Source organism: Pseudonocardia sulfidoxydans NBRC 16205 (assembly GCF_007989085.1).
Classification (GTDB): domain Bacteria; phylum Actinomycetota; class Actinomycetes; order Mycobacteriales; family Pseudonocardiaceae; genus Pseudonocardia; species Pseudonocardia sulfidoxydans.
This window is the reverse complement of sequence record NZ_BJVJ01000029.1, coordinates 1-55,519: the sequence shown is the minus strand read 5'-3', so window position 1 is coordinate 55,519 and position 55,519 is coordinate 1. Positions and strand designations below refer to the sequence as shown.

Genomic DNA, 55,519 nt, shown 5'->3' with positions numbered 1-55,519 from the left:
CACCTCCACGGCCGCGGGCCCGAGAAGGTCCGACCGCCCGATCCCCCAGCCGACGGCCACGATGACGGCGAGGACCAGGAACCCTTGGAGAACCCCACTCACCGTTGCGTCACGACGCCTGACGTTAATGCGCCTGTGAGTGGCGATAGTCGCTATAGCGACTATCGCCACTCACAGGGGTTGGTCAGGCGGCGCCGGCGGGTGGGGGCGGCTCGATCGGGGTGACGGGGTGACGTCGAGGATGCGGGCGACGGTGTCGGTCATGTGCTTCTCCAACGTCGCGACGAGGCGGGCCTCGTCGCCGTCGCGGACGGCGTCGCGCAGGGCCCGGTGCTCGGCGACGAGCTCGGCGGGCGGGGGCGGGTTGTCCTGCAACGCGGCCAGGCACATCCGGGTCTCCACGAGCAGGGTGTCGGCCATGCGCCGCAGCCGGGGGCTTCCGGAGGCAGCGACCAACTGCTGGTGGAAGCGGTGGTCGGCATCGGCGAGGGCCACCGCGTCGCCGGCCGCGGCGGCGGCCTCCATGTCGGCGAGCGCGGCGGTGAGGACGACGACGGCCTCGGTGCGGTCGCCGGCGACGACGAGCAGGCCGGCGGCGCGTTCGACGGCGGCGCGGGCGGTGTAGACGTCGCGGACGTCGGCGGCGTCGAGGTCGCGGACGAACAGGCCCCGGTGGCGTTCGCTGCGGACCAGGCCTTCGGCGACGAGGCGTTGCATGGCTTCGCGCAGGGGGCCGCGGCTGACGCCGAGCCGGGTGGCGATCTCGACCTCGCCGAGCTGGGCGCCGGGCGGGAAGGTTCCGCGCATGATGGCGTGGCGGAGCCGGTCGGCGACGATGGCCGCGGTCGAGCGCCGGCTGACGGGCTCCAGATCGTCGAGGTCGAGCTCCACCGCTCCTCCTGTGTCAGCCTGCCGCGAACAGTGCGCCGAGTCCGCTGCGGACGCGTTCGGCGCCCGCGAGCCGCAGCCCCTGCCAGATGCTGACCTGGTTGGCGGTCAGCACGGGCTTGCCGACGCGCGCGTCGAGGGCGTCGAGCAGCTCGATGGTGTGCAGGGCGGTGTCGGGCAGCAGAACGGCCTGGGCGTCGGCGTGGTCGGCGGCGGCGGCGAAGTCGAGGACGAGGTCGCCGGGGAGGGTGCCGACCTCGGCGGCGGTGACGATGCCGCGTGCCGACAGCGACAGGACGGTGATGCCGGCTTTGCCGAGGAACTCGACGAACGCCCCGGCGACGTCGTCGGGGTAGGTGGCGCCGACGGCGACGCGGGTGATGCCGAGTGCGCGGCAGGCGTCGACGAAGGCGAAGGAGGTGCTGGAGGCGGGGACGCCGGCGACCGCCTGGAGGGCGGCGACCTGGGCGGCGGCGCCGTCCCAGCCGAAGACGAAGCTGCCGGAGGTGCAGGCCCAGACGATGGAGTCGAGGGGGCCGGCCTGCGCGGCGACCTGGGCGGCGCCCGCGGCGAGGACGTCCTCGCCACCGATGTCGAGGAGGGCGTCGACGCGGTGGGCGTCCTCGCGCATCTCGGTGTGGACGAGCGGGAGTCTGGTGCCGTCACCGAGGGCGGTCTCGGCGCGCGGGTAGTCGTCCTCGGCGGAGTAGCCCGGGTAGAGGATCCCAACGGTGGTGCTCATGATTGTCGACAATCCTACGAACGCGGGGTCCGGGTCAAGCGACGGACAGCCTGCGCTGCTCGGCCAGCAGCGCCCCACCGCCCACGGCGGCCCGGCCGATCGCGCGCAGCGCGGCCCACATCGTCACCTGGTTCGCGGTGATGACGGGCTTGCCGAGGGCCTGCTCGAGCGGCTCGATGACGTCGTAGGTCGGCAGGTTGGTGCAGCTGATGAACAGCGCCTCGGCGTCGGGGCGGTCCACCGCCCGCACGATCTGGACGACCTCGTCGTAGCTGACGCGCCAGATGTTGCCCAGCAGGCCGAGGCCCTGCCGCGCGACCGTCTCCACCTCGTGCTCGCCGAGGAACGACGTGAGCCGGTCGGTGACGGCGTCGATGTAGGGGGTGGCGACGGCCAGGCGCCGGATACCGAGCAGCTGCAGGGCCTCGACCAGCGCACCCGACGTCGTCGACACCGTGGGCGCGCCGGCCTCCAGCATGGTGCGGCGCAGCACGAACTCGCCGGTCGCCCCGCCGACGAAGCTGCCGGACGTGCACGCGAACGTCACCACCCCGGGTCGTGGGGTGAGGACGTCGCGGGTCGCGCGGCGCAGCGCCCGCCGGTCCCCGATCGCGACAGCCATCTCGACCGTGACGGGCGTCGTGAAGAACGGCAGCCGCGTCAGGTAGAGCGAGACGTCGTCGGGCGCCCAGCGCCACAGCTCGCGGTCGAGCGCGAAGTCGAACGGGGCGACGACGCCGATGCCGGGCTGGTCGTCGGACGAGGCACAGCCGGCGGAGGGCGCGGTGAGTCCGACGGAGGGCTCTGTGGGCATGCGCGCCCTCCTTCGGTCAGTACGCCATCGGTGCGATGTGGTCAGTTCGAGCGGTCTGTGAGGCGTGAGTACACCAGGCGTTCCCCGACGCTCCCCGACCGCCATACGTCGTGGCACGCCTCGGCCATCTCGGCGAGCCCCTCGACGATGGAGCCGTAGACGTTGCCCGGTACCCAACCGACGTCGCCGTTGATCAACAGGTTGTTACGTCCGTAGAAGATGGCCAGGTCGATGACGCCGGGAAGGTGGTCGATGCCCTGGTCCGCCTTGAACGACTGGTCGAGCATCCCGCCGGGGAACGAGAACAGGACGACGTCGCCGGGGATGGGCGTGACCGTCGGGTTCTCCTGGCCGATCTCGTCGCCGAAGCGCGGGACCATCGTGTAGACCTCGTTGCGCGCGTACTTGGCGTGCTGCGCGTCGCCGGCGAGGTCGCCCCTGCCGAGCGCCTCCCAGACCGCGGCCGTCGTGCGCGGTGCGTCCTTCTCCAGGAGCTCCGCGACGCAGGAGACGCCCCGCTTCGCGAGTTCGATCTTGATGAATTTGGACACACGATCACCCCACGCTGGATGGTTCTGGGAGGTCCGGACCGGCGTCGACGCCGCGGATTGTTGACAATCATACGAGCGGTTCCTAGCGTGTCAATGCCGCCGGATCGGACTCGAAAGGACCCTCGCGTGCCCGTTTCCGCAGGTCAGAGCACTGCCGATCTTTCGGCCACCGAACTGCTCACCGCCTACCGCACCGGCGACCTCTCCCCCGTCGAGGCCACCCGTGACGCGCTCGACCGAATTGCCCGGCTCGACAGCCACGTCAACGCCTTCTGCCTGGTCGACGAGGCCGGCGCGCTCGCCGCCGCGGCCGAGTCCGAGGAACGCTGGCGCCGCGGCACCCCTCGCGGCGTCCTCGACGGCGTCCCCACCTCCATCAAGGACATCCTGCTGACCGTCGGCTGGCCCACCCGCCGCGGCTCCGCCACCACCGACCCCGCCCCCGGTGACGTCGACGGCCCGCCCGTCGCCCGCGTCCGCGAACAAGGCGCCGTCCTGATCGGCAAGACCACCACGCCCGAGCTGGCCTGGAAGGGCGTCACCGACTCACCACTCACCGGCGTCACCGGCAACCCGTGGAACCCCGCGCTCACCGCCGGCGGCTCCTCCGGCGGCAGCGCCGCCGCCGTCGGGCTCGGGATGGGCGCGCTCTCGCTCGGGACCGACGGCGGCGGCTCCGTCCGCATCCCCGCCGCGTTCACCGGCACCGTCGCACACAAACCCACCTACGGCCGCGTCCCCCACCACCCGGCCAGCCCCTTCGGCACCCTCGCGCACGTCGGCCCCATGACCCGCACCGTCGCCGACGCCGCGCTGCTGCTCGACGTGATCTCCGGTTTCGACGTCCGCGACGCCTGGGCCCTCGACGCCGCACCCCGCACCTTCACCGCCGCCCTCAACGACGGCGTCGCCGGGCTGCGGATCGCGCTCAGCCCCACCCTCGGGTTCGCCGAGGTCGACGACGAGGTACGCGCCGCCGTCGAGGCCACCGCCGCCGTCTTCACGACGCTCGGCGCCACCGTCGAGCACGCCGACCCCGGGTTCGCCGACCCCGTCGAGCCCTTCGAGACGCTCTGGTTCGCGGGCGCGGCGAAGTCGACGGAGGCCCTGGGCCGCGACGACCGCGCGAAGATGGACCCGGGTCTGGTCGAGATCGCCGAGCAGGGCGCCCGCTACAGCGCCATCGAGTACCTCACGGCGATGGCCGTCCGCAACGAGCTCGGCACACTGATGGGCGCGTTCCACCAGCGCTACGACCTGCTGCTCACCCCGACCCTGCCGATCGCCGCGTTCGAGGGGGGCCGGGAGTCACCCGACGGGCGGCGCTGGACGAGCTGGACGCCGTTCACCTACCCGTTCAACATGACACAGCAGCCCGCCGCCAGCGTGCCCTGCGGTTTCACGTCGGCGGGCCTGCCGGTGGGGCTGCAGATCGTCGGCCCCCGCCACGGCGACGCCCGCGTCCTCGCCGCCGCGCATGCCTTCGAGCAGGCCACCGACCACCACCTGCGCCGCCCACCGCTGCTGCAGGGCTGACACCACGCGCCCGGTCGGGGAGTTGCACGAACGGCACAGTCGCGCAGTTCAGTTGCGGCACTGTGCCGTTCGTTCGCGGAGGGCACCGCAGCCGCTGCCGACCCCGGTGCTGCCCGAACGGCACAGTGGCGCCATTCAGTTGCGCGACTGTGCCGTTCGTTCGGGAGGGGCCACCGCGGCCGCGCCGGAGTCAGGTGGCGTCGGGGTCGATCGGGGGGCGCTCGCCGGGGGCGAGCGGGGTGACCGCCGGGCGTTCGGGAGCGGAGCCGTTGCCGTTGCTGACCGGCTTGGTCATGTCGAGGCCACCGCGCAGGGGCGGTTTGGACACGTCGACGCCGAAGTTCGGCGTCTCCCCCTCGAACAGGGTGCGCTTCACCGCGGCGCGGGGGTTGAGGTTGCGCAGGCCGCGCAGGTCCTCGAGCGGCTTGCGGAGCTCGTCGAACTCCGGGCCGAGCTCCTTCTGCAGCTGGTCGCGGGCGCCGGTGGCGTACTCGCGGACCTGCCGGATGGTGCGGCCCAGCCAGGCGGCGGCACCGGGGAGCCGTTCGGGGCCGAGGATGAACAGCCCGGCGACGACGAGCACCAGGATCTCGCCCCAGCCGACACTGTCGAACACGGCCCCGATGCTACCCGGACGAGTTGCGGTTCAATCCGAGGCCAGTACCGCGGTCACGGTGAGGGGCCGGCCGTCGCGCACGATCTCGATCGGCACGCTCTGCCCGGGCGCGAGCTCCCGCACGGCGACGACGAGCTCGTCGGCTCCGGCGATGGAGCGTTCCCCGACCTTGAGGATGACGTCGCCCTCGACGATGCCCGCTGCGGCGGCCGATCCGCCGGCGACGACGTTCTGGACCTGGGCGCCGTCGGTGGTGCCGTCGGTGACGGACTTGGCGTTGACGCCGAGCTCGGCGTGCTTGACCGAGCCGTCGCGGATGAGGGCCTCGGCGATGCGGCGGGCGTCGTCGATGGGGATGGCGAAGCCGAGGCCGATGGAGCCGCCCTCGCTGCCCTGGCCGAGGCTGCGGATCGCGGTGTTGATGCCGACGACCGCGCCCGTGGAGTCGACCAGGGGGCCGCCGGAGTTGCCGGGGTTGATGGCGGCGTCGGTCTGGATGGCGTCGATGACGGCTTTGGTGTCGCTGCCGCCGCCGTCGAGGCGCACGGGCCGGTTCAGCGCGCTGACGATGCCGTCGGTGACGGTGCCGGCCAGGCCGAGCGGGGAGCCGATGGCGAGGACCCCGTCGCCGACGGCCAGCGACGACGAGGAGCCGATCTGGGCGACGGTCGGGTTGGCGACGCCGACCTTGACGACGGCGAGGTCGGTCTTGGGGTCGCGACCGACGATCTGGGCGGGGACGCGCTGGCCGTTGCTGAAGACCGCCTCGATGGTGGCGTCGTTGCCCTGCGCGGCGGGTGAGACGACGTGGTTGTTGGTGAGGACGTAGCCGGCGGCGTCGATGACGACGCCGGAGCCGGTGCCGCCCTGGTCGCCGACCTTGATCTCGATGGACACGACGGCGGGCAGGACGCGGGCGGCGATGTCGGCGACGCTGCCGGGCGGGCGTTCCTTGGACTCCGACGTGGAGGTGAGGGTGGCGCCGGGTTCGGTGAGGCCTTCGGCGCCGTCGGCGGTGAGCCGGCCGACGATGCCGCCGACCGCGCCGATGGCCAGGGCCAGCACCGCGAGCAGGATCAGGGCGCGGGGATGGACGCGGCGGCCGAACAGCAGTTCGCGGACGCTGAGCCGGGCGCCGGGGCCGGGCACGGGCCGGGCCTCGTCGTCGCCGGGGGCGGGTTCGCCGAGGTGGGCGGGGCTGGCGGGGTTGCGCCAGGGGTCGGCGTCGGCGGGTCTGTCGGGGTCGTCCCAGAACGCGGGGCCACCGGGTTCGCCGGCGGGTCCGGCGGGGGTGGGCGGGCGTTGCAGGTCGGTGCCCTCGCCGGGGCTGCGGGAGAACGCGGCGGCGAGCGCGGCGGGCGGGGGCGCGGTGGCGGCGATGCGGCCGTTGCCGTTGGACGCGGCGCCGTGCTGGGGGGCGAACCCGCCGTCGACGCCTGTGGGGCGGCCGAAGACGCTCGTCTCGCCCGGGTCGACCGGCGGTCGTTGCAGGGGGCGGGGGGCGAGCCGGGGTGGCTCGGCCGGCGCGGGGTCCGACGGTTCCACGCGGTGGTGGCGTCCCGACCCCTCGACCGCCGAGTCACCAGGAGCAGGTGTGTCGGCGGCACCGTCGTGCTCGTCGGTCATCGCCGGCCGGCTCCTGGGGTCGAACGGAAAGGTCGCCGCCCAGCCTGCCGTATGCCCGGTGAAGTCCGCGTAGCTGCGGTCAGCGCGACGCGGCGCGGAACGACGGCGCCATGCCGTCGAGCTGCGCGGTGACCTCGGCGTCGCCCGGTTCGACCGGTGCGGGGTCGGCCGCCGCGGGGGCGTCGGACGTCCCGCGCTCGGTCACGTTCGTGTCGAACGCCGAGGTCACCGCGCCTGCGGCGGGGCCGAGGGAGGCCGGGTTGGTGTTGGCGGCGGCGGCCGGGATGTCGAGCGACGCCGACGGCGCGGCGAGGGCGAGCGCGCCGAGGGCGAGGCCGCTGACCGCGACGCCCGCGCCGATGCGCAGCCTGCGGCCGTGTCCGAGGCGGACCTCGGCGGTGGCGGGGCGCGGGTCGGCGGCGGTGCCGCCGAGGGGGCGCATGACGGAGACGAGCTGACCGTCGGCACTCATGGCGAGCCCGGCGGGAGGTTCGGGGAGGTCGGCGTCGAGCGGGATGGAGCGCAGCGACGACAGCAGCGACGACGGCATCGAGGGCGCGGCGGCCGAGCGCAGCATGAGGCTGGCCTGGCCCTGGGCGACGACCTCGTCGGCACACTCGGGACAGTGCGCGATGTGCGTGGCGGCCCGGGCGTGCGCGCCGGCTGTGAGCTCCCCGTCGGTGAAGGCGACGATCGCGTCCAGGGTGAGGTGGTCCTCTCCCCAGTCGGGCGCGTTCACCGAGAAGCGCCGGCGCGCGTCGGTCATCCCGCTGCCTCCACTGTCAGTCCGTTCCGAACGCCCACCATGGCGTCGAGCTCTGCTGCCTCGGCGCGGCGCCGCTCGAGCGCGTTGCGCAGGGCGGCGCGCCCACGATGGATCCTGCTCCGCACGGTACCGAGCTTCACACCGAGTGTGGCGCCGATCTCCTCGTAGGACAGCCCCTCCACGTCGCACAGTACGACGGCGGCGCGGAACTCCGGGGCCAGCTCGTCGAGCGCGGCCTGCAGCAGCGGGTCGAGGTGGGTCTCGGAGAACACGACCTCGGGTTCGGGGCCCTGGCCGGGGATGCGGTCGGAGTCGTCGGGCAGGGCCTCCATGCGCACGCGGGCGCGACGGCGGACCATGTCGAGGAAGAGGTTCGTGGTGATGCGGTGCAGCCAGCCCTCGAAGGTGCCGGGCTTGTAGGACGCGAGCGAGCGGAACACCCGGATGAACGTCTCCTGGGTGAGGTCCTCGGCATCGTGCGGGTTGCCTGTCAGCCGGTAGGCGAGGCGGTAGACCCGGTCGCCGTGCTCGCGGACGATCTCGTCCCAGCTCGGCGGCGTCCAGTCGGCCCCGTCCCCCGGCAGCACGGTGGCGACCGCGGACGACTCGTGGGTCGTCGTCGCGGAACCTGCCTGCACGGCGGTCGGGCGGTCGGTCATCGGTGGGTGCGCCTCCAGGGAGCGGGTCGTGCACTGGCTGAACGTCCCGCCGGGGGAGTTCGTTCCCGGGCTCGGCCCGGGTTTCCGGCGACGGCTGGGTCGACGACCCCGACCCCGCACGTCAAGAGTTCCCCAATGTCGTGAAGGAGGTGTGAGAACGGTCTGAGAAGAACCTGTGAAAGCGACCCGCCGGGCCGTCGCGCCGGTCTCGTCCCCGCTCCTGGGTAGCCTTCGCGCCATGACCCGCCCCGAGCCCGCGCACGCCGACGTGCGGGAGGCCCCACCCGTGGCCGGGCTGGGTCCCGGCCTGGCCTTCCTGGCGGCGACGGTGAACGCGCGGGCCGTCGTCGAGGTCGGTACGGGCACCGGCTGGGGTGGGCTGTGGCTGCTGCGCGGCATGGCCCCCGACGGCGTGCTCACCTCGATGGACGTCGACCCGGAGCAGCAGCGCGCCGCGCGCCGCACGTTCCTCGACGCCGGCTACGGGCAGTCGAGGCTGCGGCTCATCGTCGGGCTCGCCGGCGAGGTGCTGCCACGGCTGACCGACGGGGGTTACGACCTCGTCGTCGTCGACGGGGTGCGCACCGACTACCCGGGCCATCTCGTGGAGGCGATCCGGCTGCTCCGCCCCGGCGGGGTGCTGGCGCTGCACGGTGTGCAGGAGCAGGACGCCGGCGACGGGCCGGAGTCGGCCGCGGTCCGCGAGACGCTCGACCTGGTGCGTGGCGACGCTCGGCTGGTGCCGGTGCTGCTGCCACTGGGCGCGGGCCTGCTGTGCGCGACCCGACGCCCCTGACCCTAGGAGCCCCCTGAAGGACCCTGACCTACTGCGCGACGCCCAGGCGGCGCCTCCGCCGCGTTGGGCAGGCACGTCGATACAACCCCGGTATCGCCGCACCTGCCCGCCTTGCGACGACACCCCCTGACCGCCGCTCGCTACGGCCGGGGCCCTTCAGGGGGCTCCTACAGCGCCGTCGCGCCCTTCCCGAGGACGACGACCCCGCCCGGGCTGACGGTGTAGCGGGCCCTGTCGAGCGCCAGGTCGACACCGACCAGTGCGCCCTCGGGGACCTCGACGTTCTTGTCGAGGATCGCGCCGCGCACCACCGCGCCGCGGCGGATGTGCACGCCCGGCAGGACCACCGAGTCGGACACCTCCGCCCCGGCCTCGATGCGGACGTTCGGGCTGATCACCGAGCGGCGCACGATCGCCCCGGAGATGATCGTGCCCGCGCCGACGACGGAGTCCTGCGCGATGCCGCCCTCGACGAACTTGGCCGGCGGCAGCGACGTCGTCACCGACGTGCGGATGGGCCAGCGGTCGTTGTACAGGTTGAAGATCGGGTGCACCGAGACGAGGTCGGTGTGGGCGTCGTAGTAGGCGTCGAGCGTGCCGACGTCACGCCAGTAGCCCGAGTCGCGGTCGGTCGCGCCGGGGACGACGTTGTCGGCGAAGTCGTACACCGCGGCGTCGCCCTGGCCGACGAGGCGCGGGATGATGTCGCCGCCCATGTCGTGGTCGGAGTCGCCGTCCTCGGCGTCGGCGCGCAGCGCGTCGAGCAGCGCCTCCGTCGTGAAGACGTAGTTGCCCATGGAGGCGAAGGTCACGTCGGGGTCGTCGGGTACCGACGGCGGGTCGGACGGCTTCTCGAGGAACTCGAGGATCTTGCCGTCGGCGTCGGAGTCGATGCAGCCGAACGCCTTGGCCTCGGCGCGCGGCACCCGGATGCCCGCGACGGTGACGCCCGCGCCGCTCGCGATGTGCTGGGCGATCATCTGGCCCGGGTCCATGCGGTAGACGTGGTCGGCGCCGAAGACCGCGATGTAGTCGGGGCGCTCGTCGTAGACGAGGTTGAGGCTCTGGAAGATCGCGTCGGCGCTGCCGGTGTACCAGCGGCGGCCGAGCCGCTGCTGCGCCGGGACCGTGGTGATGTACTGGCCCAGGACGCTGGAGAGCCGCCAGGTGGTGGAGATGTGCCGGTCGAGCGAGTGCGACTTGTACTGGGTGAGCACACAGAGGCGGTGCAGGCCGGCGTTGACCAGGTTCGACAGCACGAAGTCGATCAGCCGGTAGTTGCCGGCGAAGGGCACGGCCGGCTTGGCACGGTCGGCGGTGAGCGGCCAGAGCCGCTTCCCTTCGCCACCCGCGAGCACGATCCCGAGCACGTTGGCCGGGAGCATGGCGGGGCCGGAGCTGAAGCGCGGCGCGGTCATCGGACCACCCCGGTTCCGGCGTCGGCATTCGTTCCGGCGGAGCCGAGTCCCGCCGGGAGGTGCGCGCTCACAGGGCGAACCCTAGTGCTCCGCGGCGCCGCCGGGCCACCGCGGGAACGTGGCGTTCGCCCGTATGTCACCGCCCGGCGATCTCCGTGGAAGGGGCGGGCCTGTCGGGGGCGGAGCAAGTAGCGTCTGCGCTCGTGCGCATCGGACTGCTCACCCGCGAGTACCCGCCCGACGTCTACGGGGGCGCGGGTGTCCATGTGGAGCACCTCGTGCCCGCCCTGCGCGGGCTCGTCGACGTCGACGTGCACTGCTTCGGTGATCCGGCGCGCGACGCGCCCGGGGTGACCGCCCACCCGGTGCCCGACGCGCTGGCCGGGTCCAACCCGGCGTTGCAGACGATCGGGGTCGACCTGTCGATGGTCGCCTCGATGCCCGGCGTGGATCTGGCCCACTCCCACACCTGGTACGCGAACATGGCCGGGCACCTGACCAAGGTGCTGCACGGCGTCCCGCACGTGGTGACGGCGCATTCGCTGGAGCCGCGGCGGCCGTGGAAGGCCGAGCAGCTCGGCGGGGGCTACCGGCTGTCGTCGTGGGTGGAGCGCACCGCCTACGAGGCCGCCGACGCCGTCATCGCCGTGAGCGACGGCATGCGCGCCGACGTGCTGGACTGCTACCCGAGCCTCGATCCGGCCCGGGTGCACGTGGTGCACAACGGGATCGACACCGAGTTCTACCGGCCGGACGCGCGTCGTGACGCGGTCGTCGAGGCCGGGGTGGATCCCGGCCGGCCGAGCGTCGTGTTCGTCGGGCGGATCACGCGGCAGAAGGGGCTGGGGCATCTCGTCGCGGCGGCGCACGCCATCGGCGCGGACGCCCAGATCGTGCTGTGCGCGGGCGCCCCGGACACCCGGGAGATCGCCGAGGAGACCGAGAAGGCCGTCGCCGAGCTGCAGGAGGCGCGGCCCGGCGTGGTCTGGGTGCGCCGGATGCTGGCGACGACGGAGATCCGCCAGCTGCTCTCGGCGGCGACGGTGTTCGTGTGCCCGTCGGTCTACGAGCCGCTGGGCATCGTGAACCTCGAGGCGATGGCGTGCGGGACGGCGGTCGTGGCGTCCGACGTGGGCGGCATCCCCGAGGTCGTGGCCGACGGCCGGACGGGGCTCCTGGTGCACTTCGACGAGCACGACGTCGACACCTTCCGCGCGGGGCTGGCGTCGGCGGTCAACGAGCTGCTGGCCGACCCGGACCGGGCGGCGGCGATGGGCGCGGCGGGTCGGGAGCGCGCGGTGCGGGAGTTCTCCTGGGGTCAGGCGGCGGATCGGACCGTCGCGATCTACCGGTCCCTGCGCCCCTGAACGGGCCCCCGCGTGGTCCCCGCCGAGTTCGGCAGGAGACTGGTTCGATCATGGTCGGCACCAGTCCCACGTCACTCGGCGTGGGTGTCACGGCTCTCCCGCGCCGGCCTTGAGCTTCGCGCGGGCCCGGTGCGCGGCCACGGCGGCGCGGTTGGCGCAGGCCGGTGAGCAGTAGCGCCGGGCCGCGTTGCGGGAGGTGTCGGCGTAGACGCGCCGGCAGCCCTCGGCCGCGCACACGCCGTGCCGGTCGACGCCGTACTCCGACACCAGCATCGCGACGGCGAAGGCCGTGGTGGACCGGACCCGTTCGACGAGCGAGGCCTCGGGCGGGGCGTAGTGGAAGTGCCATCCCTGACCGTCGTGGTCGGACAGGTGCGGGCCGATCTGGACGTCGGCGAGCAGGGCGTTGACGGCGACGGCGGTGACGTCGAGCGCGGAGCATGCGCCCTCGGAGGAGGAGGTCGCGTCGAAGACGGTGCGCAGCCGCCGCGCCCACGCGCGCAGGGCAGGCTCGGCGGAGGCGGGGGCGCGGGCGGCGAGGTAGCGGTGCTCGACGAGCAGGTCGCGCAGCCGCCGGCCGGACTGCTCGGGCGGGGTGTCGGCGTCGCCGTCCGGTTCGGCGGTCACAGCGTTCACGAGCGCGACGGCTGCGCCGAGTGCGTCACTCTTGTAACCGATGAAGTCCACTGGCCTCTTACACCTGCTACCCTGTTGTCGTAAGGAACGAACTCAAGACGCATATTACAGAGGAGTTGGCGTGGAACCGCGCTGCACGCGTTGTGGATGGCCGGGCACGGAGGCGCGGGTGCTGTCGACGCACCCGACGTCGGAGGGCTGGGTTCGCTACCGCCGGTGCGCCTGCGGGGAGGTCTCCATCGAGCTCGTCACGCTCGGCGCACACACGACGGAGGTCGACGCCCTCGCGTCGACCTCCGGACACACCGGTCCCGGGACACTGCCGGCGCGGGGCGCCGTGGCCGCCCCGGCCTGACCCGGGCTCCGCACGTCCCCGGCGGCGGACCCAGCCACCGGGGACGGCGGGATCAGCCGGACGCTGCCTTCAAAGCCTCACCGAGATCGGCCGCCTCGTCAGGGGTCATCTCCACGACGAGACGTCCACCGCCCTCGAGCGGTACACGCATCACGATGCCCCGGCCCTCCTTGGTCACCTCGAGGGGACCGTCGCCGGTCCGGGGCTTCATCGCCGCCATCTCCTGCTCCCTCCGTCACTCTCGTCCAGGGCCGGTGCGCATGGGGAGCAGCGCACGGGCGGGGATGCTGCGGCCCATTCTCCCCCATGGCCCCGTCGGGAGCACAACCGGAGCGATCAACGGCGCCTGGACGCGCCGACCGCGCACCTCGCCCGACCACGACGGACACCTCTGTCGCGAGTGGACGCCGACGGTCCGCGACCGGGCGGCGACGTCGCGTGACCGTCGTCAAACCCCGGCGGCCCGCCAGCACGTCGCGACGTGGTCGTCGACGAGGCCGGTGGCCTGCATCAGCGCGTAGCACGTCGTCGGGCCCACGAAGCGGAACCCGCGACGCTTGAGCTCCTTCGCCATCGCCACCGACTCGGGCGTCGTCGCGGGGACGTCGGCCAGTGTCGCCGGCCGCTGCCGTGCCGTCGCGTCGGGTGCGAAGCCCCACAGCAGATCGTCGAGCGGGGTGTCGAGGTCGAGCACCGCGCGGGCGTTGGCGATCGTGGCCTCGATCTTGCGCCGGTTGCGGACGATCCCCGGGTCGCCGAGCAGCCGCTCGACGTCGGCGTCGCCGAACTCGGCCACCGCGGCGGGGTCGAAGCCCTCGAACGCGGCGCGGAACGTCTCCCGCTTGCGGAGGATGACCAGCCACGACAGCCCCGACTGGAACCCCTCGAGGCTCAGCCGCTCGTACATCGCGGTGGTGCCGCGCAGCGGGGTGCCCCACTCGTCGTCGTGGTAGGCGACGTAGTCGGGCGCCGAGGTGGCCCATCCGCACCGCAGCCGCTCGTCGGTAGGGACCGTCATGCGCCCGACCCCGACCGGTGACGCTGCTCGCACTCGCGGGCCATGCGCCCCATGGAGTGCGCGACGCCGGCCCGCATCGCCGGGCGCACCACCGGCCAGCCGAGGCGGCCCAGCGCACCGAGCGGGAGGTCGAGCCGTTCGACCCAACGGAAGCGGCAACGCCCGGGCCCGCGGTCGACGACCTCGAACACGCCGTCGCCGCGCACGACCTTGCCGGTGTGGTCGACCACGCACCGGAACGGCCCCGAGGGGCGCTGCTCCGTCCACTCCGTGACGACCATCGTGTCGACGACGCCCAGCGGCCCGACGCCCGTCACCGCGCTCACCCGGGACCCGACGGACCGGCCGTCGCCCGCGGTGACCTCGACGCGGGTGGCGAGGATCCAGTCGCCCTGCCGCGGCCAGTCCATGACGGTGTCCCACACCAGTTCCGCGGGGGCGGCGACGTCGAGCTCGACGACCAGCTCGGCGCTCACGTCGGTTCCTGGGCGCGGTGCGCGCCGCCCGGCCTGCCCGCGCCGACGGCAGACCCGTCGGCCTGCCCGTTCATCCGGCGGCCCGCCCCGGGTGCCGGTGGTTCCGGGGTCCACGCCGCGGCCGGGGCGTCGGGATCGGCCTCGGACCCGGTCTCCGCATCGGCCTCGGGCCCGGTTCCGGCGGCACGGCTGTGCCGTCCCGCGTCCTCGCCGTCGGGACGCACCCACCCACCGGTCGGGGTGTCGGCCGGGGCCTGCTCGTCGCCCTCGACCGCGCGCAGCCGGGCCTCCAGCTCGTCGCGCTCGGAGCCCAGCCGTTCGACCTCACCGGCCAGCCGGTCGAGCACCCAGTCGACCTCGACCATCCGGTAGCCGCGGACGGCCTGCGGGATCCGCAGCGCCCGCACGTCGGCACCCGAGACGCGGCCCACGGGCAGCCGCGTCGGCGTCTCCCCCTCCGGCAGCGGGGGCAGCTCCTCGCCGCGACCGAACACCGCGACCGCGAGCGCGTAGACGACAGCGGCCACCACGACGACCACCAGCAGGTAGATCAGCGCGGTTCCCATAGTCCTGCATCACACCACGGGCCCCCGACGGGCAGCATCGCGCACCTCCCTCATGGGTGGCCGTTCGATCCCGGTGATCTCCCGCGGCTGTGGGACCCACTCCCCGTCGACCTGCACGAACTGCACGAGCGGGGCGCCGCTGTCGTGCGCGGCCGAACGTCGCAGCGCCGTCGCGGTGATCTGGCGCGCCATCGCCCCGAGCTGCAGCAGCGACCGGTTGCGGTGCTTGCGCACACCGAGGTTGACCTGCGCGATCGCGTCCATGCCCTGGGCGTCGAGGGTGTCGATGAGCAGCCCGATCTCGACGCCGTAGTCGGTGGCGAAGGGCAGCGTCTCCAGCAGGTCCCGGGTGGCGGCGTACTCGCCGCCGAGAGGCTGGACGACGGCCGTCAGCGGCGGGCGCAGCGCCGCGAGCAGGGGCCGGGCGACCAGTTCGGTAACGCGGCCACCGCCGTGGTCCAACGCCTGGGCGTCGCCGACCTCGAGACGCAAGGGCCGTCGGTAGAAGCCCTTGACCAGCCCGACGCCGTCCTCGGCCAGCAGCGGCCCGAGCAGCGCGGGGACGAACGCGGGGTCGACGTCGACGAGGTCGGAGTCGATGAAGCACAGGACGTCGCCGGTGGTCGCGGCGAGCGAGCGCCAGAGCACCTCGCCCTTCCCCGCGACCGGCGTCAGGTCGCCGAGCACATCGGTGCGGGCGACGACGCGCGCGCCCGCCGCCGCCGCGACCGCCGCGGTGCGGTCCGTCGACCCCGAGTCCATGACGACGAGCTCGTCGACCAGCGGATCCGGGCCCTGGGCCAGCGGCGCGATCGCGGTGACGACCCCACCGACGGTCGCCTCCTCGTCGAGGGCCGGGAGAACGACGGAGACCCGTCGGCCGGCCTTGGCAGCGACCAGCTCGTCGACGGTCCACGGCGGCCGCTGCCAGGTGCGCCGGGAGAACCAGTCGTCGCTCATGCCAGGGCTCGCACGGTACGTGCGGGCGGCCGTGTCCCCGCGATCGCCGCGACCATCTCGACGACGCGCCGGGTCGCCGCGACCTCGTGCGCCCGGAACATCCGCGCCCCCGCCGCCGCCGCGAGCGCGGTGGCCGCGAGCGTGCCCTCCAGCCGCTCCGTCACCTCCGCGACACCGAGCGTCTCCCCGACGAAGTCCTTGTTCGACAACGCCATCAGCACCGGCCACCCCGTCGCGACCAGCTCGTCGAGCCGGCGCAGCAGGGCCAGGCCGTGGAAGGTGTTCTTGCCGAAGTCGTGCGTCGGGTCGACCAGGATGCCCTCCCGCGGCACACCCATCGCGACGAGCCGCTCCGCCTGCCCGGTGACCTCGTCGATCACGTCGGTGACGACGTCGGCGTAGCGCACCCGGTGCGGGCGCAGCCGCGGCACCGCCTTGCCCGTGTGCGAGCACACGATGCCCGCGCCGGTCGCGGCCGCGACCTCGGCGAGGGCGGGGTCGGCGCCGCTCCAGGTGTCGTTGAGCAGGTCGGCGCCCTCCGCGACGGCGAGCCGCCCGACCTCCCCGCGCCACGTGTCGACGCTGATCACGACGTCGGGATGGCGGTCGCGGACGGCCACCACGAACGGGACGACGCGACGCACCTCCTCGTCGACGTCGACGTCCGGGCCGGGTCCCGCCTTGACCCCGCCGATGTCGATGACGTCGGCACCCTCGGCGACCGCCCGGTCGACGGCGGCCATCGCGGCGTCGTCGGTGAAGGTGGCGCCGCGGTCGTAGAACGAGTCCGGGGTCCGGTTCACGATGGCCATCACCAGCGCCCGGTCCCCCGCGACCGGTCGGGTGCCGAAGCGCAGCACGGAGCGGTCGCGGACACCGTCGATCGTCACGACATCGATGCTGTCACGTCGTGACGCGGGGCGCAGGCGTCCAGCGCCTCCGTCACCTTCGTGGCGACGATCAGCCGCTCGACCGCGGCGCCGCTCGCGAACCCGCGGTCGACCAGCCCGCGGACCCAGTCGAGCAGCCCGTCCCAGTGACCGTCCGGGTCGAGCAGGACGACCGGCTTGTCGTGCATGCCGAGCGTCGCGGCCGTCCAGACCTCGAACAGCTCCTCGCACGTGCCGATGCCGCCCGGCAACGCCAGGAACGCGCCCGCGTGGGCCTCCATGAGCGCCTTGCGCTCGCGCATCGTGTCGGTGACGACGAGCTCGTCGGCCGCGGTGTCGGCCACCTCCCGGTCGACGAGCGAGCGCGGGATCACCCCGAGGGTGCGCGACCCGCCCGCCCGCGCCGCCACGGCGACCGCCCCCATCATCGAGACGCGCCCGCCGCCGGAAACCAGGTCCCAGCCGCGGGCGGCGAGGCCGCTGCCGACGTCGGTCGCCAGGTCGAGGTAGTGCGCCGGGACCGCGAGCGACGACGCGCAGTAGACGGCGACGCTGAACCGTGCGCCGCTCGGTTCCTCCAGGTGCGGGGCCGCCATCAGTGCGCGTCCTCCCACGCCCGGTACGCCTCGTGCACCACCTTGACGGCATCGTCGACGTCGTCGGTGACGTGCAGCAGCGCCAGGTCCTTCTCCCCGATCTTGCCGCTCTCGAGGACGGGCCCGGAGATCCAGTCGTAGAGGCCCTGCCAGTACGCCCTGCCCAGCAGGACGACGGGGAACTTCGTGACCTTCTTCGTCTGCACCAGGGTGAGCGCCTCGAACAGCTCGTCGAGGGTGCCGAACCCGCCCGGCAGGCACACGAACGCCTGCGAGTACTTCACGAACATCGTCTTGCGCGCGAAGAAGTAGCGGAAGTTGATGCCGAGGTCGACCCAGTCGTTGAGGCCCTGCTCGAACGGCAGCTCGATGCCGAGGCCGACGGAGAAGCCGCCCGCCTCGTTGCAGCCCCGGTTGGCGGCCTCCATGACCCCGGGCCCGCCGCCGGTGATGACCGCGAAACCGTTGTCGGCCAACGCCGCGCCGAGTCGCATCCCCTGCTCGTACTCGGGGTGGTCGCGCGGGGTGCGGGCCGACCCGAACACGGTGACCGCGCGCGGCACCTCGGCGAGGGCGCCGAAGCCCTCGACGAACTCGGCCTGGATGCGCAGCACCCGCCAGGGGTCGGTGTGCACCCAGTCGGACGGGCCGCGCGAGTCGAGAAGTCGCTGGTCGGTGGTGGTGGCTTCGTTGCGGTGCTCCCGGCGCAGCACCACCGGGCCGCGCTGCTTCTCCTCGGGTCGACGACCCCCACTTGCTGTCATCAGACCACGATACGGACGCGCGGCCCCGCGCGATCGACGACGTGGCGACGGGCAGGTGAACGCGGGTCAGCCTGTGAGAAATCGACGGAGGACCTCGGTCGCCTCACGGATCCTCGCGACGTCGACGTGCTCCTCGCGGGTGTGGGCGAGGTTGGGGTCGCCGGGGCCGTAGTTGATCGCCGGGACGCCCAGCGCGGCGAACCGGGAGACGTCGGTCCAGCCGTACTTGGCCCGCGGCGTCGCCCCGGTGGCGGCGAGGAACTCCTGTGCCGCGGGGGCCGCGAGCCCGGGCAGCGCACCGGGCGAGAGATCGGTGACCTCGACGTCGAACCCGTCGAGGACCTCCCGGACGTGGGCGACGGCCTGGTCGGCGGAGCGGTCGGGGGCGAAGCGGAAGTTGACGGTGACGACGGCCTCGTCGGGCACGACGTTGCCCGCGACGCCGCCGGTGACCTTCACCGCCTGCAGGCCCTCGCGGTACTCGCAGCCGTCGATGTCGACGCGGCGCGGGCGGTAGGCCGCGAGCCGGGACAGCACCTGTCCGGCGCGGTGGATCGCGTTGTCCCCCAGCCAGGACCGGGCCGAGTGCGCGCGTCGTCCCATGGTGCGGACCTCCGCCCGCAGCGTGCCCTGGCAGCCGGCCTCGACCATGCCGTCGGTGGGTTCGCCCAGGATCGCGAGGTCGGCGCGCAGCCACTCGGGCAGCTCCCGCTCGATGCGGCCCAGCCCGTTGCGGGCCGCCTCGATCTCCTCGCAGTCGTAGAACACGACCGTCAGGTCATGCGCCGGCTCGGTGAGCGTCACGGCCAGGTGGGCGATGACGGCGTCGCCGGCCTTCATGTCCGACGTCCCGCAGCCGAAGAGCGTGTCGCCGTCGCGGCGGGAGGGAACGTTGCCGGCGATCGGGACGGTGTCGATGTGCCCGGCCAGCAGCACCCGCCGCGGCCGGCCCAGGTTCGTCCGCGCCAGCACCGACGCCCCCGACCGGACGACCTCCAGGTGCGGGGCCTGCGTCCGCAGCGCGTGCTCGATCGCGCCGGCCAGCGCGCCCTCGTCGCCGGAGACGCTCGGGACGTCGACGAGCGCGGCCGTGAGCTCGACGGGATCGGCGGTGAGGTCGAGGGCGGGTGCGGTGGTCGTCACGCGCAGGGACGGTACCCGGCGGGGTGGGGCGCACCACCGACGAGCGGCTACCGTTGGGGGGTGAGCACCGCATTCCGCACCGAGAGCGCGTCCGGCACGGGCCTGGCCACCGTCACCAGCGACGGGACCGTCCTCGACGTCTGGTACCCGGCCCCGGCGCTGGGTGCGGACGCCCCCGACGCGACCGCCGACCTGTCCCCCGCCGCTGGCGACGACGACGCCCGCGGCGTCACCGTCACGATCGTGCGGACGACGATCGGGTCGCTGGCCGACGCGCCCGTCGACGCCGCCGACGTCTACCTGCGGCTGCACCTGCTGTCGTGGCGGCTGGTGCGCCCGCACGAGGTCAACCTCGAAGGCGTGTTCGGGCTGCTCGCCAACGTCGTGTGGACCAACCACGGGCCGTGCATGCCCAAGGGCTTCGAGGCGGTCCGCGCCCGGCTGCGCGCCCGCGGCCCCGTCACCGTGTACAGCGTGGACAAGTTCCCGCGGATGGTCGACTACATCGTCCCGCCGGGGGTGCGGATCGCCGACGCCGACCGCGTGCGCCTGGGCGCGCACCTGGCCGAGGGCACCACGGTCATGCACGAGGGCTTCGTCAACTACAACGCCGGCACGCTGGGCGCGTCGATGGTCGAGGGCCGCATCTCCGCGGGCGTCGTCCTCGGCGAGGGCGCGGACCTGGGCGGCGGCGCGTCGACCATGGGCACCCTCTCCGGTGGCGGCAAGCAGGTCATCTCCGTCGGCGAACGCTGCCTGATCGGCGCCAACGCGGGCATCGGCATCTCGTTGGGCGCCGACTGTGTCGTCGAGTCCGGGCTCTACATCACCGCGGGCACGAAGGTGTCGCTGCCCGACGGCACGGTCACCGCGGCGCGCGAGCTGTCGGGGCAGGACGGGCTGCTGTTCCGCCGCAACTCGCAGACCGGTGCGGTCGAGGCGCTGCTGCGCACCGGCGAGGGCATCACGTTGAACGCGGCCCTGCACGCCAACTGAACGTGTGAGCGGCGGCATGTCCGGTCCGGTCACCCTGCTGCCCTAAGGTTGCACCCCGTGTCGCCCGCTCCCACGCGTCCCGCCCCGCGGGTCCGCACCGACGTCACCCACGTCCTCGAAACGCAGAACCCGCTGGTCGCCGCCCCCGGCGACTCGCCGGTGCACCACGTCCGCGTCGCGCTCGACACCCGGCTGCGCGCCCTGATCGCGCACGACCCCGGGACCCGCAGCGGCGAGGACATCGAGGACCTGCACCAGATGCGGGTCTCGGTGCGCCGGATGCGGGCCGCGCTGCGGTCGGCCCGCCCGCTGCTCGACGCCCAGTGGGCCGACGCGCTGCGCGGCGAGCTGGGCTGGCTGGGCGGTGCGCTGGGCCCGGTCCGCGACCTCGACGTGATGCTGCTGCGGCTGCGCGGTGAGGTGGCGACGCTGCCGGCCGCCGAGGAGGAGGCGGGCCAGGTCCTCGTCGCCGAGCTGGAGCGCGAGCACGACGAGGCCCGCGCCGAGATGCTCTCCGCGCTCGACGCCCCCCGCTACAGCGCGCTGCTGGAACGCATCGCCGACGCGGTGCGGCTGCCGCTGCCGACGCCGTCGGCCATGCAGCAGCAGCCCGCCCTGATCGACCTCGTCCGCACCGAGGCCCGCAAGCTCGCGAGTGCGGTGAGGAAGGCCGGCCCCGATCCCGAGGACGAGACGCTGCACGCGCTGCGCATCCTGGGCAAGCGGGTCCGCTACACCGGTGAGCTGGTCGAGCCCAGCCTGCGCGGCACCGCGCAGGGCAAGCAGGTCAAGCGGCTCATGGCGGCGACGGCCGACCTGCAGGAGGTCCTCGGCGACCACCAGGACGCCTGCGTCGCCGAACAGCGCATCCGGGAGCTGCTCGACCGGCTCGGCGAGCACCCCGACGCCGCCGGTGAGCTCGACGCCCACGTGGTGTTCGTCGCCGGGCGGCTGGTCGAGCGGGAACGGCACCGCGCCGAGGCCAAGCGCGCCGAGTGGTGGGCCGCGTGGGTCGCGGTCAGGGACCGGGCCGCGACGCTGGGCCGTCCGGCGTCGAGCTGAGCACGCGGGACCGCGGTTCGTCGCCGATCCGCCAGATCGCGCCCGCCTGCAGCAGACCACCGGCGACGAGGACGGCGATCGCCGCCCGGTAGCCGTCGGTGACGTCGATGAGCAGTCCCATGAGCAGCGGGGCGAGGCCCGCGGCCACGTAGCCCACACCGAGGGCGAGCCCGCTCACCGCGGCGCTGGCGTGCCCGTCGGGGGTCCGCCAGGCGATGACGGCCAGGCCCAGCGGGAACCCGGCGCCCATCCCGACACCCATCAGCACCGCCCAGGCCCACGGCCCCACCCCGGGCGGCTGCGGCAGCAGCATCGCGCCCAGCGTGCCCGCGATCCCGCAGGTGACCGTCGTCGTCGCCCAGAACCGCCACCGACGGCGCCGTTCGGCCAGCGCCGGGACCAGCAGTGCGGCGGGAATCTGGGTGATGCTCCACGCCGCGAGCAGGATCCCGGCCCGCTGCGGGCTCCAGCCCTGGCCCTCGTAGTAGGGCGCCAGCCAGGTGATCCAGCCGTAGAACATCGTCGACGTGCCCGCCTGGTAGCAGGCGCAGCGCCGGGCGAACGCGTCCCGCCACGGCAGCGCGAGCCGCGGCGCGGCCGTCGCCGGTTCGGCGATGCGCCCGGCGATGGGCATCCAGACGACGAAGGCCAGTACCGCCGGAACCGTCCACACCGCCATCGACCAGGACCAGCCGCCGAGGCCGACGGCGAGCGGCACCGCGATGGCCGACGCGACGGTCGCGCCCACCATCATCGACACGACGTAGCCGCCGGTCACCGCCCCGGCCCGGTCGGCCAGGTGGTGCTTCACGACGCCCGTCAGCTGCACCCCGGCCAGGCCGATGCCCAGCCCGATCAGCAGGCTCGCGACGACGAGCGTCGGCAGCGTCGGCACCGCGCGCAGCAGGCTGCCCACCGCGATCAGCGCGACCGACCAGCCCAGCCCGCGTTCCCGCCCGGTACGCGCGCTCACCGCCGGCCCGACGAACGACCCGAGGGCCATCATCAGGATGGCGCCCGACTGCACGAGGCCGGCCGCTCCCGCGCCGATCCCGAGGTCGGTACGGACGCTCTCGATCAGCGGCGGGTATCCGGCCAGCGACGCCCGCAGGTTGGCCGCGACCGCGAGAACGCCCAGCAGGACGACCCCCGCACCCGCCCGCTTCGTGGCGGGTCCGGCGACGTTCACCCCGACCGTCTCACCGCGACAGGCGCTCCACGGCGGCGTCGATCCGCTCGTCGCTCGCGCTCAGTGCGACGCGGACGAACTCGTCGCCCGCCGGGCCGTAGAACTCGCCCGGCGCCACGAGGACACCCTGTTCGGCCAGGCCGTGCACGGTGTCGCGGCCCGGACGCCCCTCGGTGGCCCACAGGTACAGGCCCGCCTCGGAGTGCTCGATGCGCATCCCGCGCGACTCCAGCGCCGCCCGCAACCGGACCCGGCGCGCGTCGTAGATCGCGCGCTGCGCGTCGACGTGCGCGTCGTCGGCCACCGCCGCCGCCATCGCCGCCTGCACGGGATGCGGCACGATCAGTCCGGCGTGCTTGCGGATCTCCAGCAGCCGCGACACCAGCGCCCGGTCCCCCGCGACGAACGCCGCCCGGTACCCGGCCAGGTTCGACGTCTTCGACAGCGAGTGCACCGCCAGCAGGCCGGTGTGGTCGCCGTCGCACACGTCGGGGTGCAGCACCGAGGTCGGCGCCGGATCGGCCACGCCGGGCAGGCCCAGATAGCACTCGTCGGACGCGACGACCGCGCCCCGCTCACGTGCCCACGCGACCACCTTGCGCAGATGGTCGACGGGCAGCACCCGGCCCGTCGGGTTCGACGGTGAGTTCAGCCACACCAGGCCCGTCCGGCGCGGTCCGATGCCGAGCAGACCGTCGGAACGGACGAAATCGGCACCCGCGAGCCGCGCCCCGACCTCGTACGTCGGGTAGGCCAGCTCCGGGATCACGACGAGGTCACCCGCGCCGAGGCCCAGCAGCGTCGGCAGCCACGCGATCAGCTCCTTCGAGCCGATCGTGGGCAGCACGGCAGCCGGGTCGGCCCCGGTGATGCCGAACCGCCTGCTCAGGGAGTCCGCGATCGCCTCACGCAGCGACGCGGGCCCGTAGGTCGTCGGGTATCCCGGGATGTCGGCGGCAGGACCGGTCAGCGCGGCACGCACCACGGCCGGGACCGGGTCGACCGGCGTACCGATCGACAGGTCCACGATCCCGCCGGGGTGCGCCCGCGCCAGCTCCTGGTCGCCCGCGAGCGAGTCCCAGGGGAAGTCCGGCAGGCCGGTCCGGTCGACCGTCCCCGCGGAGCTCACTCGTCGTGCGACTGGGGCGGCAACGTGAGGGCCGGGCCCGCGTCACGCGCGACCTTGCCGACCTTCGACGCGCCGCCCGGCGACCCGAGCTCGTCGAAGAACTCGGCGTTCGCCTTCTGGTAGGCGCCCCACTGCTCGGGGACGTCGTCCTCGTAGTAGATGGCCTCGACCGGGCAGACCGGCTCGCAGGCGCCGCAATCGACGCACTCGTCGGGGTGGATGTACATCTGCCGGCCACCCTCGTAGATGCAGTCCACGGGACACTCTTCGATGCACGCCTTGTCGAGCAGGTCGACGCATGGCTCGGCGATGACGTAGGTCACTTCGAAGTCCTCCACTCGGGACAGCAAGACTGCTGCCAGTATCCCTTGCCGCACTGATCGTCCCAGGGTGGGCGACGATCCGGCTGCCACAGTAACCCGGCGGCCTCGTCACCCGTGGGGAGAGGATTGCCTCACCATGACCGACGCGCCCCCACCGGCACCACCCGGCCGCGCCGCGCTCGACCCGCTCGTCGGCTCACGGGTCGCGCTGCGACACCACGTCGGCGAGCGCGACGGCCGCCCCCTCTACACCGACGCCGTCGGCACGCTGTCCGACGGCGGCGTCCGCGACGGGGTCGCGACCGTGGTCGTCGCCACCCGCCGGGGCGACGTCGTCGTGGCCCGCGACGCCGTCGTCGCCGTCCGGGAGGTGCCCCCCGCCGTGCCCCGCCGGGCGCCCTGGACCGACGTCGCACGCCTGCAGAACCTCTGTGCCGACGCCTGGCCCGCCCTGGTCGACCGGCCGCTCGGGGCGTGGCGGCTGCGGGCCGCGGGCGGGTTCAGCGGCCGCGCCAACGCCGCCGTCGCGGTCGGTGACCCGGGGGTCGGCACCGCGGCGGCGCTCTCGATCGTCCGCGGGTTCGCCGAGGAGCACGGCATCGCGCCGCGCGTGCTCGCACCCGTCGGGTCGCCGTGGTCGCGCGCCGTCCGCGCCGAGGGCTGGGTGCCCGACGCCGCCCACCAGCCCGGCCCCGAGGTGTCGACGCAGGTCGCGGCCTGCGAGGCCCTGGCCACCGACGCGCCGCTGCCGGTCCGCGACTCCCCGGCCGACGGCTGGTGGGACCTCGTACTCGGGTCGTCCCCGACACCGGCCCAACGGCACGTCCTCGCCTCGGCCGGGACCCGGATCGCGCACCTCGGGTTCGGGAGCACCGGCGACCTCTCCGGGGTCGTCCGGCTCGCCGTCGTCGACGACCACCTGCACGTCTCCCGGCTCGCCGTCGCCCCCGCGGCCCGCCGCAGCGGCGTCGGCACCGCGCTCGTCGCGGGAGCCGCCCGCTGGGGGCTGGAACACGGCGCCCGCTGGCTCGTCCTGCAGGTGTCGACGGCCGACCCCGGCGGCCTGGCCTTCTGGGCGTCGCTGGGGACCACGGAGCACCACCGCTACCACTACCTGGTCCCGGCCTGACCGTTCCCCGGCCGCCGCGGGCTCGAGCCGAACAACCGCGCGCAACCTCACGGTCCTCCGCGAGCGGTTTCGCAGCAGTGAGGTTGCGCGCCCTCAGCGGTGCGCGGCCAGCCGGCGGTGCGCCTTCTTCGACGCCCGCTTGAGCCCCGACCACTCCCCGAAGTACTTGCCGACGGCCCCGACGCCGGGCAGCAGACCGACCGCGTCGTGGTAGAAGCGGCCGTGGGGGCGCTTGTCGAGCTCGTCCTCCACCGCGTAGAGCGCCCGGCCCATCCGCCACAGCGCCGTCGTGACCCGCCGCGCCGTGGACCGGCCGTCGTCGTCGCGCAGGTCGCCGGTCATCTCGTCGGCGCGGGCGTCGGCGGCCGCGTCGGCCTGCGCGTCGGCGGTGCGCGGGGCGAGGTCCCGCTCGAACAGGATGTGCCCCAGCAGCGCGATGACCTCGTTCTCGTCGTCGACACCGTGCTCCCCGGCGATCGCGACGAGCAGCAGCCCCTGCCCCGCCGCCCCGACCGTCGACGACACCGGCAGGCTCCGCGCCAACGCGCCGCCCAGCCCCGGGACCGCGGCGGCGATCGTCGTCACCCGCCCGACGCGGTACACCCACCACTCGCACCGGTCCTGGACGCTCATCGACGCCCACCGTGCCGTTCCCGGCACCTTCACCTTCGCGAGGCCGTCGAGGAGCTTGTCACGCAGATCACGGTCGGCGTCGGCCTCCCGCGCGGGGCGGACCCGCAGGCCGAAGGGGTCGGCGTCGCGGAGCCCGGCGAGGACCGGGCGGGCGGCCCGCACGAAGGGCCGCAGGACCGCGACGACAGCGGCGTCGGAAATGGGCTCGGCCATCACGGCGTGCCCGGTCGCATCACGATGCCGCGCAACGCCACCAGCCCCGCGCCGATGCCCGCGATCGCCAGCAGACCGGACTGCCACGTCGCGGGGAGCATGACGTCGCCACCCGGGGCGACGGTGCCCAGGACGCCGAGGGTGAGGACGAACGCCACGATCGGCAGGCCCGCCGCGGCGGCCGACCCGAACTCCGCACCGGCGCCGCGGACCAGCCACGGCATCGTCACGATCGCGACGATCGTCCCCGCAGGAACGGGCACCGACCCGGCGTGGAGCGGCTGCAGGACCAGCTCGAACACCGCGAGCAGCACCGAGCACAACAGGATGAGGACGAGCGTCACGACCTTCACCGGCCGACCCCCTCCGACTCGACACCGGAGAACAGGTCCGTCTCCGACAGGCCCACGGGCGCACCGGCGAGGACGAACTCCTCGACGTCGATCAGCGGCTGCGCGACGTCGTTGCTCATCGCGTACGCCACCAGCCCGTCTTCCTTCTCCCACAGGTAGGCCTGCGTGACGTGGGCCCGGATCGCGGCGATGCGGGCGGCGCGCTGTGCGGTGCAGTCGATCCGCGTCGTGATCGTCTCGTCGGGCACCGACGGCAGCTCCCCCGGGCCGGGCATCCGGTACGGCATGCCCGCCTCCGCGGCCAGCCCGGCGAGCCCGGCGTCCAACGTGGACCGCCCCCGGACGACGAAGTAGACCTTCGCCACCGACGCCACCCGCGCCGCCGCGGCCACGGTGATCTCGTGGGCGCGGACGTGGTCGGGGTGGCCGTAGCCGCCGTCGTCGGCGTAGGTGACGACGACCTGGGGCTGCAGATCGGTGAGCAGCTCCACCAGAATGTCGATCTCCTCAGCGAGCTTCGCGGGGTCGGCGAAGGCACGGGGGTGCAGGTCGGCGCGGGCGGTGGCGCGGACCCCGCCGTCGCCGGCCAGCGCCATCCCGGAGTCGCGGAACCGGCCCACGCCGCCGAGGTAGAGGTGCCGCGGCCCGCCCAGCGCCTCGATCGCGCGGGCCAGCTCACCGATGCGGTAGCCGCCCAGCTGGTCGGCGCGGTCGGGGGCGAGCTCGGCCAGCTCGGCGGGGATGACCTCGCCCTCCTCGCCGAGGGTGCAGGTCACGACGGTGACGTCGGTGTCCGGGTCGGCGGCGTAGCGGGCGATCACTCCGCCCGTTGCGAGGGTCTCGTCGTCGGGATGGGCGTGCACGAGGACGAGCCGTCGGGAAGCGGTCACGGCGCCAATATCGCAGGGGTCACGGCAGTTCGCCGCCCCGGCCCACGTCACGAACGGCACAGTCGCGCAACTCAGTTGCGCGACTGTGCCGTTCGTTCGGGTGGTGGCCGCGCCCCGGAGCGGGGCTCAGCCGCGCAGGACCTCGCGTTCGCCCGCGAAGTGGCACGACACCTGGTGGCGGTCGGAGCCGGAGGCGGGCTGCAGGGTCGGGGGCTCCTCGATGCAGCGGCGCTTGTCGTCGTCGGAGAGCTGCAGGTGCTTCCAGCAGCGTGTCCGGAACCGGCAGCCCGAGGGCGGGTTGGCCGGGTTGGGCACGTCGCCGGTGAGCACGATCCGCTCCCGCGAGCGCTCGACGGCCGGGTCGGGGATCGGCACGGCCGAGATGAGCGCCTGCGTGTACGGGTGGTGGGGCCGCTCGAACAGGGCGTCTCGATCCGCGATCTCGACGATCCCGCCCAGGTACATGACCGCGACCCGGTCGGAGATGTGGCGCACCACCGACAGGTCGTGGGCGATGAACAGGTAGGTGAGCCCGAACTCCTGCTGCAGCTCCTCCAGCAGGTTCAGCACCTGCGCCTGGATGGAGACGTCGAGGGCGGAGACGGGCTCGTCGAGCACCACGAACTTCGGGTTGAGCGCGATGGCCCGGGCGATGCCGACGCGTTGGCGCTGCCCGCCGGAGAACTCGTGCGGGTAGCGGTCGGCGTACTCGGGCGCGAGCCCGACGGTCTCGAGCAGGTCGGGGATCGTCGACGACGTGACCTGCCCGCCGAGCAGCTCGTACTTCTCGGTGAGGATCTGGCGGACCGTCATGCGCGGGTTGAGCGACGCGTAAGGGTCCTGGAAGACGATCTGCATGTCGCGACGGGCCGCACGCAGCTTCGTCTGTGACAGGCCGGTGACGTCGACGCCACCGAGCTCGATGGTGCCGCTGGTGGGTTCGTGCAGCCGCAGGATGGCCCGCGCGGCCGTCGACTTCCCGCAGCCCGACTCCCCGACCAGCGACAACGTGGAGCCCTCGGTGATGTCGAGGGTCACGCCGTCGACGGCCTTCACCTCGCCGACGGTCCGCTTGACGAAGGTGCCGACCTTGATCGGGAAGTGCTTGACGAGCTCGCGCACCTCCAGCATGGGGGGGCGTTCGTCGACGGGGGTGTCGGCGGTGACGACGGGTGCGGGTTCGCGGGGCCGTTCGTGGGCGACCGCGACCTCGTCGGGGTGCACGCAGGCGTGCCGGTGCGCCGCGCCCGGGCTCGTGGGCACGAGCAGGGGGACCTCGGCGCGGCAGGCGTCGGTGGCGAAGGGGCAGCGCGGGTGGAAGGCACATCCCTGCGGGACGCGGGCGAGGTTGGGCGGCTGGCCGGGGATGGGTTCGAGCTTCTCCGGCCGGGCGTGGTCCATCCGCGTCAGGCTCGACAGCAGGCCGTGGGTGTAGGCGTGCCGGGGCGCGGTGAAGATCTCGTCGTTGCTGCCCTCCTCGACGACCCGGCCCGCGTACATGACCATGATCCGGTCGGCGTGGGCGGCGACGAGGCCGAGGTCGTGGGTGATGAGCACGATCGCGGTGTCGCGTTCGGCCTGCAGCTTCTCCAGCAGGCTCATGATCTGCGCCTGCACGGTGACGTCGAGCGCGGTGGTGGGCTCGTCGGCGATGAGGACCTTGGGGTCGTTGGCCAGGGCCATCGCGATCATGGCGCGCTGGCGCATGCCGCCGGAGAACTCGTGCGGGAACTGCGTGGCGCGCAGCCGCGGGTCGGGAATGCCGACCTCGGCGAGCAGTTCGACGGCCCGGCTCTTCGCGGCCGACTTCCCGACGCTCTGGTGGGCGCGGATCATCTCGGCGATCTGCTCCCCGACGCGGAACACGGGGTTCAGCGCGGTGAGCGGGTCCTGGAAGATCATCGCGATGTCCTTGCCGCGCAGGCGGCGCTGCTGCTGATCGGGCATGTCGAGCAGCGAACGGCCCTCCAGCAGCACACGGCCGCTGGGGAAGGTCGCGGGCGGGCTTGGCACCAGCCCGAGCAGGGTCATCGCGGAGACGGACTTGCCCGATCCGGACTCGCCGACGATCGCGAGGGTCTCCCCGGCGTCGACGTGCCAGCTGACGCCGTCGACGGCCTTGACGACGCCTCCCCCGGTCTGGAAGTGGACGCGCAGGTCCTGCACCTCGAGCAGGTGCTGCGCCCGCGTGGCCGCAGCGCCGGCGTTCTCGTCGCGCGCCATCAGTTGCCTCCCCGCAGCTTCGGGTCGAGCGAGTCGCGCATGCCGTCGGCGACGAACGCGAACCCGAGCGTCGTGATCGCGATGGCCAGCGCCGGGGCGAGCCACAGGTGGGCCTTGCCCTCGACCCGCAGGAACGGCGTGGCCTGCGAGATCAGCCGGCCCCATTCCGGCACGTCCGGCGGCACCCCGATGCCCAGGTAGGACAGCGAGGCCATGGCGACGATGACGACGCCGATGTTGGTGAACGCGTAGACGAGCACGGGCGCGATGGCGTTGGGCAGGACGTGGCGCATGACGATGCGCCGGTTGTCCGCGCCGATCGACCGGGCCGCCTCGACGTACTCGGCCTCGCGCAGGGCCAGGACCTGACCGCGGGTGAGCCGCGCCGTCGTCATCCAGCCCAGCGCGACGAGCGCGACGATCACCGGGGTGACGCCGCCGCCGACGGCCCGGACGATGACGATCGCGCCGACGAGCGGCGGGAACGCCAGGAAGACGTCGATGAAGCGCGCGATGATCCCGTCCCAGGCGCCGCCCTTGAACCCGGCGACCGCACCCAGGGTGAGGCCGATGAGCAGCGAGAACGCCACGGTGAGCAGGCCGACGAGGATGGCCAGCCGGCAGCCGTAGACGATCCCGGAGAACAGGTCACGGCCCAGGACGTCGGTGCCGAACCAGTGGTCGGCGCTCGGCGGCTGCAGCGTGTTGGCGAGGTTCTGCTCGAACGCGTCGTAGGGCGTCACGTACGGGCCGATGATCGCGAGCACGATCAGTACGGTCACGATCGCGAGCCCGACCATCGCGAGCCGGTTGCGGACGAACCGCCGCCGGATGTCGGCGAGCTGCCCGGACCCGCGCGCGGCCAGCGGCACGGTGGTGCCGCCCGCCGCGGCGTCGGCCCCGGGCAGCACCAGTCCGCTGCTCGTGGCGTCGGCGTCGGCCGGGGATCCCCCGGCTGAGGTCGGTGTGGTCATGTGGTGGGACCGCCCTCTTCAGGTCGCTCAGCACCGCTGCCGGCTCAGCTGAGCCGGATCCGCGGGTCGAGAAAGGCGTAGAGGATGTCGACGAGCATGCTGATCAGCACGTACGCGACGACGCTGAACACGACGACCGCGATGATGATCGGGGCGTTGCTGTTCACGATCGCTCTCGACAACAGATATCCGACGCCGTTGTACTGGAAGATCGTCTCGGTGATGATCGCGCCGCCGAACAGCACGCCGAGCGACACGCCGACGTAGGTGACGACGGGGATCATCGAGTTGCGCATGGCGTGCTTGCCGATGACGGTCCGCTCGGACAGGCCCTTGGCCCGCGCGGTGCGGATGTAGTCGGCGCGCAGCACCTCGAGCATCGATCCGCGCATGAGCCGGGCGATGAACGCCGCGTCGATGATCGCGAGCGTGAACGCCGGCAGCAGCACCTCCTGGTACCAGGGGACCTGGACCGTGAAACTTCGTGGGACCGAGGGGAAAGGACCCCATCCCGAGACGTTGGCGACGAGCACGACGCCGATGACGAACACGGGGATGCCGATGGCGAGCGTCGCGATCACGGTGACCAGGACGTCCCAGAACGAGTAGCGCTTCACGGCGGCGATGACGCCGGCGATGACGCCGATCAGGATGTCGATGATGATCGCGACGATCGCGAGCCGCACCGTATTGGGCACCGCCGCCTCGAGCAGCTGCGACACCGGCCGGTGCTGGTCGTAGTCGATCCCGAAGTCGCCGCGGACCATGTTGCCGACGTAGATCAGGTACTGCAGCGGCAGCGGCTTGTCGAGGCCGAACTTCTCGCGGTTGGCCTGCGCGATGTCCGGGGGGACCGCCTTCTCCCCCGACGACGCGAAGGGGTCGCCGAGCGCGAAGGTGGCCAGGAAGATCAGGAAGGTGGCGGCGAGGATGACCAGGACGGCCTGGACCAGTCGCCGCACGATGAAGCGAGCCATGTAACCGGCTTTCGACGCACGGGGAGGCGGTTCCCGGCCCGGGTCACGGGCCGGGAACCACCCCTGACGGTCACTTGAGCGTGATCTCCGACAGCGTCGGGTTCTCCCAGAAGTCCATGCGGACGTTGCCGAACGTCGCGGTGTTGGCCATCCGGAACTGCTGGCGGGCGAACAGCGGGATCAGCGCCAGGTCGTCACCGATCGCGATCTTCTCGGCCTGCTTGTAGAAGTCGTCGCGCTCGGCCTCGTCCTGGGTCGCGGCGGCCTTGGCGAGCAGGTCGTCGAACTGCGGGTTGCTGTAGCGGCCACGGTTGTCACCGACGGCGACGTCCTGCGGCGTGGCGGCACCGATCGCCGCGGTCGACAGCAGCGGCGTGAGGAAGTTGCCGGCCGTCGGGTAGTCGGCGGTCCAGCCGGCGCGGAACAGGCCGCTGGCGTCGGGCTGCTGCTCGTTGACCAGCAGGTCGCGGAACGGCACGCCCGAGTAGTTCACCTTCAGGCCCAGGTTCGTCTCGAGCTGCTGCTTGACCGCCGCGGTCCACTCCTCGTGGCCACCACCGGTGTTGAACTGGAAGTTCACCTCGGTGCCGGGGGTCAGGCCGGCCTTCTGCGCCAGGTTCTTCGCCTCGTCGACGTCGTACTTGCACGCCTCGCAGACACCCGGCTGGTAGACCTTGGTGAACGAGGCCGGTACGAACGCGTCGGCGGGGACCTGCGAGCCCTGGAACACGCCCTGGGTGATCGCGGCCCGGTCGATCGCCATCGAGATAGCCTTGCGGGCGTCGGCGGTGTCGAGCGGCTTGGTGGTCACCGAGACGAGCAGGTAGTTGATGCCCGCCGTCTTCTTGGAGATCCACTGGTTCTTGGGCTCCTGCGCCGAACGCGCCTGCGACAGCAGCGGCGTCGGGACGCGGGCCCAGTCGAACTGGCCGTTGTTGAAGCCGTCGTACTCGGCCTGGATGCCGGTGTCGGCCGGGGTGATGGTGATCTCGACGGCGTCGAGGTTCGCCTTCGGGCCGGCGCCGTAGGTGTCGTTGCGGACCAGCTTGATTCCGCGGTCGTGCTGCCACGGGCCGTCCATCTTGAACGGGCCGTTGCCGATGGGCTGGTCGTTGTAGGTCTTGTTGTCGGCAGCGCCCGCGACGGTCGGGACCGGGGCGAGCGGCGGGGCCGCGGTGCGCAGGTTGAACTCGCAGTCGGGCTTGGACAGGGCGACCTTCAGGCTCGCCGGGTCGGTCGCGTCGACGCCCGAGAGCGTCGTCGCGGAGCCGGCCTGCATCTCGTCGAAGCCCTTGACCTCGTTGAGGTGGTAGGCGACGTCGGAGCCCGAGTCCTTGGCCGAGGTGCGCTCCCAGCCACGCTTGAACGCCGCGGAGTCGACGGGTTCACCGTTGGAGAAGGTCTGGTTCGGCTTGAGCGTGAACGTCCACGCCGTGCAGTCGGCGTTGGGCTCCCACTTCGAGGCCACACCGTCGTAGACGTCACCGTTGGGCTTGACGTTGACCAGGCCGGTGAACAGCGCCTTGTTGACGAGGATGCCCTCGGACTCCTGGGCGTTGTACGGGTCGATCGCCGTCGGCTCCGTGATGCCCAGCCGGAACGTCCCACCGGGTTTGCCCGCCACCGGGGGCAGGTCCTGGGTCTCGGGGAACCCGACGGAGGCCTGACCGCTCCCGCTCGTCCCCGTGTTGGACTTCTGGCTGCACCCCGTGAGGACCATCCCGACCACCGCGGTGAGCGCGATGGCCGACAGGGCCGTCCTCGATCTCCTCATCGACTCCATGCCTCTCTGCTGACGCTGCCGGTCCGCGGGTTCGCCGCGGCGCCCGGACGAGCAACCGCCGGTCGCGCCATGTTCGGGCGGACCCGCGTATCCCCGGACGGTAGGAAGCCCGTTCTGCCTCGTCACGGACACCGGCATGATCGTGACCAAAGGGTGATTGGCCGGTGACTGCCCGCGACAGCGCGCGCTACCGCCGGGTAACTTAGCCCTCGACGTTCACCCGCTCAACCCGGGGGCGCCGTCCAGCGTTGAGCGCCCGTCAACGGGCCCGTGCGGAGGGGGCCCGGGGAGATCCCGGTCGACGTGTCCGTCGCGGTGGTGCTCACGACCATGGACACCTGCTGGTAGATCGGGAGCACCGGCAGCTGCGCCCACAGCACCTTCTCCACGACGGCCTGCGTCCCGGGCTCGGCGGTGCCGTCGACCAGGCCGTCGAGCAGGGACTGCAGCGCCGGGAAGCAGAACCGCGTCGGGCTCGTGGCCGCCGTCGCGCCGCCCGGCAGCGCGACGGGACAGCCGTAGTCGGAGGCATAACGGGCGCTGACGTCGCCACCCACGGGACGCGGCAGGACCATCACGTCGGCCCGGACCCGGCCCGTCGGGGGCGCCTGCGTGGTGCTCGTGGCGCCGCTCGTCGGCGGAGTGGTCGTCGTGGGCGGCGGGGTCGTCCGGGTCGTCGTTCTCGACCTGGTCGACGTCGTCGGCGGCGCCGACCCCGTTGCCGACACCGTCGCGCCCGGGGCGGCGGGGTCGGTCGTCGGCGGGGTCGCCGGGACGTCGGGCTGGGCGAACAGGTCCGCCGCCGGCGGGGCCAGCACCGTCGTGGTGATCCCGCCCGCCGTCAGCTGCATCGCCACCGCCTGCGCGAGCTCCACGTCCTGCGGACGCTCCGCCGCCGCCGCGACCACGATCTCCAACGGCTGCCCACCGACCGTCCACCGGCCCTGCGCGTCGCGCACGTAGCCCGCCGCCAGCATGAGCCGTTGCGCCTCAGCGGGATTCGGCGTCGCCGGCGCCCCCACCGGTGCCGTCGACGCGTACCCGGTCTCCGACGGCGCGAGCCCGAACGCGTCGGCCGCCGACGAGCCCGGCGCCACCTGCGCGCGCAACGCGTCCCGGTCCAGCATCGCCGCCACGGCCTGGCGCACCCGCACGTCGGACAACGGCCCCACGTCCGAGCGGAACCCCAGCCCCGTCACGACGGGCAGCGGCGCGTCCTGCGTCCGCACCGTCGGACCCAGCGCCGCGAGCAGCTGCCGCACCGTCGGGTCCGCCTCCGGGAGCGCCGCGTCGAGATCGCCCGAGCGCAGCTCGTCGACCATCGTGGAGTCGTCCACCGCGCGCAGCACGATCCGGTCCAGCCCGGCCGGCGTCGCCCAGTACAGGTCGTTGCGCGCCAACACGACCTCGCCGCGCGCCCGGTCCACCGTGACCACCCGGAACGGCCCGCCCGACGCCGGCAGGCCGCCCGCGAGCGCGCCCGTCCACGAGCCGGGTGCGTCCTTCAGGATGTGGGCGGGCAGCAGCCCCGAGAACAGCTCCTGCCAATGGTCGTACGGCCTCGAGAACACCACGTCGACAGCCTTGCCACCCGCTCGCGACCGCACGTCCGTGATCAACGAGTAGCCCGCCGCGTCGACCGTCCCCGGCTCGGAGCGCATCCGCTCCCACAGGTAGACGAAGTCCTCCGCCGCGATCGGCGCGTTCGACGTCCACGACGCCTCCACGTTGAGCTCGTAGCTCACCGTGAACGGATCCGTCGACGTCACCCGCGCGCTCGTCGCGACCGTCCGGTCCAGGCGCAGCGTGCCGTCGACGTCCGGGCGGAACACCGACGGCAGCACCAACGTCTCCAGCGCCGTCGTCACCGGCGACTGGTGCGCCAACAGGTGCGGGTTGAACCCGGCGCCGATCGACTCCACACCGACCGTCACCGTCGTCGGCTCCGGCTGAGCCGGCGCCGTGGTCGTCGTGGGCGGCGGGGCGACCACCCGCGGCGCGGGCTCGTTCACGCACGCCGCCAGCAGACCCGCCAGGACCACGACGATCAGGGCACGCAGCAAACCAGGGCCGACACCACCGCCCCTGCGTGCCACGCGCTCCTCCTGCGCCCGAGTCCTCCGACCCCCGCGACCATCGTCGCATCGGGACCGGAGGCCGGTGCGGCGGGTCAGTTGGCGGCCGCTGCCTTGGCGCGGGCGCGCGCCCGGCCCCGCAGGTGCGAGTCCAGCTCCGCCTTCCGGATGCGGACGTTCTCCGGGGTCACCTCGACGCACTCGTCGTTGGCGCAGAACTCCAGCGACTGCTCCAGTGTCAGGATCGTCGGCGGCGTGAGCTTCACCAGCTCGTCACCGGTCGACTTGCGCATGTTCGTGAGCTTCTTCTCCCGCACGATGTTGACCTCGAGGTCCTCGTTGCGGGTGTACTCACCGATGACCATGCCGTCGTAGACCTGGGTGCCCGGGCCGACGAACAGCACACCACGGTCGGCCAGCGCATCGACCGCGTAGGCCGTCACCGGGCCGGACCGGTCGGCGATCAGCGAACCGCGCAGGCGGCTGGAGATCTCGCCGACCCACGGTCCGTAGCCGTCGAACACGTGGCTCGCGATGCCCGCGCCGCGCGTGATCGTCAGGAACTCCGTGCGGAAGCCGATCAGGCCCCGGCTCGGAACTCGGAAGTCCAGCCGGACCCGGTTCTCCCCGTGCACCATCTGGCTCATGTCGCCCTTGCGGGCCGCGAGCAGCTGCGTCACCGCGCCGAGGCTGTCGGTCGGCACGTCGATCGAGAGCTGCTCGAACGGCTCGTGCAGCTTGCCGTCGATCACCTTGGTGACGACCTCCGGCTTGCCGACGGTCAGCTCGAAACCCTCGCGGCGCATCGTCTCCACGAGGATGGCGAGCGCCAGCTCGCCACGGCCCTGCACCTCCCAGGTGTCGGGTCGCTCGGTGGGCAGCACGCGCAGCGACACGTTGCCGACCAGCTCCGAGTCCAGCCGGCTCTTCACCTGCCGGGCCGTCAGCTTCTGGCCCGGGTGCGGGTCACGACCCACCAGCGGCGACGTGTTGATGCCGATCGTCATCGAGATCGCCGGCTCGTCGACGTGGATACGCTCCAGCGCGACCGGGTTCTCCGGATCGGCCAGCGTGTCGCCGATCATCACGTCCGGGATGCCCGCGACGGCCACGATGTCGCCCGCGTAGGCGACGTCGGCCTGCACCCGGGTCAGCGCCTCGGTGCGCAGCAGCTCCGTGATCTTGACGCGGGTGACCTTGCCGCCGTCCTGCATCCACGCGACCTGCTGACCGCGGCGGATCTCGCCCGCCCGGATGCGGCACAGCGCGATACGACCGAGGAAGTTCGTCGCGTCGAGGTTGGTGACGTGCGCCTGCAGCGGCGCGGTCGGGTCGTCCGCGGGCGGCGGGACGGTCTCGAGCAGCACGTCGAACAGCGGCTGCAGGTCCGGGGAGTCGGGCATCTCGCCGTCGGCCGGGCGGCTGCGGCTCGCGCGACCGGCCCGCCCCGACGCGTACACGACCGGCAGGTCGAGCAGGTGCGCCGTCTGGTCCTCGCCGAGCTCCAGCTCGTCGGCCAGCTCGAGCAGCAGCTCCAGCGACTCGTCGACGACCTCCTCGATCCGGGCGTCGGGCCGGTCGGTCTTGTTGACGACCAGCAGCACCGGCAGGCCGGCCGCGAGGGTCTTGCGCAGGACGAAACGGGTCTGGGGCAGCGGGCCCTCGGACGCGTCGACGAGCAGGGCGACACCGTCGACCATCGACAGACCGCGCTCCACCTCGCCACCGAAGTCCGCGTGCCCGGGGGTGTCGATGACGTTGATCGTGGTGCCGTGCCAGTTGACCGTCGTGTTCTTCGCGAGAATGGTGATGCCCTTCTCGCGCTCGAGATCACCGGAGTCCATCACCCGGTCGACGAGCTCCGCGCGCTCACCGAAGGCACCGGACGCGCGCAACATGGCGTCGACGAGCGTCGTCTTGCCGTGGTCGACGTGCGCCACGATGGCGATGTTGCGCAGCCCTCCGCGCGAATCCGGCAGGCCGCGGTCCGCGGTCGCCGGTGCAGCGTCGAGGGTGGTCCCAGCTGTGCTCACACTTCACGGTATCCCGGCGCGACCCTGGCCCTTCCCCCGGCGTGAGGTTAGGCTCGCCTGGCGATGGGCAAAGTGAAGAAGAAGTGCTGCCGTTCGAAACCCAAACGGTGCCGCAACTGCCCGGTCGTCGCGCAGCGCCTGCACCGCATGGCGGCCGACGAGCTGAGCGGCAAAGCACTCAAGAAGGCCGTCAAGCTGGCGCGCGTGTACTAGTCCCGACCAGCGGTTTCGCCTGCCCGCCCCCTCCTCCCCGCCGCGGCGCCCGCGCGCGCCGCGCCTCGCCGGAACCGCTCTCGCGACGCTGTGCGCGCCGACTCCCCCAGCGTCTCACCCCGGTGATCGGAATCACCCCGCGATCCAGGCCCTCTCCCGCACCATCGCGACGACCTCGGCGTCCTCCCCCGTGCCGACGACGGTCGCCCAGCCCCGCGGCGCCGGCTCCCCGCTGCCGCACACCAGGACGCGGTGGACCGGACAGACCACGGCCTTCCGCCCCGGCACGACGTGCGCCGGCACCCCCGCCCGCCGCAGCATCCCCGCCAGCCGCAACCGCGCCCGCAGCTCCGCCCGCTCCGCCGCCTCCGCGAGCAACCGCTCCCCCACCCCGGCACGCTCGGAAGCCGCCACGACCTCCTCCCGCGGCACCGTCCTCGCCGGCACCGCGTCCAGGAACGCGACACCGATCTCCGACGCGGTCTCCAGCACGGTCAACGGGAGCGCCGTGACGGGCAGGCCCCGATGCTCGCCGAGATCAGCGACCGGCAACGTCCGCCGCCGCACCACCACCCCCGGCCGCCGCCCCACTGCGCGCCGACGCGGCACCGTCACCGCGATCGTCGACGGCGCCCGCACCGGCAACCCCAGCCACCACGCCGCCGCGACCCCCGACAGCACCGCCCCCTCCCCCGCCCACAGCACCGCGGCCCACACCCGGGCCTCGTCGGTACGTGGGGCGTCGCCGACCAGATAGACCCGCGGGTGCACGGGATGCCACCGCCTCCGGGCGACCCGCCGGTCGACCTCCTGCGGGGTCAGCCCCGACTCCAGGGCCTGGACCCGGGACACGACCCCGGCCTGCGTGGCGAGCACGTCGTCGAGACACATGCCGCTCCGACGCCTCGCACCCCCGCCCGGTTCCACCCCGCCCAGGATCGGTCGCAGCCGCAAACGACCGGGTGGGCCGCGGGCGAGCAAGAACCCGCGCGCAACCTCACTGCTATCCCGCGCCGCTAGGGCAGCAGTGAGGTTGCGCGCGGGGTGTGTCGCCCGACGGCTCGTCACCGGGTGCCGGCTGCGCCGAGGGCGGGCCCCGACCTGGTGATCGCTGAACCCGGGGGGCCTGTCGGCATGATCACCGGACCTGGCGCTGAAGCGACACCTACGTCGCCTGAGCGCCAGGAACGGCGATCACCCGGGCCTGTCCTCCCACCCGGGTCGGGCCCGGGCTCGGGTGGACCGTTCTCAGGGCAGGGCTGCTCTCAGGTCGTGGAGGACGGCGCGGTCGGCGTCGACCCAGGGCAGGGCGTCGAGCTCGGAGGCCGACACCCAGCGAAGGGCCGAGTGGTCCAGGGGCTGGGGCGGGGCGGAGCCGGGGCGCAGGCGGGCGAGGTGGACACGGAGGAGGCCGGCGTCGATGGGGAGGTCGGTGCCGAGCCTGCCGCAGGGTTCGACGTCGGCGCCGAGCTCCTCCTTGCACTCCCGCACGACTGCGTCGGCCTCGTCCTCCCCGGCCTCGACGCTCCCACCGGGCAGTTCCCATCGCCCGGCGAGCGCTTCCGGGCGGGTGCGTCGGGCGGCGAGGAGGCGGCCGTCGTCGATCAGGGCGGTGGCGACGACGACCCGGGCGTCCGCGGCACCGGCGACCGCCGACGTCAGACCCGCGGCCCTGGCGGTGAGGACGCCGCGCAGGAGGGGCCGGACGACGAGGGGGTCGCCGAGCAGGCCGAGGGGCGCGCGCCAGGTGAGGGTGTCGGTGACCCGGGTGCCTGCGGGGACGTCGACAAGATCGGTGACGTGGGTCAGTGCGTGGAGGGGGCCGCGGAGCAGGGACGTGGAGATGCGGGTGGGTGAGACCTCGTCGACGACGGTGACCGCGGGGAGCCGGACCGGCAGCCACGGGACGCCCCGGACGCCGAGGCGGACGTGGTCGCCGGGCGCGAGAAGCCGTGCGTCGGTGGCGAAGCGGTGGCCTGCGGCGCCGAGGGCGGCGGCGGAGACGGTCGAGTCGCGGAGCAGTCCGGCGACGGTGCGGGGTCCGGCCGTGACGACGTAGGAGAGGCGTTCGGCGGGCACGCGCAGATCGTCGCAAAGGTCACCCGGCGGCGGGCCAGCGCACCTCCAGCCGGGCGCCGCCGTCGGGTGCGGCGCCCGCGGTGACGGTGCCGCCGCGGGCGCGGACGAGCCCGTCGACGAGGGCGAGGCCGAGCCCGGCGCCGCCGCCGTCGCCTGCGTGTTCGGGGGCGAGGCGGGTGAATCTGTCGAAGATGCGGGCGCGGTCGGCGGCGGGGACGCCGGGGCCGTCGTCGTCGACGAGCAGCCTCACGGTGCGTCCGGCGGGCAGGACGGCGACGCGGACGACGGTGCGGGCGTAGCGGACGGCGTTGCCGAGGAGGTTGTCGAGGACGAGCGCGACCTCACCGGGGCCGGCCGCGACCGACGCGGGGGCGGGCGCGACGACTTCCACGACCGGGGTGGAGTCGGACTCGGCGAGCCGAGATGTCGCGGCCCGGACGGCGGCGACGAGGTCGACGGGTTCGGGGGCGGGTCGGCGGCCGGCGTCGGCGCGGGCCAGGGCGAGCAGGTCGGACAGCATCGTCGTCAGCCGTTCGGCTTCTCCGGCGATGGCGCGCAACGTGTCGTCGGACAGTGCCGGGTCGGGGTGGGCGACGGCGACCTCGGCCTGGGCGCGGATGGACGCGACCGGGGAGCGGAGCTCGTGGGCGGCGTCGCCGGTGAAACGTTCGAGGCGGGCGACGGCGTCGTCGCGGCGGGCGAGCAGCCCGTTGATCTCCTCGGCGAGGGAGCGGAGCTCGTCGCGGGACTCGGGCAGCGGGAGCCGTTCGCCGGGTGGGAGGGCGGCGGCGGAGGCGCGCATGCGGTCGACGGGGCGGAGCGCGGCGCGGGTGGCGGCCCACGCGGCGAGGGCGATGACGGCGGCGACGGCGAGGGCGGCGAGCAGGAACCCGACGGCCGCGCGGGCGAGCAGGGTGGCACCGCCGACGAGGGTGCCGCCGGCGACGACGAGCCGCGTCGACCCGTCGGGCACCACGGCGGGGACGGCGAGCCAGCGGCGGAACTCGCCGCCGGCGAACGTGGTGATGGCGGTGCCGCTGGCGAGGCGGCGGATCTCGCTGTCGCGCAACGGGAGTGGCCCACGCCCGTCGACGGGGTCGCCCGCGGTGTCGACGACCCGGACGGCCGGGCCGCCGACGGCGGCTCCGTCGGTGCGCAGGTCCCCGGCGACCGAGGTGGCCTGGACACGCAGCTCGGCGTCGGCCGCTCCGGTCAGTGTGGACGCGACGAGTCCGGCGCCGAGCCGCGACAGCAGGACCAGCGCGACGACGGCCACGACCCCGACGACGAGGGTGATCCGGAACCGCAGCGAACGCCGCGACCACCAGCGGAGCAGGCGGGTCACGTCCCGGAACCGACCAGGTAGCCGAAGCCGCGGACGGTGCGCAGCAGGTGCCCGGCGCCGACGGCCTCGAGCTTGCGTCGCAGGTATCCGACGTAGACCTCGACGACGTTGCGGCTCGCGGCCTGCGCGTCGCCCCACACCAGCCGCAGCAGCTCGTCCTTGGCGACGGCGGTGTCGGGCCGGCTGGCGAGCGCGTGCAGCAGCGCGAACTCCCGCGGCGACAGCTCCATGGCGTTGCCCTCGTAGGAGGCGCTGCGGGCGGCGGGGTCGACGACGAGCCCGCCGAGGCGGACCCGCTGCCCGGTGCGGCCGAGGGTGGCGTCGCGACGGCGGAGCATGGCTTTGAGCTGCGCGACGAGCACGACGAACGAGAAGGGTTTGATCAGGTAGCCGTCGGCGCCGAGGTCGAGCCCGTCGGCCTGGTCGATCTCCCCGTCCTTGGCCGACACCAGCAGGACGGGGGTGTCGACGCCGGCGGCGCGCATGTGTTCGAGGACCCGGTAGCCGGAGAGGCCGGGAAGGATGATGTCGAGGACGACGGCGTCGAAACTGCCGGTCAGCGCGGCGCGCAGGGCGGACTGGCCGTCGCCGACGGACACGACCTCCATGCCCTCGGCGGTGAGCCCGCGGTGCAGCGCCGTGCGCACCCCGGGCTCGTCGTCGACCACCAGCACTCTCGCCATCGCGCCGGACGCTACTGGTCCGCACCGACAGTGGGCTCAGGGGCTTCTCAGCGCACTCAGTGGCTTCTCAGGGCCGATACGTCAGGCTGAGCGCATGGCATCACGACGTGGCTGGGCACGGGTCGGCATGGGGGTCGCCGTCGCGGGGGCGGTGGGGCTGGGCCTGTTGGCCGTCCCGGCCGGCGCGGGTGCGGCGCCGGAGCTGCCGCCGGTGAGCGCGGAGGATCTGGTGACGTCGGTGGTCGAGGCGAAGGACCCGGGTCCGTTGCACGCCACCGTGACCCTAGACAACGCGTTGGGGCTGCCCGCGATCCCGGGTGTGCCGCAGGCCGCGAACGGGACGTCGACCGCGCAGGTGTGGTCCGACGGCGCCGGCAAGGGCCGGCTGTCGGTGCCGAGCGGGCAGGGCGAGAAGACGATCGTCGACGACGGCACGACCGTGTGGGCGTGGGACTCCGCCGACAAGACCGTCACGAAGAAGGCCGTCGGCACCGAACAGAAGCCGCCGCAGGCCGACGTGACCGACCCGGCCGCTGCGGCGCAGAAGGCGGTCGCGGACCTGCGGGCGACGAGCACGGTCGCGGTCGACGGCACCGCCGAGGTGGCGGGCCGCCCGGCCTACGAGCTGGTGCTGCGTCCCCTGCCGACGGAGCGGACGCTGCTGCGCGAGGTGCGGGTGGCGGTCGACTCGGAGAAGCGGCTCCCGCTGCGGCTGACGGTGCTGGCCAACGGTTCGTCGGACCCGGCGTTGCAGGTCGGTTTCACCGAGCTGGAGTTCGGGGCCCAGGATCCCGGCATGTTCACGTTCACCCCGCCGCCCGGCGCGACGGTGACCGAGGCGCCCGATCGCCCCGGTGACGCGCAGAAGCCGCAGCGTCCGGAGCCGAAGGTCGTCGGCGACGGCTGGGACACCGTCGTGATCGCGACGATGCCGCCCGCCGACGCGCAGCAGCAGGGTGGTCGTGACGGCGCTCCCGATCTCTCGTCGATCGGCAAGGAGGTCAGCGGCCCGTGGGGCAGCGGCCGCGAGATCGACACCGCGGTGGCGACGGCCATCATCACCTCCGACGGCCGGGTCGCCGCGGGCGCGGTGCCCGCCCAGGTGCTGACCGAGGCCCTGTCCCAGTGACGACTCCACAGTGACCGCATCCACCGACGAGCGCACGGCGGCCCGGGTTGCACCTCCCGCGGCCGCCGTCCGCGGGGTGCGGAAGGTGTTCGGCAGGACCGTCGCCGTCGACGGGATCGACCTCGAGGTGCCCACCGGTTCGGTACTGGGCATGTTGGGCCCCAACGGGTCCGGCAAGACCACGCTGATCCGGATGCTCCTCGGGCTGACCCGCCCCACGTCCGGCACCGCGGAGCTGCTGGGCCACGCGGTGCCGGATGCGGCCGAGCAGGCGCTGCCGCACGTCGGCGCGCTCGTCGAGGGGCCGGGGTTCCACCCGTTCCTGTCGGGGCGGGAGAACCTGCGCCGGGTCGCCGCGACCGAGCCGCTGCTGGCGACAAGCCAGATCCGCGAGGCCGTCGGTACCGCCCTGGAGCGCGTGGGGCTGGCCGACGCCGCCGACCGCCGCTTCCGCGGCTACTCCCTCGGCATGAAGCAACGGCTCGGCCTGGCGGCGGCGTTGCTGGTGCCGCGCAGGCTGGTGGTGCTCGACGAGCCCACCAACGGCCTCGACCCCGCCGGCACCCGCGACGTCCGCCGGATCGTCGCCGAGCTGCACGCGGGCGGCGCGACCGTGCTGGTGTCGTCGCACCTGCTGGCCGAGGTGGAGGCGACGTGCACGCACGTCGCGGTGCTGCAGTCGGGCACCCTGGTGGCCTCGGGTGAGCTGAGCGCGCTGCTGGAGGCCGGGACCGGCGGGCTCGTCGTCACCACACCCGACGTCGACACCGCGCTGGAGTCGTTGCGCGGTATCGGTGCGACGGCGTTCCGGGAGGGCGACGGGATCGTCGTCGCCGACGGCGGCCCACCCGCGCCGGAGGTCGTCGCGCTGCTGGTCCGGGCGGGTGTGGCGGTGCACGAGGCGCGCCGCCGCCGGGCCCGGCTCGAGGAGCTGTTCGCGCGCCTGACCGAGGAGTCGCCATGACGTTGGTCGAGAGCGCCACGACGCCCCACCGCAGGTCCGCGCCCATGGGCCGGCTGCTCGGCGCCGAGCTGCGCTGGGTGCTGCGCCGCCCGCGCACCCTCGTCATGCTCGGGCTGTTCGCGCTGGTCCCGATCCTGATCGCGGTCGGTGTCGTCGTCGCCGACCGCAGCGGTGGCGGGCTGATCGGCGCGATCGCGGGCAACGGGCTCGTGCTGCCCGTCGCGGCGATGACGTTGATGCTGGCGCTGCTGCTGCCGCTCGCCGTCGCGATGGCGGCGGCCGACGCGATCGCGGGCGAAGCCGCGCACGGCACGTTGCGTGGCCTGCTGCTCGCGCCCGTGGGGCGTGGCCGGCTCGTCGTGATGAAGGCGTTCGGGGTGCTCGTCGTGGCCGTGGTGGCGACACTGGTCGTCGCCGTCGTCGGCGTGATCGCCGGGCTCGTCGTCGTGGGCGGTGCCGACGGCACGCTGGTCACGTTGTCCGGCACGACGCTCGGCCTCGGCGAGGCGATGGGCCGGGTCGGGATCGCGGCCCTGTGGACCGTCGGCCAGCTCGCCGCGGTGGGCGCGGTCGCGCTGGCGATCTCCGCGTTCACCGAGCACCCGCTGGTGGTGCTCGCGTCGGTGCTGGGCGGGCTCATCGTGTTCGGTGTGCTCGGCGCGATCCCCGCGCTCGACTGGCTGCAGCCCTACCTGTTGACGACGGGCTTCTCCGCAGGCGCCGACGTCCTGCGCGACCCGACGACCTGGGGCGAGCTGGGCAGCAGCACGCTGCGGGCGTTGTGCTACATGGCGATCGGTGGCGGGATCACCACGAGCCGGATGCTCACGCGCGACGCCTGACGTGAGCCGTCCGGGGCGCCGGCATCGAGGCACACGGCCGTTCGGCACCTTCCCCGCTGCGCAGGGCTGCCCTGCTGCGGAAGACTGCCGGGCATGGCCGATCTCCTCGACGACGCCTCCATCACCTCGGCCCTCGCCGACCTCCCCGGGTGGGAGCGCGACGGCGACTCGATCGTGCGCACCGCGAAGCTGCCCGACTTCCCGACGGCGATCCGCGTCGTCGGGGAGGTCGGCGACGACGCCGAGCGCGCCGACCACCACCCCGACATCGACATTCGTTGGCGGACACTGACCTTCCGCCTGTCGACGCACTCGGCCGGCGGCCTCACCGCCAAGGACACCGCGCTGGCCGCGGAGATCTCCGCACGCGTCTCCGCGGCCGGCGGCTGACCCCGCCACCACGGCCTTCACCCGCGCGAGGTGACCATGCTCCCTGGCGGTGCGAGGTCCGCGTCGGCTACTGTCGCGCCCGTGCAGCGCCAGTACTGGTTTACGCGACCGGCCCGGGACGGGTCGGCGGGCGATCTGCTGCGCTAACCATCGACCACCCCGAGCCGGACGGACCGGCTCGCGGTGACGACGGGCGGGTCCGATCCCTGAGAGGACGACCCCCGTCATGAACACCCTCGCCAGCCCGAACCTGGACGCGCAGCGCACCGCGGGCATCAGCCCGCTCATCTCGCCCGCGCTCCTGCGGTCCGAGCTACCCGTCGACACCGGCGTCGCCGCCACCGTCACCCACGGGCGCGACGCCGCCGTCGACGTCCTCACCGGCCGCGACGACCGCCTCGTCGTGGTCGTCGGCCCCTGCTCCATCCACGACGCCGACGCCGCGCTCGACTACGCCCGGCTCCTCGCCGCCCACGCCGAGACCCTCCGCGAGGACCTCGTCGTCGTCATGCGGGCCTACTTCGAGAAGCCGCGCACCACCGTCGGCTGGAAAGGGCTCATCAACGACCCCGACCTCGACGGCACCTTCCAGGTCAACAAGGGCCTGCGGATCGCCCGGTCGCTGCTGCGCGACATCACCGCGCTCGGCCTGCCCGTCGGCTGCGAGTTCCTCGACCCGATCACCCCGCAGTACATCGCCGACCTCGTCTCCTGGGGCTCCATCGGCGCCCGCACCGCCGCCAGCCAGGTCCACCGCCAGCTGTGCAGCGCCCTGTCCATGCCCATCGGGATCAAGAACTCCACCGACGGCGACGTGCAGATCGCCGTCGACGGCGCCCGCGCGTCGGCGGAGAGCCACGTGTTCATGGGGATCAACCCCGACGGTCTCGCGTCACTGATCACGACGACCGGCAACCCCGACTGCCACGTCATCCTCCGCGGCGGCGGCGGCGGACCCAACTACTCCGCCGAACACGTCTCCGCCGCGCTGGGGACACTCACCAAGGCCGGCCTGCCCGAACGGCTCATCGTCGACGCCAGCCACGGCAACTCCGGCAAGGACCACCGCCGCCAGCCGACCGTCGCCGCCGACCTCGCATCGCGGATCGCCGCGGGCGAGAAAGGCGTCGTCGGGGTGATGCTGGAGAGCTTCCTCGTCGCCGGACGCCAGGAGATCGGCCCCGACATGGTCCGCGGCTGCAGCGTCACCGACGCCTGCATGGACTGGGACACCACGGCCTCGGTGCTCGACGGCCTCGCCGCCGCGGTCCGCGCCCGCCGCTGACCTCCCTCCCCGAGATCGCCGTCGCCGGACCGATGAGTTCCGACGACGGCACGCATTCCACGACTCGTACGGCCTGCACACGGCAGGCCTACGGGTCGAGGAGGCAGACATGGCACGGGTGAGGTCGCGGGCGACGGGATCGTCTCCCTCGCGAGCGCCGACCTCGCCCAGCAGTGCCTGGGAGGGTGCTGAACAACTCCGGCCGTAGCGAGCGGCGTCTCACCTGCGCTACCCCGTCACGCCTGCAGCGCGATGTGAGGCCGGGCTTCACGAGCCCACGGGCCGGACGACGCCGTCGGCCCGCGCCTCCGCGTAGCCGTAGGCGTGGTCGGCGACCACACGACCACACGACGGCGCGGGCGGTGGCCGGCGGACGATCGCGGCGCCCACGTCGTCGCTGGCGCTACCGTCGACGACATGACTGCCGGGTCGGCCTCGCGCCTCGCACGAGACGGGTTCCCGGCAGGCACGTGAGCACCGGGCGGGCCAGGGGCCCGCCGCCCACCGCGGATCGACGATTCCGTGGGGGAAGGAGGTGAATCACGTGAGCGAACCCCATCGCAGCACGCCCGAGCAGGCGTGGCAGCAGTTCCTCACCGACCAGTGCGGGCGCGCACCCATCGAGGGCGTCGTGACGTCCGTCGTCCCGTTCGGGGCGTTCGTGCGTCTCGGCGGCGGCGTCGACGGCATCCTGCACATCTCCGAATGGGCGCGCGAGCCGCAGCCCGGCGAGATCGTGACGGTACGGATCATCGCGCTCGACCTGACGCGCCGACGGGTCGGCCTGACGACGGCGTGACGGCCGGGTGGGCATCACCGCCGGCGAGGGGCCGGCTCGAATGGTCGCGCCGATCGTCGACGGGCCGGCCGGTGCCGCCGCCCACCCGAACGGGCTAGTGCACGGCACGGCACAGGTCAACAACCCGGCCGGTGATCGATCACTGTTCGTCACGACCCGCGGTAACTGGGAGTTCACTCGATCCAGACCGTGTCGACCGGCCGGGCATCGGTTGCTCACTCGATCCGGTGCAAGAACGCGTCGTCGACTGCGGAGCGCGCGTTGATCCCGGGGACGCTCGCGGATCCCCGTCACCAGGACGGGGGCGCGACGTACACAGGAGGAGTTCCCCATGCGCAAGTTCGCGCGTACCGCCCTGGTCGGCGCCGCCGCACTGCCCCTCGCAATCCTCACCCCGGGCCTCGCGTTCGCCGACGAGGAGGCTCCGGCCCCCGGCCCGCTCGACGCCGTCACCGGGGCGCTCCCCGTCGACCCGGGCGCGGTCGTCGGCCTCGTGACCAGCAACCTGCCGGCCCTCCCCGAGCTTCCGGTACCGCTGCCCGTCGACCCCAACGCCGTCGTCGGCACCGTCCTCGGCGCGCTGCCGCTGCCGGCCGCCCCGGCCGCCGACGCCGCCGCCCCCTCCGACGAGGCCGCCGGTGACGAGGCCGCCAGCGACGAGCCCCCGGCCGACGAGGCCGCCAGTGACGAGGCCCCGGCCGACGACGCGTCGGCCGACGCTGTCTGACGCACCCGCGCGTGCCGGCGGCCCGGCCGACGACGTTCGGGCCGCCCGGCGCGCGGCACCCCGCTCCGGCAGGCTCTCCGCGCACCCCGACCACGGTCGGCGACGCCGGCAGCGCCGACAGCGGCGGGGGCGGCGGCGGCCCGATCGTCGAGCTACCGCCGAGAGCCCTCGAATCTCGTGTACTCGTGGCTCCGGGATGAGATCCGCAGGGCACAGGCCGGAACGGCTCTCCGCTCGGTCGCGGGGCGTCCGGGTCAGGTTGCGACTCCCCGCCCGTCGACCGCAACCCCGACGATCTCGCCGCCGTCCATCGACGGTCCGCGTCGATCGTCCTGCAACGTTCTCCCCGACCGATCCGACAATCACCCGGTCCGCGGCACCGATCCCGCAGATCGTCGCGGCGCGTCCCTGATCCGCGGGCCGTGCCGGTTCGAAAGAGTGGATCACGGCGCTGCTCTGGTCCAGACTGGCGCAGAGCGTCCTCGTCAGACACCTCGTTCGCATTCGTAAACGAATGGTCGATATTGCCGCGAAGGACCCCTCCTCGCAAAGATGATCACTGCGTGACGGGACCGGAGGTCCCGCAGGACGTCGAATGGCGAGGTGGGGACCGTGGATCGTCCACAGTGCGCGTTGCCCGGGTGCACGACGATCGTTCCGGCGGTGCCCGACGGTCGCCCGCCGCGTCGGTACTGCACCCCCGACCACCACATGGCGCACCGGGCGAGCGGCCGGACAGCGGCCACCGCGATGGCAACAAGCACAGTCGCCGCACCGGATGTCGCGCCTCCGCTGATGGTGCCCGATGCGGCGTCGCCGGTCGCTGGTTCGCCGGTTCCCGCGCCCGTTGCCGGCCCGTCACCGCAGAAGGCAGCAACGGCTGGCGCGGCGACCGACACCGATCTGCCGGACACGACACCCTCGGACGGCGTGCCGTCGATGGCGTCCCCGCTCGACTCGTCCCCGCTGGTTGTCGAGTCGCCGGTTGCCGAGTCGCGTGTCGCCGAGTCGCGCGTTGCGGAGTCACGTGTTGCTGAGTCGCGTGTTGCCGGCGCCTCTGGTTCGGGCGCGTCTGGTTCCGGCTCGTCTGGTTCCAGCTCGTCCGGCTCCGGCTCGTCTGGTTCCGGCTCGTCTGGTTCCGGCCCGTCTGCTTCTGGGTCACCCGCTGTCGAGTCGTCGAAGGCCGAGCCGACGGATCCCGCCGCGCTCATTGCCGACTCGCCTGGCGCTCCCTCCGTCGCCGACGCCGTACCCGAACCCGTCGTCGGCGGCGGTGTCGGCGCGGGGCGCGAGCGGCCGGCGGCCGTCCGCCCCGGCGCCCCGCTTGTCGTCGATGCCCTCACCGGCCTGCCCTCGACACGTGAGCCCCGCCGTCGGCGCCGCATCGACGTCTCCGCCGAGGACCACGAGGCGTTCCAGCGTTGGAAGGCCTCCCGTGCCGCCCGGACCCGACGCACCCGGCGGCTGGCCGCCATCGTCGGCGCGGCGGGTGTCCTTGCGGCGGGCGGCACGTTCGTCGTCAAGGAGCTTCCCGACTGGTTCGACCCCGATCACGTCCCCCGCGTCGTCGCGCGGGCCGACTGGCAGGCCCAGGCCCGCATCGCGCTCACCTCGATCGACACCCAGCTGGGGTCGATCGCGACGACACAAGCGGTGTGGGACAACGAGATCGCGGCGCGGTACGACGGCCGGGTCCCCACCGAGGTCGCGGCGATGCAGGCCCGCAAGACCCTGCTCGAGCAGCAGCGGGCTGCGTTGCAAGGTCAACTCGCGACCGCGGACCAGCTGGCTCACGCCCGCACGCTCCTGGCGGGGGTCGACCGGCAGCTCTCGGAGATCGACGCGACGCTCGCGAGCCTGCCCCGTGGCGCCCTCAACCCCGACCAGCAGTTCGTCCGCGACTCCCTGACCGCCCGGCGCGGGCTGCTCGTCGAGGAGCGCTCGTCCCGCAACGCCGACGTGACGCGCTTGCAGGAGGGCGTCGCCGTGGCCGAGAGCAGCCCGGTGCCCGATCCGGCCGACCAGACCGAGCCGCTGACCCGCCGCGTCCTCGACCTGCGTGACCACACACCGCCCCCGCCGCCCCCGCCGCAGTCGCCGCCGCCCGCCGCGACGGCCCCCGACCGGCGCGATCCGACGGTCCTCGCCGACAGCGGCGCGGCGCCGAGCGAGCCCTCACGTGGTGCGCGGGCGGTGGCCGCGGCGCGACCGCCTGTCGAGGTCCCCGTTCTCGAGAGTTCGTCCGCAGGCGGAGACGACTCTTCCGGTCGCAGCGACGGCGGCTCGGGCCGAGAGTCGAGCGACACGGAGGACTCGGGCAGCGCCGCGACCGGTCGCGGCTCCAGCAGCGGCTCGAGCGATTCCAGCCGGTCCGGCGGGGCCGGCGGCTCCGACGGGTCCAGCAGCTCCAGTGGGTCCGGCAGGCCCAGCGGCTCCGGTGGGTCCGGCAGCGCCGGCGGGACCGGCAGCTCCAGCGGGACCGGCAGCTCCAGCGGGACCGGCGGGACCGGCAGCTCCGGTGGGTCCGGTGCATCGGGCCGGTCCGCGGCATCGGACGGTCCGTCGGGCGGGTCCGGCATGACACAGGAGCAGGCCTACGACTGGGCGATGAGCACCCCCGGCGGCCAGATGCACCAGTTCATCCGGGGCGCGTCGGGCGGCTGACCGGGGCCGGGTCACGCCCGGTCGTGCGACCCCAGGATGTGTTGCGCCAGCAGCCGTCCGGTCAGCTCGGCCTCCCGTTCCCGTCGCCACTCCGGCGACCCGGGAGCGCTGGGCTCGCCGCAACGTCCGACGATGGCCGCGACGTGTGCCGGGTCGAGTGCGAGGTCGGCGGCCAGGGCTCTGACGGGCTCCGGCCTGGTCGTCGACACCGGATCCGGTTCGTGCCCGCAGATCATGTGACCGAACTCGTGACAGGCGACGACGGTGCGCGCGAACGGGCTGGTCCGACGGTCCACCCAGACCAGGTCGTGGACGGCAGCGCCCGACCGCACCTGTCCCCACAGCCCCGACGGCAGCCGCAGCCGGCCGGGATCGGTCATGGTCAGCTCGATGCGCCGGCCGCGGATCTCCTCCATGGTGCGGCGCAGCTCGTCGAGGCTCGACGGGAGCTCCGGCAGTACGGTGCGCAGGCGGCGTCGGCACCAGGCGAGCAGGTCGGCGTCGGTCGCCGCGGCGGGACGCAGGTGGGACCCCGTCAACGTCGCCTCCCATGTCCGTGACCGCCGGTCCCGACCATGATCACATGTGCCGGCGCCCCGCGGAACCGAACGACGCGTCCCCTGTGGACAACTCCGTCAGCAGGTCCCGCGCTGCGGCCGCGGTGCCGTGCGTGACGCGGGCGCGTTGGACCTGCGCCAGCCACGCGACCTCCGCCTGCTCGGTCGCGGCACCGCCGAGCGCACTGAGGTCGGCGACGTCGACCTCCTCCTCGTCGTCCGCCGCGACCCCTGCAACCGCGATCTCCAGGCACACCGCCAGTGCGAACGCTCGCGCTTGCGCCGCTCCCAACCCGAGCTCGCGACCGAGCCGGACCGCGGCGTCGGCCTCCTCGGGCCGCACCCAGCGTTGCAGCGTCCAGATTCGGTCCCGGATCTCGACGACGGCGACGAACAGGTCGTCGGTTGCGTCACCGGGCGCGGTGCCGCGGGTGCGGTCGAGGAGCCAACGATGCAGGTCGAGGACGTCGTCGCGGAGCTGTTCGGGCGTCTCGGCGTCGCGGCGGGTGACCGCGCGGACGGCGGCGGCGAGGCCGGCCGCCACGAGCATCGCGAGGACCCCGTCGACGACCGTCCGTGTGGCCGGCCAGGGCTGTGCGACCAGTGCGACGCCCGCCACGGCTGCCACGCCGGCGGCCCAGCCGACCACCCCTCCCCCGAGCACGAGCACCACCACGAGGTCGCGACGACGTCTGCCGGGAGCGAGGTCGCCGACCTCGGCGCGTCCGTCGGCCAGGAACGCGACGGCCGGCACGACGACGGCGAGGCCGAACACCAGCACCGCGACCGCGATGCCGGGCCGCGCGAGCAACGACGCCGACAGACCCTCGGGTGCGACGGTGGCCGGTCCTGGCGCCGCGCCGACGGCCCACGCCCCGCACATGACGACGGCAGCCGCAGCCGCGACGATCGAGCCGGCGCGGGCCCGGCGCGGGCGACGACGTCGCGGTCGAGCGTCGACCACGAGCGCCGTCGCGGCGAGGAGCAGCAGGTCGGACAGCAGTGTGGCGACGGCGACGCGGCCGGTGACGACGTCGACGGCCTCGGCGATCACGCCCGTGCGGACCGTCAGGGCGAGGGCGAGTGCCGCCGTCGCCGCGAGGATGCGTCCGGGGACACGTCCCCGGAGCGCCGCGATCGCGAACGTCGCCCACACCGCGGCCGCGATCACGCGGATCGCGATCTCGACCGCTGCGGTCACCGGCGTCGCCGCAGCACGCCGCGGCGGGCCTTCTCCTTCTGCCCCAGCTGATCGACGAGCTGCGCGACGGCGTCGAGCGACTCCGCGTCCTGCAGGTCACCGAGCCGGGCCATGATCCCGACGACCTGCGGTCTGCTGTCACGCGCGGCCACCGCGGCCTCGAGCTGAGCGTGCACGGCCTGGACCGCGGCGAGGTCGCCCTCGTCTCCCTCGGCGTCGAGAACGAGGTAGGCCACCAGCGCCGACGCGTTGCCGGGCTCGGGCTCCGCCCGGGACAGGTACTCGAAGGTACGGGCGAGGCCGCTCGCGATCTCGGCCGACGGCTTGCTGCGGTTGCCGTTGCGCAGCGACCGCAGGTGGCCCGGGGTGCACACGGGCCGACCGTGCAGCTTCTCCATGGCACGGACGACCTGCGTGTTCGTCCATTCCTCGCGTTCGCCCACCTCGTTGGGTGGTTGCAGGAACGCGGCGAACAGCATGTTCAACCGGTCCGCAAAGGTCAGCGCCACCGCCGGCTCCTCTCCCGAACGCCGGTGCGGACGCCCGACACGACAGACGTTCTGAACCGTAGCTGCAGTCCCGTCGACCTCACCCGTCGACACGCAGGGATGCGCCGTCGAACTCTGATCAACGTCACCGTACGCGTCCTGACGATCTTCTGCGAGTTCTACGATTTCTCCAGAATTGTCAGAGCGATTCTGTAGAGTCGCCTCGTCGCTCGGGAGACACCCGGTGCGAGGAGGGACGGGCGGACATGATGGGTCGAGGTCGATCGTCGAACGGCACCTCGCGCACGGCCGTCGCCCCGGCGTGGGCGGTGGCACCGGGAGTCAGCGCGCCGCCCGGGCCGTCCGTGCCTCCGTTGCGCGAGCCCGTCCCTGCGGCGTTCGTCCGCGGCGTGCCGGAACCGCCCCCGCTGCCGCCCGTACCCGCCCCACCCATGCCGCGCCCCCGGAGCGTGGCGTCCGAGGCCGAGGTCCCCGTCACGGGTCCGCCGGCACCTGTTGTACGCATCCCGGCCACTCGACGGCCGGCGCAGCGTGTCGCGCTCCTCTGCACGTCTGCGACGGGGAGCGATCGTCCACGACGCACGCTCACCGCCGTCGCCACTGATGTCGCGGCCGGTCCCGACGCCGTCGGCGAACTCGAAGCGGCCGCGTTCGCGGGCCGGTTCGTCGCCGAGTTCCTGTCGTGGGACGAGGACGACCCCGCCCGACGCGCCGAGGTCCTGCGCCCACTGCTGCGGGATCCGTCGGGCGCGACGCTGGGCTGGTCGGGAACCGGCCGGCAGCGGGTCGAGACGGTGCTGCCCGGCCGCACCCTGCGCACCCCGTGCGGTGGAAGGATCGTCGAGGTCACGGCCCGGGTCCGCACGTTCCGACGGACGGGCCCGCGCCCCGACGTGACGCCCACCGTCTGCGGCTCCGATGTCTCCGGTGCTTCCTGCTGCCCGCCCGACTCCTCCCCCGGCTGGGTCCCGGCCGAGGCCACCTGGACGCGGGTCGCTCCACCCGTCGTCCGGCTGCCCGACGGGGCGCTCCGGATCGACCTGACGCTCACCGCGCGGGGATCGCAGCGATGACCCGGTCCGCCGGCTCCTGGGCCGACGAGCCCGGCCTCACCCCGTGGCTCGACGACGCCGGCCCTGCGCCGATCCCGTCGCCCGCGCCGGTCGTGCCGCTGCGGCGCCCGGCCACCGTCGCCGGCGGGCGCACCGGCCTGCTGCGTCCGCCGCCTCGACGACCTGCGGCGCCGGTGATGGTCGGTGGCCCGCCGACGGTCGTCGCACCGCCGCCCGTGCCCCCGGCGGCACAGCCCGTGGCCGACGGCTATCTGCGCGACGGCGGTGGGGCCCGCCCCGTTCCGCGGCGCGGGGCGCGCGGATGGCTGTTCACCCTCAGCGGTGGGCGGCTCAACCCGGGAACGTCGACGCGGGAGCTCGCCGAACAGGAACTGCTCGACCGCATCCGCACCCCGCTCGCCGGGTGGCACACGGTCACGGTCGCGAGCACGAAGGGCGGCGTCGGCAAGACCACGACGTCGGCGCTGCTCGGTCTCACCCTCGCCGAGCACCGCGCCGACCGCGTGGTGGCCCTCGACGCCAACCCCGATGCCGGCAACCTCGCCGACCGGCTCCTCGGCCACCCCGCCACCGCCACGCTGCGCCAGCTGCTCGACCACGACGACCCCGATCTGCCGGCGTCGTTCACCGAGGTCTCGCGGTTCGTCCACGACGCCGGCCGGCTGCAGGTGCTGGCGTCCGACCAGGACGCGGCGATGTCGGAGGCGTTCGACCGTGACGAGTACCGCCGTGTCCTCGCGTTGCTGGTGCGGTTCTTCACCGTCGTCGTCACCGATTCCGGGACCGGGCTCGTCCACTCCGCGATGGCCGGAGCGCTGGAGACGACGCGCAGCCTCGTCGTCACCGGAGCGCCGACCATCGACGCGGCCGGCCACATCGACCGGACGCTCGACTCGCTGTCGGCGCACGGGTTCGACGAGCTGGTCCGCGACGCGATCGTCGTGCTCAGCTGTGACCGGCAGGCCCGCAGCGTCGACCCGGTCGCACTGAAGGCACACTTCGAACGACGCTGCCGCGCCGTCGTCGCCGTCCCGCGCGACCCGCACCTCGCCGAGGGTGGTCGTATCCGCCTCGACGCTCTGCGGCCCGCCACCCGCGCCGCGGCCCGTCAGCTCGCCGCCCTCGTCGGCGACGCGTTCGCCTGGGACTTCCCGGCGACGGCCGGGATCGACACCTCGGGCGGTCGCTGACATGGGCGTCTCCGCCATCGCGACCGTGCTGGCCGTCGTCACGGTCGCCGCCGGCCCGGCCGTGGTGCGCCCGGCCGTCGCGACCACCGATGTCCCCGCCGTTGTCGGGGTGGCCGCAAGCTGCGGCTGGCGGCAGACCGCGTCCGAGCTGCACGACGTGCTGGCCCGCGCCACCGACGCGGCAGGTGTCCGGTTGCGGGAGAGCCTCGCCGCGGCGGGCGCCGGGTCGGCGGGCTTCCTCGACGGCTGCGTCACCGGCGGCGACCGGCGCGGCGGAGGACTGCCGGACGACGGCTGTGAGCGTCCGTTCTTCCCGCGGGCCGACTGGCTGTGGGACCCCGTCCCCGCCGGCGCGACCCTCGACCCGGAGTCCTCGGCGATGACCGCCGAGCTCGCCTCGGGCGACCACATCCTCAACACCGGCGAGTTCGGCGTGACGCTCGTGGATGCCGACGAGATCACGACGTCGACACCGCGGTCGGCGGTGTCGCTGTCGGCCGACTGGGGGCCGGACCCGCTCGCCGGGCTGACGGTGCCGGTCCCAGCGTCACTGCGGATCCCGCCGGGCTCCGACGGGCACGTCGCCATCGCCGATGCCGCGACCGACACCGTCGTCAACCTGTGGGTGGCGCGGAAGTCGGGCGACGGGCTGGCCGCGAACTGGGGCGCCGCGACCGCCCTGGGCGGCGACGGCCGCGAACACG

Annotated in this window: 58 protein-coding genes and 1 pseudogene (1 of these 59 cut by a window edge); 19 read left to right on the top strand and 40 right to left on the bottom strand. The window is 73.7% G+C overall.

The genetic code is table 11. The annotated features are described in order from the left end of the window. From PSU4_RS15660 to PSU4_RS15640, 5 genes are all read right to left on the bottom strand, one after another. Positions 1-102 carry the start of an AEC family transporter gene (locus tag PSU4_RS15660; RefSeq protein WP_147108616.1) on the bottom strand. It extends 825 nt beyond the left edge of the window, so only the first 102 of its 927 coding nucleotides appear in the window; its start codon is at positions 100-102; the stop codon falls past the left edge of the window. A gap of 69 nt (positions 103-171) precedes the next feature. Next, complete coding sequence (locus PSU4_RS15655) at positions 172-891, bottom strand: GntR family transcriptional regulator (protein WP_246115140.1); 720 nt, start codon at positions 889-891, stop codon at positions 172-174. 13 nt (positions 892-904) lie between these two features. Then, complete coding sequence (locus PSU4_RS15650; protein WP_147108614.1) at positions 905-1,630, bottom strand: maleate cis-trans isomerase family protein; 726 nt, start codon at positions 1,628-1,630, stop codon at positions 905-907. 34 nt (positions 1,631-1,664) lie between these two features. After that, a complete protein-coding gene (locus PSU4_RS15645) occupies positions 1,665-2,444 on the bottom strand; it encodes a maleate cis-trans isomerase family protein (protein ID WP_147108611.1) in 780 nt (259 codons plus the stop codon). A 41-nt stretch (positions 2,445-2,485) separates the two neighbouring features. After that, positions 2,486-2,995: a DUF3830 family protein gene (locus PSU4_RS15640; RefSeq protein WP_222596273.1), complete on the bottom strand. Its 510-nt coding sequence runs from the start codon at positions 2,993-2,995 to the stop codon at positions 2,486-2,488. A 126-nt stretch (positions 2,996-3,121) separates the two neighbouring features. Here PSU4_RS15640 and PSU4_RS15635 point away from each other — a divergent pair, with 126 nt between their 5' ends. Further along, complete coding sequence (locus tag PSU4_RS15635) at positions 3,122-4,531, top strand: amidase (protein WP_246115139.1); 1,410 nt, start codon at positions 3,122-3,124, stop codon at positions 4,529-4,531. Positions 4,532-4,721: 190 nt separating this feature from the next. On the opposite strand, the gene tatB is transcribed toward PSU4_RS15635, so the two are convergent. The 4 genes from tatB to sigE all read right to left on the bottom strand — a co-directional run bounded on the left by tatB (position 4,722) and on the right by sigE (position 8,198). Continuing rightward, positions 4,722-5,147, bottom strand: a complete 426-nt coding sequence (tatB, locus tag PSU4_RS15630) for a Sec-independent protein translocase protein TatB (RefSeq protein ID WP_147108605.1) — start codon at positions 5,145-5,147, stop codon at positions 4,722-4,724. A gap of 30 nt (positions 5,148-5,177) precedes the next feature. Continuing rightward, complete coding sequence (locus PSU4_RS15625; RefSeq protein WP_147108603.1) at positions 5,178-6,773, bottom strand: S1C family serine protease; 1,596 nt, start codon at positions 6,771-6,773, stop codon at positions 5,178-5,180. 79 nt (positions 6,774-6,852) lie between these two features. Next, entirely contained in the window at positions 6,853-7,539 is a 687-nt protein-coding gene (locus PSU4_RS15620) for a zf-HC2 domain-containing protein (RefSeq protein WP_147108600.1), read from the bottom strand. Continuing rightward, positions 7,536-8,198, bottom strand: a complete 663-nt coding sequence (gene sigE / locus PSU4_RS15615) for an RNA polymerase sigma factor SigE (protein ID WP_147108597.1) — start codon at positions 8,196-8,198, stop codon at positions 7,536-7,538. Before sigE ends, PSU4_RS15620 begins: the two co-directional genes overlap by 4 nt. Positions 8,199-8,436: 238 nt before the next feature. Here sigE and PSU4_RS15610 point away from each other — a divergent pair, with 238 nt between their 5' ends. Further along, positions 8,437-8,994, top strand: a complete 558-nt coding sequence (locus PSU4_RS15610; RefSeq protein WP_147108594.1) for an O-methyltransferase — start codon at positions 8,437-8,439, stop codon at positions 8,992-8,994. 167 nt (positions 8,995-9,161) lie between these two features. Here PSU4_RS15610 and glgC read toward each other — a convergent pair whose 3' ends face one another. Then, on the bottom strand, positions 9,162-10,412 hold the full coding sequence (gene glgC / locus PSU4_RS15605; protein WP_246115138.1) for a glucose-1-phosphate adenylyltransferase: 1,251 nt from the start codon (positions 10,410-10,412) through the stop codon (positions 9,162-9,164). Between the two features lie 203 nt (positions 10,413-10,615). Between glgC and glgA the strand changes: the two genes are divergently transcribed. Continuing rightward, on the top strand, positions 10,616-11,779 hold the full coding sequence (glgA, locus tag PSU4_RS15600) for a glycogen synthase (protein WP_147108591.1): 1,164 nt from the start codon (positions 10,616-10,618) through the stop codon (positions 11,777-11,779). A gap of 87 nt (positions 11,780-11,866) precedes the next feature. Here glgA and PSU4_RS15595 read toward each other — a convergent pair whose 3' ends face one another. Then, complete coding sequence (locus PSU4_RS15595) at positions 11,867-12,466, bottom strand: CGNR zinc finger domain-containing protein (RefSeq protein ID WP_147108590.1); 600 nt, start codon at positions 12,464-12,466, stop codon at positions 11,867-11,869. A 118-nt stretch (positions 12,467-12,584) separates the two neighbouring features. Here PSU4_RS15595 and PSU4_RS15590 point away from each other — a divergent pair, with 118 nt between their 5' ends. Beyond that, complete coding sequence (locus PSU4_RS15590; RefSeq protein ID WP_186816977.1) at positions 12,585-12,770, top strand: hypothetical protein; 186 nt, start codon at positions 12,585-12,587, stop codon at positions 12,768-12,770. A 52-nt stretch (positions 12,771-12,822) separates the two neighbouring features. Here the strand turns inward: PSU4_RS15590 and PSU4_RS15585 are convergent, their stop codons facing one another. The 9 genes from PSU4_RS15585 to dapE all read right to left on the bottom strand — a co-directional run bounded on the left by PSU4_RS15585 (position 12,823) and on the right by dapE (position 19,183). Beyond that, on the bottom strand, positions 12,823-12,990 hold the full coding sequence (locus PSU4_RS15585) for a DUF3117 domain-containing protein (RefSeq protein ID WP_098961542.1): 168 nt from the start codon (positions 12,988-12,990) through the stop codon (positions 12,823-12,825). 228 nt (positions 12,991-13,218) lie between these two features. Beyond that, positions 13,219-13,788 carry a DNA-3-methyladenine glycosylase I gene (locus PSU4_RS15580; RefSeq protein ID WP_147108584.1) on the bottom strand — a complete coding sequence of 190 codons (570 nt, stop codon included), beginning with the start codon at positions 13,786-13,788 and terminating at the stop codon, positions 13,219-13,221. After that, positions 13,785-14,264 carry an SRPBCC family protein gene (locus PSU4_RS15575; protein WP_147108581.1) on the bottom strand — a complete coding sequence of 160 codons (480 nt, stop codon included), beginning with the start codon at positions 14,262-14,264 and terminating at the stop codon, positions 13,785-13,787. Before PSU4_RS15575 ends, PSU4_RS15580 begins: the two co-directional genes overlap by 4 nt. Then, positions 14,261-14,830, bottom strand: a complete 570-nt coding sequence (locus PSU4_RS32895) for a DivIVA domain-containing protein (protein ID WP_222596272.1) — start codon at positions 14,828-14,830, stop codon at positions 14,261-14,263. The genes PSU4_RS15575 and PSU4_RS32895 overlap by 4 nt, the downstream gene beginning before the upstream one ends. 9 nt (positions 14,831-14,839) lie before the next feature. Further along, on the bottom strand, positions 14,840-15,790 hold the full coding sequence (locus PSU4_RS15565; RefSeq protein WP_147108578.1) for a glucosyl-3-phosphoglycerate synthase: 951 nt from the start codon (positions 15,788-15,790) through the stop codon (positions 14,840-14,842). Continuing rightward, positions 15,787-16,602, bottom strand: coding sequence for a dihydropteroate synthase (gene folP, locus PSU4_RS15560; RefSeq protein WP_147108656.1), 816 nt, complete (start codon positions 16,600-16,602; stop codon positions 15,787-15,789). Before folP ends, PSU4_RS15565 begins: the two co-directional genes overlap by 4 nt. Before the next feature lie 74 nt (positions 16,603-16,676). Further along, the gene (locus PSU4_RS15555) at positions 16,677-17,276 is read right to left on the bottom strand and encodes an LOG family protein (RefSeq protein WP_147108576.1); all 600 of its coding nucleotides are present in this window, start codon (positions 17,274-17,276) and stop codon (positions 16,677-16,679) included. Beyond that, on the bottom strand, positions 17,276-18,040 hold the full coding sequence (locus PSU4_RS15550) for an LOG family protein (RefSeq protein WP_147108573.1): 765 nt from the start codon (positions 18,038-18,040) through the stop codon (positions 17,276-17,278). Before PSU4_RS15550 ends, PSU4_RS15555 begins: the two co-directional genes overlap by 1 nt. 66 nt (positions 18,041-18,106) lie before the next feature. Then, entirely contained in the window at positions 18,107-19,183 is a 1,077-nt protein-coding gene (dapE, locus tag PSU4_RS15545) for a succinyl-diaminopimelate desuccinylase (protein ID WP_147108570.1), read from the bottom strand. A gap of 60 nt (positions 19,184-19,243) precedes the next feature. Here dapE and dapD point away from each other — a divergent pair, with 60 nt between their 5' ends. Both dapD and PSU4_RS15535 read left to right on the top strand, forming a co-directional pair. Then, positions 19,244-20,179, top strand: a complete 936-nt coding sequence (dapD, locus tag PSU4_RS15540) for a 2,3,4,5-tetrahydropyridine-2,6-dicarboxylate N-succinyltransferase (RefSeq protein WP_147108567.1) — start codon at positions 19,244-19,246, stop codon at positions 20,177-20,179. Positions 20,180-20,236: 57 nt separating this feature from the next. Continuing rightward, positions 20,237-21,241, top strand: coding sequence for a CHAD domain-containing protein (locus PSU4_RS15535; RefSeq protein ID WP_147108564.1), 1,005 nt, complete (start codon positions 20,237-20,239; stop codon positions 21,239-21,241). On the opposite strand, the gene PSU4_RS15530 is transcribed toward PSU4_RS15535, so the two are convergent. Genes PSU4_RS15530 through fdxA form a run of 3 tightly spaced genes read right to left on the bottom strand, consistent with a single transcriptional unit; the run spans position 21,198 to position 23,882 of the window. Then, positions 21,198-22,430: an MFS transporter gene (locus tag PSU4_RS15530; RefSeq protein WP_147108561.1), complete on the bottom strand. Its 1,233-nt coding sequence runs from the start codon at positions 22,428-22,430 to the stop codon at positions 21,198-21,200. The two genes, PSU4_RS15535 and PSU4_RS15530, sit on opposite strands and share 44 nt — an antisense overlap. A gap of 10 nt (positions 22,431-22,440) precedes the next feature. Further along, a complete protein-coding gene (gene dapC / locus PSU4_RS15525; RefSeq protein WP_147108558.1) occupies positions 22,441-23,559 on the bottom strand; it encodes a succinyldiaminopimelate transaminase in 1,119 nt (372 codons plus the stop codon). Further along, a complete protein-coding gene (gene fdxA / locus PSU4_RS15520; RefSeq protein WP_147108555.1) occupies positions 23,556-23,882 on the bottom strand; it encodes a ferredoxin in 327 nt (108 codons plus the stop codon). Before fdxA ends, dapC begins: the two co-directional genes overlap by 4 nt. Before the next feature lie 136 nt (positions 23,883-24,018). Between fdxA and PSU4_RS15515 the strand changes: the two genes are divergently transcribed. After that, complete coding sequence (locus PSU4_RS15515; RefSeq protein WP_222596271.1) at positions 24,019-25,011, top strand: GNAT family N-acetyltransferase; 993 nt, start codon at positions 24,019-24,021, stop codon at positions 25,009-25,011. Positions 25,012-25,104: 93 nt separating this feature from the next. On the opposite strand, the gene PSU4_RS15510 is transcribed toward PSU4_RS15515, so the two are convergent. The 9 genes from PSU4_RS15510 to typA form a co-directional block, all read right to left on the bottom strand. After that, positions 25,105-25,857 (bottom strand): hypothetical protein, encoded by a 753-nt coding sequence (locus PSU4_RS15510; RefSeq protein ID WP_147108551.1) that lies wholly within the window; start codon positions 25,855-25,857, stop codon positions 25,105-25,107. Continuing rightward, positions 25,857-26,210: a hypothetical protein gene (locus PSU4_RS15505; protein ID WP_147108548.1), complete on the bottom strand. Its 354-nt coding sequence runs from the start codon at positions 26,208-26,210 to the stop codon at positions 25,857-25,859. Before PSU4_RS15505 ends, PSU4_RS15510 begins: the two co-directional genes overlap by 1 nt. Continuing rightward, entirely contained in the window at positions 26,207-27,100 is an 894-nt protein-coding gene (mshB, locus tag PSU4_RS15500) for an N-acetyl-1-D-myo-inositol-2-amino-2-deoxy-alpha-D-glucopyranoside deacetylase (protein ID WP_147108545.1), read from the bottom strand. Before mshB ends, PSU4_RS15505 begins: the two co-directional genes overlap by 4 nt. 126 nt (positions 27,101-27,226) lie before the next feature. Beyond that, complete coding sequence (locus tag PSU4_RS32790; RefSeq protein WP_147108542.1) at positions 27,227-29,323, bottom strand: ABC transporter ATP-binding protein; 2,097 nt, start codon at positions 29,321-29,323, stop codon at positions 27,227-27,229. Then, entirely contained in the window at positions 29,323-30,297 is a 975-nt protein-coding gene (locus PSU4_RS15490; protein WP_147108539.1) for an ABC transporter permease, read from the bottom strand. Before PSU4_RS15490 ends, PSU4_RS32790 begins: the two co-directional genes overlap by 1 nt. 44 nt (positions 30,298-30,341) lie before the next feature. Next, positions 30,342-31,274 carry an ABC transporter permease gene (locus tag PSU4_RS15485; protein ID WP_147108537.1) on the bottom strand — a complete coding sequence of 311 codons (933 nt, stop codon included), beginning with the start codon at positions 31,272-31,274 and terminating at the stop codon, positions 30,342-30,344. Positions 31,275-31,344: 70 nt separating this feature from the next. Beyond that, positions 31,345-33,048, bottom strand: a complete 1,704-nt coding sequence (locus PSU4_RS15480) for a peptide ABC transporter substrate-binding protein (RefSeq protein ID WP_147108533.1) — start codon at positions 33,046-33,048, stop codon at positions 31,345-31,347. Between the two features lie 233 nt (positions 33,049-33,281). Next, the gene (locus tag PSU4_RS15475) at positions 33,282-35,153 is read right to left on the bottom strand and encodes an ABC transporter family substrate-binding protein (RefSeq protein WP_147108530.1); all 1,872 of its coding nucleotides are present in this window, start codon (positions 35,151-35,153) and stop codon (positions 33,282-33,284) included. A gap of 74 nt (positions 35,154-35,227) precedes the next feature. Further along, positions 35,228-37,165 (bottom strand): translational GTPase TypA, encoded by a 1,938-nt coding sequence (gene typA / locus PSU4_RS15470; RefSeq protein ID WP_147108528.1) that lies wholly within the window; start codon positions 37,163-37,165, stop codon positions 35,228-35,230. 63 nt (positions 37,166-37,228) lie between these two features. Here typA and PSU4_RS31325 point away from each other — a divergent pair, with 63 nt between their 5' ends. Further along, positions 37,229-37,378, top strand: a complete 150-nt coding sequence (locus tag PSU4_RS31325) for a hypothetical protein (protein ID WP_186816975.1) — start codon at positions 37,229-37,231, stop codon at positions 37,376-37,378. A gap of 132 nt (positions 37,379-37,510) precedes the next feature. Here PSU4_RS31325 and PSU4_RS31320 read toward each other — a convergent pair whose 3' ends face one another. From PSU4_RS31320 to PSU4_RS15450, 4 genes are all read right to left on the bottom strand, one after another. Then, complete coding sequence (locus PSU4_RS31320) at positions 37,511-38,269, bottom strand: type IV toxin-antitoxin system AbiEi family antitoxin (RefSeq protein ID WP_186816974.1); 759 nt, start codon at positions 38,267-38,269, stop codon at positions 37,511-37,513. A 357-nt stretch (positions 38,270-38,626) separates the two neighbouring features. Continuing rightward, positions 38,627-39,457, bottom strand: coding sequence for an NUDIX domain-containing protein (locus PSU4_RS32380; RefSeq protein ID WP_246115137.1), 831 nt, complete (start codon positions 39,455-39,457; stop codon positions 38,627-38,629). Between the two features lie 19 nt (positions 39,458-39,476). Next, entirely contained in the window at positions 39,477-40,802 is a 1,326-nt protein-coding gene (locus tag PSU4_RS15455; protein ID WP_147108525.1) for a sensor histidine kinase, read from the bottom strand. Then, the gene (locus PSU4_RS15450; RefSeq protein ID WP_147108522.1) at positions 40,799-41,485 is read right to left on the bottom strand and encodes a response regulator transcription factor; all 687 of its coding nucleotides are present in this window, start codon (positions 41,483-41,485) and stop codon (positions 40,799-40,801) included. Before PSU4_RS15450 ends, PSU4_RS15455 begins: the two co-directional genes overlap by 4 nt. Positions 41,486-41,579: 94 nt before the next feature. On the opposite strand from PSU4_RS15450, the gene PSU4_RS15445 reads away from it, so the two are divergent. The 5 genes from PSU4_RS15445 to PSU4_RS15425 all read left to right on the top strand — a co-directional run bounded on the left by PSU4_RS15445 (position 41,580) and on the right by PSU4_RS15425 (position 46,095). Then, positions 41,580-42,614, top strand: a complete 1,035-nt coding sequence (locus tag PSU4_RS15445) for a LolA family protein (protein WP_147108519.1) — start codon at positions 41,580-41,582, stop codon at positions 42,612-42,614. A gap of 10 nt (positions 42,615-42,624) precedes the next feature. Next, positions 42,625-43,578 (top strand): ABC transporter ATP-binding protein, encoded by a 954-nt coding sequence (locus PSU4_RS15440; protein ID WP_147108516.1) that lies wholly within the window; start codon positions 42,625-42,627, stop codon positions 43,576-43,578. Continuing rightward, a complete protein-coding gene (locus PSU4_RS15435; RefSeq protein ID WP_147108513.1) occupies positions 43,575-44,420 on the top strand; it encodes an ABC transporter permease subunit in 846 nt (281 codons plus the stop codon). Before PSU4_RS15440 ends, PSU4_RS15435 begins: the two co-directional genes overlap by 4 nt. Positions 44,421-44,513: 93 nt before the next feature. Then, complete coding sequence (locus PSU4_RS15430) at positions 44,514-44,810, top strand: 4a-hydroxytetrahydrobiopterin dehydratase (protein ID WP_147108510.1); 297 nt, start codon at positions 44,514-44,516, stop codon at positions 44,808-44,810. Positions 44,811-45,036: 226 nt separating this feature from the next. Then, on the top strand, positions 45,037-46,095 hold the full coding sequence (locus PSU4_RS15425) for a 3-deoxy-7-phosphoheptulonate synthase (RefSeq protein WP_147108507.1): 1,059 nt from the start codon (positions 45,037-45,039) through the stop codon (positions 46,093-46,095). 267 nt (positions 46,096-46,362) lie between these two features. Here PSU4_RS15425 and PSU4_RS32785 read toward each other — a convergent pair whose 3' ends face one another. Next, the gene (locus PSU4_RS32785) at positions 46,363-46,485 is read right to left on the bottom strand and encodes a hypothetical protein (protein WP_281290686.1); all 123 of its coding nucleotides are present in this window, start codon (positions 46,483-46,485) and stop codon (positions 46,363-46,365) included. Between the two features lie 154 nt (positions 46,486-46,639). On the opposite strand from PSU4_RS32785, the gene PSU4_RS15420 reads away from it, so the two are divergent. The 3 genes from PSU4_RS15420 (at position 46,640) to PSU4_RS31860 (ending at position 50,285) form a co-directional block, all read left to right on the top strand. Beyond that, positions 46,640-46,894, top strand: coding sequence for a S1 RNA-binding domain-containing protein (locus PSU4_RS15420; protein WP_186816973.1), 255 nt, complete (start codon positions 46,640-46,642; stop codon positions 46,892-46,894). Between the two features lie 331 nt (positions 46,895-47,225). After that, positions 47,226-47,621, top strand: a complete 396-nt coding sequence (locus tag PSU4_RS15415; protein WP_147108501.1) for a hypothetical protein — start codon at positions 47,226-47,228, stop codon at positions 47,619-47,621. A gap of 939 nt (positions 47,622-48,560) precedes the next feature. Then, the gene (locus PSU4_RS31860) at positions 48,561-50,285 is read left to right on the top strand and encodes a hypothetical protein (protein WP_222596270.1); all 1,725 of its coding nucleotides are present in this window, start codon (positions 48,561-48,563) and stop codon (positions 50,283-50,285) included. Positions 50,286-50,296: 11 nt separating this feature from the next. Here the strand turns inward: PSU4_RS31860 and PSU4_RS15405 are convergent, their stop codons facing one another. Genes PSU4_RS15405 through PSU4_RS15395 form a run of 3 tightly spaced genes read right to left on the bottom strand, consistent with a single transcriptional unit; the run spans position 50,297 to position 52,552 of the window. Beyond that, the gene (locus tag PSU4_RS15405; RefSeq protein ID WP_147108498.1) at positions 50,297-50,824 is read right to left on the bottom strand and encodes a hypothetical protein; all 528 of its coding nucleotides are present in this window, start codon (positions 50,822-50,824) and stop codon (positions 50,297-50,299) included. A gap of 40 nt (positions 50,825-50,864) precedes the next feature. Then, positions 50,865-52,043: a DUF6545 domain-containing protein gene (locus tag PSU4_RS15400; protein WP_147108495.1), complete on the bottom strand. Its 1,179-nt coding sequence runs from the start codon at positions 52,041-52,043 to the stop codon at positions 50,865-50,867. Next, positions 52,040-52,552 (bottom strand): hypothetical protein, encoded by a 513-nt coding sequence (locus PSU4_RS15395; RefSeq protein ID WP_186816972.1) that lies wholly within the window; start codon positions 52,550-52,552, stop codon positions 52,040-52,042. Before PSU4_RS15395 ends, PSU4_RS15400 begins: the two co-directional genes overlap by 4 nt. Before the next feature lie 431 nt (positions 52,553-52,983). Between PSU4_RS15395 and PSU4_RS15390 the strand changes: the two genes are divergently transcribed. From PSU4_RS15390 to PSU4_RS15380, 3 genes and pseudogenes are all read left to right on the top strand, one after another. Then, positions 52,984-53,625, top strand: coding sequence for a hypothetical protein (locus tag PSU4_RS15390; protein ID WP_186816971.1), 642 nt, complete (start codon positions 52,984-52,986; stop codon positions 53,623-53,625). Then, positions 53,622-54,815, top strand: coding sequence for a MinD/ParA family ATP-binding protein (locus PSU4_RS15385; protein WP_147108492.1), 1,194 nt, complete (start codon positions 53,622-53,624; stop codon positions 54,813-54,815). Before PSU4_RS15390 ends, PSU4_RS15385 begins: the two co-directional genes overlap by 4 nt. A 1-nt stretch (position 54,816) precedes the next feature. Beyond that, positions 54,817-55,519 (top strand): annotated as a pseudogene (locus PSU4_RS15380) (hypothetical protein); the annotation flags it as partial.

What these genes read in the sequence shown, in the direction of transcription:
- PSU4_RS15650 (WP_147108614.1), bottom strand. Translation starts at nt 1,630, where the DNA reads ATGAGCACCACCGTTGGGATCCTCTACCCGGGCTACTCCGCCGAGGAC.
- PSU4_RS15645 (WP_147108611.1), bottom strand. Translation starts at nt 2,444, where the DNA reads ATGCCCACAGAGCCCTCCGTCGGACTCACCGCGCCCTCCGCCGGCTGT.
- PSU4_RS15625 (WP_147108603.1), bottom strand. Translation starts at nt 6,773, where the DNA reads ATGACCGACGAGCACGACGGTGCCGCCGACACACCTGCTCCTGGTGAC.
- PSU4_RS15620 (WP_147108600.1), bottom strand. Translation starts at nt 7,539, where the DNA reads ATGACCGACGCGCGCCGGCGCTTCTCGGTGAACGCGCCCGACTGGGGA.
- sigE (WP_147108597.1), bottom strand. Translation starts at nt 8,198, where the DNA reads ATGACCGACCGCCCGACCGCCGTGCAGGCAGGTTCCGCGACGACGACC.
- PSU4_RS15610 (WP_147108594.1), top strand. Translation starts at nt 8,437, where the DNA reads ATGACCCGCCCCGAGCCCGCGCACGCCGACGTGCGGGAGGCCCCACCC.
- glgC (WP_246115138.1), bottom strand. Translation starts at nt 10,412, where the DNA reads ATGACCGCGCCGCGCTTCAGCTCCGGCCCCGCCATGCTCCCGGCCAAC.
- PSU4_RS15585 (WP_098961542.1), bottom strand. Translation starts at nt 12,990, where the DNA reads ATGGCGGCGATGAAGCCCCGGACCGGCGACGGTCCCCTCGAGGTGACC.
- PSU4_RS15580 (WP_147108584.1), bottom strand. Translation starts at nt 13,788, where the DNA reads ATGACGGTCCCTACCGACGAGCGGCTGCGGTGCGGATGGGCCACCTCG.
- PSU4_RS32895 (WP_222596272.1), bottom strand. Translation starts at nt 14,830, where the DNA reads ATGGGAACCGCGCTGATCTACCTGCTGGTGGTCGTCGTGGTGGCCGCT.
- PSU4_RS15565 (WP_147108578.1), bottom strand. Translation starts at nt 15,790, where the DNA reads ATGAGCGACGACTGGTTCTCCCGGCGCACCTGGCAGCGGCCGCCGTGG.
- folP (WP_147108656.1), bottom strand. Translation starts at nt 16,602, where the DNA reads ATGGCCATCGTGAACCGGACCCCGGACTCGTTCTACGACCGCGGCGCC.
- PSU4_RS15555 (WP_147108576.1), bottom strand. Translation starts at nt 17,276, where the DNA reads ATGGCGGCCCCGCACCTGGAGGAACCGAGCGGCGCACGGTTCAGCGTC.
- PSU4_RS15550 (WP_147108573.1), bottom strand. Translation starts at nt 18,040, where the DNA reads ATGACAGCAAGTGGGGGTCGTCGACCCGAGGAGAAGCAGCGCGGCCCG.
- PSU4_RS15515 (WP_222596271.1), top strand. Translation starts at nt 24,019, where the DNA reads ATGACCGACGCGCCCCCACCGGCACCACCCGGCCGCGCCGCGCTCGAC.
- PSU4_RS15510 (WP_147108551.1), bottom strand. Translation starts at nt 25,857, where the DNA reads ATGGCCGAGCCCATTTCCGACGCCGCTGTCGTCGCGGTCCTGCGGCCC.
- PSU4_RS32790 (WP_147108542.1), bottom strand. Translation starts at nt 29,323, where the DNA reads ATGGCGCGCGACGAGAACGCCGGCGCTGCGGCCACGCGGGCGCAGCAC.
- PSU4_RS15490 (WP_147108539.1), bottom strand. Translation starts at nt 30,297, where the DNA reads ATGACCACACCGACCTCAGCCGGGGGATCCCCGGCCGACGCCGACGCC.
- PSU4_RS15485 (WP_147108537.1), bottom strand. Translation starts at nt 31,274, where the DNA reads ATGGCTCGCTTCATCGTGCGGCGACTGGTCCAGGCCGTCCTGGTCATC.
- PSU4_RS15480 (WP_147108533.1), bottom strand. Translation starts at nt 33,048, where the DNA reads ATGAGGAGATCGAGGACGGCCCTGTCGGCCATCGCGCTCACCGCGGTG.
- PSU4_RS31325 (WP_186816975.1), top strand. Translation starts at nt 37,229, where the DNA reads ATGGGCAAAGTGAAGAAGAAGTGCTGCCGTTCGAAACCCAAACGGTGC.
- PSU4_RS31320 (WP_186816974.1), bottom strand. Translation starts at nt 38,269, where the DNA reads ATGTGTCTCGACGACGTGCTCGCCACGCAGGCCGGGGTCGTGTCCCGG.
- PSU4_RS15450 (WP_147108522.1), bottom strand. Translation starts at nt 41,485, where the DNA reads ATGGCGAGAGTGCTGGTGGTCGACGACGAGCCCGGGGTGCGCACGGCG.
- PSU4_RS15445 (WP_147108519.1), top strand. Translation starts at nt 41,580, where the DNA reads ATGGCATCACGACGTGGCTGGGCACGGGTCGGCATGGGGGTCGCCGTC.
- PSU4_RS15435 (WP_147108513.1), top strand. Translation starts at nt 43,575, where the DNA reads ATGACGTTGGTCGAGAGCGCCACGACGCCCCACCGCAGGTCCGCGCCC.
- PSU4_RS15430 (WP_147108510.1), top strand. Translation starts at nt 44,514, where the DNA reads ATGGCCGATCTCCTCGACGACGCCTCCATCACCTCGGCCCTCGCCGAC.
- PSU4_RS15425 (WP_147108507.1), top strand. Translation starts at nt 45,037, where the DNA reads ATGAACACCCTCGCCAGCCCGAACCTGGACGCGCAGCGCACCGCGGGC.
- PSU4_RS15415 (WP_147108501.1), top strand. Translation starts at nt 47,226, where the DNA reads ATGCGCAAGTTCGCGCGTACCGCCCTGGTCGGCGCCGCCGCACTGCCC.
- PSU4_RS31860 (WP_222596270.1), top strand. Translation starts at nt 48,561, where the DNA reads ATGGCGTCCCCGCTCGACTCGTCCCCGCTGGTTGTCGAGTCGCCGGTT.
- PSU4_RS15390 (WP_186816971.1), top strand. Translation starts at nt 52,984, where the DNA reads ATGCCGCGCCCCCGGAGCGTGGCGTCCGAGGCCGAGGTCCCCGTCACG.
- PSU4_RS15385 (WP_147108492.1), top strand. Translation starts at nt 53,622, where the DNA reads ATGACCCGGTCCGCCGGCTCCTGGGCCGACGAGCCCGGCCTCACCCCG.